At 49.1% G+C, this 44,082-nt stretch carries 37 protein-coding genes and 3 pseudogenes; 30 read left to right on the top strand and 10 right to left on the bottom strand.

Annotated features, from left to right (window positions below):
* The first annotated feature begins 400 nt into the window (after positions 1–400).
* The 12 genes and pseudogenes from ACTQ3A_RS11870 to yaaA all read left to right on the top strand — a co-directional run bounded on the left by ACTQ3A_RS11870 (position 401) and on the right by yaaA (position 10,042).
* The gene (locus ACTQ3A_RS11870) at positions 401–1,132 is read left to right on the top strand and encodes a class I SAM-dependent methyltransferase (RefSeq protein WP_441494952.1); all 732 of its coding nucleotides are present in this window, start codon (positions 401–403) and stop codon (positions 1,130–1,132) included.
* Positions 1,133–1,153: 21 nt separating this feature from the next.
* On the top strand, positions 1,154–1,945 hold the full coding sequence (locus tag ACTQ3A_RS11865; RefSeq protein WP_441494951.1) for a class I SAM-dependent methyltransferase: 792 nt from the start codon (positions 1,154–1,156) through the stop codon (positions 1,943–1,945).
* Positions 1,942–2,886, top strand: a complete 945-nt coding sequence (locus ACTQ3A_RS11860) for an ABC transporter permease (RefSeq protein WP_441494950.1) — start codon at positions 1,942–1,944, stop codon at positions 2,884–2,886. The genes ACTQ3A_RS11865 and ACTQ3A_RS11860 overlap by 4 nt, the downstream gene beginning before the upstream one ends.
* Positions 2,879–3,724, top strand: coding sequence for a nickel transporter permease (gene nikC / locus ACTQ3A_RS11855; RefSeq protein WP_441101064.1), 846 nt, complete (start codon positions 2,879–2,881; stop codon positions 3,722–3,724). The genes ACTQ3A_RS11860 and nikC overlap by 8 nt, the downstream gene beginning before the upstream one ends.
* Positions 3,725–3,728: 4 nt before the next feature.
* A complete protein-coding gene (locus ACTQ3A_RS11850; protein WP_441494949.1) occupies positions 3,729–4,511 on the top strand; it encodes an ABC transporter ATP-binding protein in 783 nt (260 codons plus the stop codon).
* A 1-nt stretch (position 4,512) separates the two neighbouring features.
* Positions 4,513–5,277 (top strand): ABC transporter ATP-binding protein, encoded by a 765-nt coding sequence (locus ACTQ3A_RS11845; RefSeq protein WP_441494948.1) that lies wholly within the window; start codon positions 4,513–4,515, stop codon positions 5,275–5,277.
* Positions 5,278–5,345: 68 nt separating this feature from the next.
* Complete coding sequence (locus ACTQ3A_RS11840) at positions 5,346–6,941, top strand: ABC transporter substrate-binding protein (RefSeq protein WP_441101067.1); 1,596 nt, start codon at positions 5,346–5,348, stop codon at positions 6,939–6,941.
* A gap of 75 nt (positions 6,942–7,016) precedes the next feature.
* Positions 7,017–7,631: pseudogene (locus ACTQ3A_RS11835) on the top strand (ATP-binding protein); the annotation flags it as partial.
* Between the two features lie 360 nt (positions 7,632–7,991).
* A complete protein-coding gene (locus ACTQ3A_RS11830; protein ID WP_441495330.1) occupies positions 7,992–8,123 on the top strand; it encodes a hypothetical protein in 132 nt (43 codons plus the stop codon).
* Between the two features lie 38 nt (positions 8,124–8,161).
* Positions 8,162–8,554 carry an NUDIX hydrolase gene (locus ACTQ3A_RS11825; RefSeq protein ID WP_441494947.1) on the top strand — a complete coding sequence of 131 codons (393 nt, stop codon included), beginning with the start codon at positions 8,162–8,164 and terminating at the stop codon, positions 8,552–8,554.
* A gap of 241 nt (positions 8,555–8,795) precedes the next feature.
* The gene (gene bcp / locus ACTQ3A_RS11820; RefSeq protein ID WP_279198689.1) at positions 8,796–9,251 is read left to right on the top strand and encodes a thioredoxin-dependent thiol peroxidase; all 456 of its coding nucleotides are present in this window, start codon (positions 8,796–8,798) and stop codon (positions 9,249–9,251) included.
* Positions 9,248–10,042: a peroxide stress protein YaaA gene (gene yaaA / locus ACTQ3A_RS11815; protein ID WP_441101069.1), complete on the top strand. Its 795-nt coding sequence runs from the start codon at positions 9,248–9,250 to the stop codon at positions 10,040–10,042. The genes bcp and yaaA overlap by 4 nt, the downstream gene beginning before the upstream one ends.
* A gap of 37 nt (positions 10,043–10,079) precedes the next feature.
* Here yaaA and ACTQ3A_RS11810 read toward each other — a convergent pair whose 3' ends face one another.
* The gene (locus ACTQ3A_RS11810; protein WP_441494946.1) at positions 10,080–10,208 is read right to left on the bottom strand and encodes a transposase; all 129 of its coding nucleotides are present in this window, start codon (positions 10,206–10,208) and stop codon (positions 10,080–10,082) included.
* A gap of 100 nt (positions 10,209–10,308) precedes the next feature.
* Here ACTQ3A_RS11810 and ACTQ3A_RS11805 point away from each other — a divergent pair, with 100 nt between their 5' ends.
* Positions 10,309–10,881 (top strand): nitroreductase family protein, encoded by a 573-nt coding sequence (locus ACTQ3A_RS11805; RefSeq protein ID WP_441101071.1) that lies wholly within the window; start codon positions 10,309–10,311, stop codon positions 10,879–10,881.
* Positions 10,882–11,119: 238 nt separating this feature from the next.
* On the opposite strand, the gene ACTQ3A_RS11800 is transcribed toward ACTQ3A_RS11805, so the two are convergent.
* Complete coding sequence (locus ACTQ3A_RS11800; protein ID WP_441101072.1) at positions 11,120–12,001, bottom strand: PocR ligand-binding domain-containing protein; 882 nt, start codon at positions 11,999–12,001, stop codon at positions 11,120–11,122.
* A gap of 110 nt (positions 12,002–12,111) precedes the next feature.
* On the opposite strand from ACTQ3A_RS11800, the pseudogene ACTQ3A_RS11795 reads away from it, so the two are divergent.
* Positions 12,112–12,546: pseudogene (locus tag ACTQ3A_RS11795) on the top strand (redoxin domain-containing protein); the annotation flags it as partial.
* 9 nt (positions 12,547–12,555) lie between these two features.
* Complete coding sequence (locus tag ACTQ3A_RS11790; protein ID WP_441494945.1) at positions 12,556–14,205, top strand: FAD-dependent oxidoreductase; 1,650 nt, start codon at positions 12,556–12,558, stop codon at positions 14,203–14,205.
* A gap of 92 nt (positions 14,206–14,297) precedes the next feature.
* On the opposite strand, the gene ACTQ3A_RS11785 is transcribed toward ACTQ3A_RS11790, so the two are convergent.
* Both ACTQ3A_RS11785 and ACTQ3A_RS11780 read right to left on the bottom strand, forming a co-directional pair.
* Positions 14,298–14,498 (bottom strand): helix-turn-helix transcriptional regulator, encoded by a 201-nt coding sequence (locus ACTQ3A_RS11785; protein ID WP_441494944.1) that lies wholly within the window; start codon positions 14,496–14,498, stop codon positions 14,298–14,300.
* Positions 14,499–14,634: 136 nt separating this feature from the next.
* Positions 14,635–15,369, bottom strand: a complete 735-nt coding sequence (locus ACTQ3A_RS11780; protein WP_441494943.1) for an XRE family transcriptional regulator — start codon at positions 15,367–15,369, stop codon at positions 14,635–14,637.
* A gap of 316 nt (positions 15,370–15,685) precedes the next feature.
* Here ACTQ3A_RS11780 and dinB point away from each other — a divergent pair, with 316 nt between their 5' ends.
* From dinB to ACTQ3A_RS11755, 5 genes are all read left to right on the top strand, one after another.
* Positions 15,686–17,005: a DNA polymerase IV gene (gene dinB, locus ACTQ3A_RS11775; protein WP_441494942.1), complete on the top strand. Its 1,320-nt coding sequence runs from the start codon at positions 15,686–15,688 to the stop codon at positions 17,003–17,005.
* Between the two features lie 5 nt (positions 17,006–17,010).
* Complete coding sequence (locus tag ACTQ3A_RS11770; protein ID WP_441494941.1) at positions 17,011–17,364, top strand: hypothetical protein; 354 nt, start codon at positions 17,011–17,013, stop codon at positions 17,362–17,364.
* Positions 17,365–17,579: 215 nt separating this feature from the next.
* Positions 17,580–18,143, top strand: a complete 564-nt coding sequence (locus tag ACTQ3A_RS11765; RefSeq protein ID WP_441494940.1) for a LemA family protein — start codon at positions 17,580–17,582, stop codon at positions 18,141–18,143.
* A 218-nt stretch (positions 18,144–18,361) separates the two neighbouring features.
* Positions 18,362–20,350: a DUF2207 domain-containing protein gene (locus tag ACTQ3A_RS11760; RefSeq protein WP_441494939.1), complete on the top strand. Its 1,989-nt coding sequence runs from the start codon at positions 18,362–18,364 to the stop codon at positions 20,348–20,350.
* Positions 20,351–20,421: 71 nt separating this feature from the next.
* Complete coding sequence (locus ACTQ3A_RS11755; protein ID WP_441494938.1) at positions 20,422–22,146, top strand: ABC-ATPase domain-containing protein; 1,725 nt, start codon at positions 20,422–20,424, stop codon at positions 22,144–22,146.
* Positions 22,147–22,297: 151 nt separating this feature from the next.
* Here ACTQ3A_RS11755 and nadA read toward each other — a convergent pair whose 3' ends face one another.
* Positions 22,298–23,215 carry a quinolinate synthase NadA gene (nadA, locus tag ACTQ3A_RS11750; protein WP_441101087.1) on the bottom strand — a complete coding sequence of 306 codons (918 nt, stop codon included), beginning with the start codon at positions 23,213–23,215 and terminating at the stop codon, positions 22,298–22,300.
* A 481-nt stretch (positions 23,216–23,696) separates the two neighbouring features.
* On the opposite strand from nadA, the gene ACTQ3A_RS11745 reads away from it, so the two are divergent.
* The 6 genes and pseudogenes from ACTQ3A_RS11745 (at position 23,697) to ACTQ3A_RS11720 (ending at position 28,738) form a co-directional block, all read left to right on the top strand.
* Positions 23,697–25,082, top strand: coding sequence for an L-aspartate oxidase (locus tag ACTQ3A_RS11745; protein WP_441101088.1), 1,386 nt, complete (start codon positions 23,697–23,699; stop codon positions 25,080–25,082).
* A 319-nt stretch (positions 25,083–25,401) separates the two neighbouring features.
* Positions 25,402–26,253, top strand: a complete 852-nt coding sequence (gene nadC / locus ACTQ3A_RS11740) for a carboxylating nicotinate-nucleotide diphosphorylase (protein ID WP_441101098.1) — start codon at positions 25,402–25,404, stop codon at positions 26,251–26,253.
* Positions 26,254–26,531: 278 nt separating this feature from the next.
* Positions 26,532–27,089 carry a transcription repressor NadR gene (locus tag ACTQ3A_RS11735; RefSeq protein ID WP_441101089.1) on the top strand — a complete coding sequence of 186 codons (558 nt, stop codon included), beginning with the start codon at positions 26,532–26,534 and terminating at the stop codon, positions 27,087–27,089.
* A gap of 41 nt (positions 27,090–27,130) precedes the next feature.
* Positions 27,131–27,415: a TIGR04076 family protein gene (locus ACTQ3A_RS11730; RefSeq protein ID WP_441101090.1), complete on the top strand. Its 285-nt coding sequence runs from the start codon at positions 27,131–27,133 to the stop codon at positions 27,413–27,415.
* Positions 27,416–28,177: pseudogene (locus ACTQ3A_RS11725) on the top strand (PrsW family intramembrane metalloprotease); the annotation flags it as partial.
* A gap of 90 nt (positions 28,178–28,267) precedes the next feature.
* Complete coding sequence (locus tag ACTQ3A_RS11720; RefSeq protein ID WP_441101099.1) at positions 28,268–28,738, top strand: N-acetyltransferase family protein; 471 nt, start codon at positions 28,268–28,270, stop codon at positions 28,736–28,738.
* A 129-nt stretch (positions 28,739–28,867) separates the two neighbouring features.
* Here ACTQ3A_RS11720 and ACTQ3A_RS11715 read toward each other — a convergent pair whose 3' ends face one another.
* Together ACTQ3A_RS11715 and ygiD are read right to left on the bottom strand one after the other, a co-directional pair.
* The gene (locus tag ACTQ3A_RS11715) at positions 28,868–31,384 is read right to left on the bottom strand and encodes a YfhO family protein (RefSeq protein ID WP_441101091.1); all 2,517 of its coding nucleotides are present in this window, start codon (positions 31,382–31,384) and stop codon (positions 28,868–28,870) included.
* Positions 31,385–31,774: 390 nt separating this feature from the next.
* Complete coding sequence (gene ygiD / locus ACTQ3A_RS11710; protein ID WP_441101092.1) at positions 31,775–32,566, bottom strand: 4,5-DOPA dioxygenase extradiol; 792 nt, start codon at positions 32,564–32,566, stop codon at positions 31,775–31,777.
* A gap of 365 nt (positions 32,567–32,931) precedes the next feature.
* Between ygiD and ACTQ3A_RS11705 the strand changes: the two genes are divergently transcribed.
* On the top strand, positions 32,932–33,297 hold the full coding sequence (locus ACTQ3A_RS11705; protein WP_441101093.1) for a winged helix-turn-helix transcriptional regulator: 366 nt from the start codon (positions 32,932–32,934) through the stop codon (positions 33,295–33,297).
* 169 nt (positions 33,298–33,466) lie between these two features.
* Here the strand turns inward: ACTQ3A_RS11705 and ACTQ3A_RS11700 are convergent, their stop codons facing one another.
* Positions 33,467–34,909, bottom strand: a complete 1,443-nt coding sequence (locus tag ACTQ3A_RS11700; protein WP_441494937.1) for a helix-turn-helix domain-containing protein — start codon at positions 34,907–34,909, stop codon at positions 33,467–33,469.
* A gap of 553 nt (positions 34,910–35,462) precedes the next feature.
* Here ACTQ3A_RS11700 and ACTQ3A_RS11695 point away from each other — a divergent pair.
* Both ACTQ3A_RS11695 and ACTQ3A_RS11690 read left to right on the top strand, forming a co-directional pair.
* Positions 35,463–35,684 carry a hypothetical protein gene (locus tag ACTQ3A_RS11695; protein WP_441494936.1) on the top strand — a complete coding sequence of 74 codons (222 nt, stop codon included), beginning with the start codon at positions 35,463–35,465 and terminating at the stop codon, positions 35,682–35,684.
* 187 nt (positions 35,685–35,871) lie between these two features.
* On the top strand, positions 35,872–40,932 hold the full coding sequence (locus tag ACTQ3A_RS11690; RefSeq protein ID WP_441495329.1) for an InlB B-repeat-containing protein: 5,061 nt from the start codon (positions 35,872–35,874) through the stop codon (positions 40,930–40,932).
* Between the two features lie 929 nt (positions 40,933–41,861).
* Here the strand turns inward: ACTQ3A_RS11690 and ACTQ3A_RS11685 are convergent.
* Both ACTQ3A_RS11685 and ACTQ3A_RS11680 read right to left on the bottom strand, forming a co-directional pair.
* Positions 41,862–42,365, bottom strand: coding sequence for a hypothetical protein (locus tag ACTQ3A_RS11685; RefSeq protein ID WP_441494972.1), 504 nt, complete (start codon positions 42,363–42,365; stop codon positions 41,862–41,864).
* Complete coding sequence (locus ACTQ3A_RS11680; RefSeq protein WP_441494971.1) at positions 42,350–43,141, bottom strand: DUF1295 domain-containing protein; 792 nt, start codon at positions 43,139–43,141, stop codon at positions 42,350–42,352. Before ACTQ3A_RS11680 ends, ACTQ3A_RS11685 begins: the two co-directional genes overlap by 16 nt.
* 189 nt (positions 43,142–43,330) lie before the next feature.
* On the opposite strand from ACTQ3A_RS11680, the gene ACTQ3A_RS11675 reads away from it, so the two are divergent.
* The gene (locus ACTQ3A_RS11675; protein ID WP_441494970.1) at positions 43,331–43,894 is read left to right on the top strand and encodes a TetR/AcrR family transcriptional regulator; all 564 of its coding nucleotides are present in this window, start codon (positions 43,331–43,333) and stop codon (positions 43,892–43,894) included.
* Positions 43,895–44,082: the final 188 nt, after the last annotated feature.

The raw sequence follows: 44,082 nt of genomic DNA, 5'->3' as shown, positions 1-44,082 counted from the left end.
TATCAGCCCACTATCTGAAAGTTCGTGTAAACTATTGAACCGCCGTATACCGAACGGTACGTACGGTGGTGTGGAAGGGGAGGGTAAAATCTCCCCTATCCGATCGAACAGGGAGCCGCAGCCGAATGCGAAGTATTCGTGTGCGGCGAGCGTTGCGATAGCGAGATAAAACTCGCGCAGCGTGTTTTATCTCGTTTTACCTGAGCAGGCAGAGGATTTCTGGCCGCACCGGAAACGAAACCGGTGCGGCCAATTTTGTCGTAAAAATTTCATCCCCCGAGGGGGCTTCTGTAAAAGGAAAATTTTTGTTACACCAATAATACCGGCCGTTAATTCATCAGGCATGAAAAGGGGAAGCCAATGATTGCTTATGGTGAATTGTCGGAGGAAGGATGGAAATATGGATGTGAAAATGGAAGAACGTGTGAAGAAATACTGGACACAGCGTTCCCACGATTTTGGAACCGTGCGTAAGAACGAGCTGGGAAATGAAATGGGGCAAAGGTGGCTCCATGAGATCGAACGGTTCCTGCCGGAGCGGAGAAAGCTGGACATTCTGGACGTGGGCACCGGCGTTGGTTTTTTCGCCGTGCTTCTGGCGGAGCAGGGGCATCGTGTGGAGGGAATTGATCTTACCCCTGCCATGCTGGAGGAAGCCCGGATTCTGGCAAAACAGCGGAATCTCGATATCACTTTCCGGGAAATGGACGCTCAGAATTTGGATTATCCCAATGATTCTTTTGATGTGGTCATCAGCCGGAATCTTACATGGACGCTTCCTGATCCGGACAGCGCCTATGCCGAGTGGTTTAGAGTGTTGAAACCCGACGGGGTGCTTTTGAATTTTGATGCGGACTACGCTTCTCATGTGCGCAGCCACAGCATCCAGAACCGAAAGGTTGCCCCGGACAGCCCGTACGGACATGTGGGCATGACGGATGTCTTACAGAAGGAAAATGACGACATTACGCTTTCGATGGACATTGGGAAATCCCGACCGGCGTGGGATGCGCAGCTTTTGACAAGAACAGGCTTTGTGAAATGTCAGACGGACACACAGGTTGGTCAGCGTCTGTTGGGAGAACTGGATCTGACTGCCGCCCCCATGTTTGGGATTGCAGCTCAGAAATAAGAAATCGGAGGCACTTTTGCCATGAAACAGTTTGCAACCTATGAAGAAGAAAATATCCACTACTGGACAAACAGGACTCCCGGTTACTCCGGGGTCAATCAGGAGGAGCTGGCAACCAGCCAGAAAACGGTATGGCGAGAGCTGATCTCCCTGCGCATTGCCGCCCGGTTTCCCAATACCAACCCGAAGCGGATCCGCGTGCTGGATGTAGGCACCGGCCCGGGTTTCTTCGCCATTATTCTGGCGGAGCTGGGCTATCAGGTGACAGCGGTGGACTATACCGCCTCCATGCTGGAGGAAGCGAAGCGCAACGCAGGGGCGCTGGCGGAGAAGATCGATTTCCGGCAGATGAATGCCGAGGAACTGTCCTTCCGGGCGGCTTCCTTTGATGTGCTGGTGACCCGGAACGTCACATGGAATCTGCCAAACCCGGAGAAAGCCTATGCCCATTGGATGCGGGTGCTGAAACCCGGCGGGCTGCTCCTGAATTTTGACGCTAACTGGTACCGCTACCTCTGGGACGAGAATGACCAGGCAGCACACGCACTGGACAGGAAGAACCTTCAGGATTCAGATGTCCGGGACGAAACTGCCGGAACGGATGTGGATGCCATGGAAGCCATCGCCCGTCAGACCCCGCTTTCCAGGATTCATCGCCCTGCGTGGGATCTGGATGTGCTTCGGGGGATGGGAATGCAGGCAAATGCCGATACGGAAATCTGGAAGCAGGTCTGGACGAGAGAAGAACGGATCAACAATGCCTCCACACCTATGTTCCTGGTGGAGGGCTGTAAAGTGGGGGCTGCAATTTGAAGAAATACGTTTTACGCAGATTCTTACAATTGATACCTGTCCTAATTGGCATCACTTTTCTGTCTTTTGCTATGATGCGCGCGGCCGGCAGCGATGCTATTACCGAGCTCTATGGCGACAAGGGTGCGGTGTCACAGGAGATCATTGACGCGAAGCGGGCGGAGCTTGGTCTGGATAAGCCCTTTCTCGTCCAGTACCTTGCCTGGGTGGGCGGTATGATGCGGGGCGATATGGGCGTGAGCTATATATCCGGGAAGGATGTATTTCAGACGTTTATTTCAAAGCTCCCGGCGACGCTGCTCCTTACTGCGCTGTCTATAGCCATGACGGTGGTCATTTCCATTCCGCTGGGGGTTCTGACGGCGGTGCGCCATGATAAGCTGACAGACTACGTTCTGCGTTTTTTCAGCTTCGTGGGAAATTCCCTTCCCAACTTCTTCGTGGCGCTGCTTCTCATGCAGATTTTCTCCATCAAACTGAGAATATTTCCCGTTATTTCCAAGGGACTGAGTATCCAGAGCGCCATGCTGCCTACCCTGACTCTTGCCATTGCCATGTCTGCCAAGTACATGCGGCAGGTGCGGGCTGCGGTGCTGGAGGAACTGAACAAGGATTACGTCATCGGCGCAAAGGCGAGAGGTGTCCGCAGTTCCGTTATCCTCTGGAAAAGCGTGCTGAAATCCTCCATGCTCACCATCATCACGCTGCTGGCTCTGTCCATCGGAAGTCTTCTGGGCGGTACGGCGATTATTGAGAGTATTTTTATGTGGGATGGCGTGGGGAAGCTGGCGGTGGATGCCATCACCATGCGTGACTATCCCATGATTCAGGCTTATGTGGTCTGGATGGCAATCATCTACGTATTGGTCAATCTGATCACAGACCTGCTTTACCATGCCCTTGATCCGAGAATCCGACTGGGGGTGCGTGCGGATGCGTGAAGTTACCATACGGAAGCAGAAAATCAAAAAAGGCAGCGTAAAAATACGTCTTATCGTCTTCGGCACACTCGCTGCGCTGTTAATTGTCTGCTCCCTTTTCTCGGAGTATCTCGCTCCCTATGACCCTTATTTGCAGAATTTGAGCATCGCCAAACAGCCGCCCTGTGCGGAGCATCTTCTGGGCACGGACCGCTACGGACGGGATATGCTGTCCCGGGTTATAGTGGGCAGCCGAACCAGTATTTTTTCCACCCTTTTGCTGGTTGCGATCATCACCGCTTTAGGAACCGCTGTGGGCGTGGTCTGCGGCTGGTACGGCAAAGCATTGGATACTGTGCTTATGCGGATTTCCGATCTGTTTCTTGCTTTCCCCGGACTGGTGTTCGCACTGGCGGTAGCGGGTGTGCTGGGAGGTGGATTACAAAATGCCATTATCGCTCTGGCGGTGATTTCCTGGCCCAAATATGCCCGGATCGCCCGGAGCCAGACCCTTGCCCGGAAGGAAACAGTCTGGATGAAGGCGGCAAAGCTCTCCGGCAGCAGCACGGGCAAGATCATTTTCAAGCACATCCTTCCCAACATCATCGGTCCGATTCTGGTGACGTCCGTGCTGGATATTGGCACCATGATGATCGAGCTGGCGGCACTGAGTTTCTTAGGGCTGGGTGCGAAACCGCCCATTGCGGAGTGGGGAAGCATGATGAGCGACACCCGGGGCCTGATGACCACCTCTCCCTGGATTACCTTTTCTCCCGGTATCGCGATCTTCCTTTCTGTTATGATTTTCAACCTGCTGGGCGACACAATCCGGGACTACGCAGATCCCAAGGGGAGGTAACGGTATGGCAGAATTGTTGCGATATGACCATGTAGGTATCTCCTATAATGGCTTTCTGGCTGTAAAGGATGTGAGCTTCACCCTGGAGCCCGGTGAAATCCTTGGCATAGCAGGCGAAAGCGGCTGTGGAAAATCCACCCTGATTAAAGCTGCCATGGGTCTGCTGGGCGATGACGGAATGGTGACCCGGGGCGACATCTGGTACAAGGGAAAAAATCTTCCTGATCTGCCCGCTAAAGAACTTCGCAAACTCAACGGACCGGAATTGGGCATGATCTTCCAGAGCGCGGGCAGCTCCTTCTGTCCCATCCGCACCATCGGCGCACAGCTTTACGAGACGATGACCGAGCATGGAATGATTTCAAAACAAGAATTCCACCAGCGCGCCATAGAGCTGATGGGAAAGCTGGGATTTGAAGACGTAGAACGGGTGCTGGAGAGCTTCCCCTTTGAGCTGTCCGGCGGAATGCAGCAGCGGGTGGGTATTGCGGCGGCAATGCTCTTAAATCCCGGCATATTGTTCGCGGACGAGCCGACTTCCGCGCTGGATGTGTCGGTGCAAAAACAGGTATTGGACGAGATACTGCTGGTGCGAAAGACTTACGGTACGGCCATGATTTTGGTGACCCACAACATAGGGGTTATCAGGGCCATGGCAGATAAGATACTGGTGATGAAGAACGGGGAAGCCGTAGAGTATGGCGACACCCGTCAGGTACTTGGGAGCCCACAGGCAGAATATACCCGACAGCTTCTTTCCGCAGTGCCGAGACTACGGAGGAAATGAGATGGAACCGATTTTAAAAGTTGAAAATCTCACAAAGATCTTTTCCCGCAGCGGGCAGGAGAATTTCACCGCGGTCAGCGGCATTTGCTTTGACCTCCGTCCTGGTGAGTGCTTAGGTATTATCGGTGAAAGCGGAAGCGGCAAGACGACTGCAGTGAATTTGATCACCAGGCTGCTGGATGTCACAGAAGGGAGGATTCTGCTGGAGGGTGCGGAGATTACCCATCTGAAAGGCAAGGAACTTCGTAAGGTCTACCGGAAAATGCAGATGGTGTTCCAGACTCCCACAGATTCCTTTGACCCTCGCCGGACTCTGGGCGACGGCATTGGGGAGAGTCTGCGGAATATCGGAATGTCCCGTAAGGAAACACGCAAGGAAGTGGAGCGGCTTCTGGGGAAGTGCGGGCTTTCTGCTGACTTTGCGGATCGCTATCCCCATCAGGTCAGCGGAGGACAATGCCAGAGAGCGGCCATCGCCCGAGCTCTTGCTGTGAAGCCGGGGATTCTCATCTGTGATGAAGCCACCTCCGCGCTGGATGTGACTGTTCAGAAGGAAATATTGGAACTGCTGAATGAGCTTCGTTCCCAACAGGGAAACAGCCTGTCCATCCTGTTCATCTGCCACGACATCTCTCTTGTGCAGCAGTTCTGTGACCGGGTGCTGGTGATGTATCACGGCGGCATTGTGGAGGAGGGTACCCCCAACGAGGTCATTCAACATCCCAGGAATGCTTACACGCAACGTTTGATCGACAGTGTTCTGTAATATCATCCATTGGTACCGGTCCGGTTGACTGGCTTCCATATATTGCACTTGAAGAAAGGAACTATAAAATGAAAAAGCCGTTTTCCCTGATTATGGCTGCCTGTCTTGTCGTTTCTCTGCTGACTGGCTGCGGCAGTAGCGCTCCGGCGCAGGCACCTGCTGCTGACAGTGGCAGCAATGCTTCCTGGCAGAAAGCCTCCGCAGACAGGAAAGTTATGACCATCGGCGACACCACCTTCAACTCTGAAAACTGGGAGGAAACCGTCGATCCTCATCGCACCTACAACGGCTGGGCCTGCATCCGCTATGGTATCGGTGAGACGCTGGTGCATTACACCGACACCATGGAGCTGGAACCCTGGCTGGCAAAGTCATGGGAAAATGACGGTAACTGCACCTGGACCATAACCTTGCAGGATAACGTTACCTTCTCCAACGGACGGAAAATGGACGGCAATGCGGTGAAGCAGTGCCTTGAACATTTACTTGCGAACCACGATCGCGCTCCCAGCGACACAAAGATCACGGATATCAAGGCGGACGGTCAGGTATTGACCATTATCACCAGCGAACCCAACCCCGCCCTTATGAACTATCTTGGCGATCCCTACGGCTGCATCATCGATGTGGATGCCAGCGACTTTGATAAAGGAATCGTTATTGGCACCGGTCCCTATGTGGTGAAGGATATGGTCACGGACGATCACCTGACACTGACCAAGAACGAAAACTACTGGAACGGCACCCCCAAGATCGACGAGCTGACCATTCGCACTCTGTCCGACGGCGATACCCTGTCCGCCGCTTTACAGGCTGGAGACATCGACGCCGCCTACGGTATGGCATACGAGGCTTACCCCAATTTTGAAAACGACGACTATCAGTTCTCCTCCATTCAGACCTCACGGGCGTTTTTTGCCTCCATGAACATGACCAGCCCCATCATTCAGGACGCGGCCGTTCGGAAAGCCATTGCCATGGGCATCAACAAGGAAGGCTTTGTGAAGACCTTGCTGGATGGCCACGGCGTTCCCGCCAATGGCGCATTCCCCAACGGCTTCTCAAATTTTGGCGGGGAGAAGGTTACTACAGAAAACTACGATCCTGAAGGAGCAAAGGAAGTTCTGGAAAAAGCCGGCTGGGTGGACAACGACGGCGACGGCATCCGGGAGAAGGACGGCGTGAAGCTGTCCATTCGATGGCTGACCTATCCCAGCCGTCAGGAGCTGCCTCTGCTTGCCGAATCTGTTCAGGCTGCCCTGAAGGAGATCGGCATGGATGTGGACATCAACTGTACTGCCAACCGTCGGGAGTTCCTTGCTGATATGAACAGCTGGGACATTTATGCCTCCGCTCTGGTCACCGCCCCGTCCGGTGATCCTCAGTATTTCTTTACCACCAGCTGCATGCCCGGTATGAGCTACAACTTTGGCGCCTATGAGAACAAGGAAGTCAGTGCTATGATTGAAGAATTGTCAACCGAGTTCGACACCGCCAAACGGGGTGAGCTGGCCGTACGCCTGCAGCAGGCGATTCTCGATGACAACGCCTTTGTCTTCTGCTCCTTTCTGCAAATGAACATGATTTCCAAGAGCAATGTGACGGGTTATACCGCTCACGCCAGCGATTACTATCAGGTCACTGCGGATCTGGATATCAACTAATTGCGTTTCGTTTGCAGGTGGTGCAAAACGTCAATTTATATAAGATGGACAAAAATGCGGAATCCGCATTTTTGTATCATTATATTTCTGTCCTCTTCCATCGGCTCTCTGACGAATCCAAGCAAGCTGTGTGCAACTTTTAAGAGCGTAAAACATACGACTATCAGTAAGATGACGATCAAACGCTATATCGATTATCTTGAAGACGCTTTCCTGATTGACAGTGCAATTCGCTACGATATAAAAGGTAAGAAATATATTGATACACCATCCAAGTATTATTTCACGGACCTGGGTCTTCGAAATGCCAGATTAAATTTCCGACAGGTCGAAGAAACACACGCGATGGAGAATATCATTTTCAACGAACTGAAAGTCAGAGGATATAACGTCGATGTAGGCGTCGTTGTGATGAATGAAACAGATCAGACAGGTAAAAAAATAAGAAAGCAACTAGAGATTGATTTTGTCTGCAATAAAGGTTCCAAACGTTACTATATTCAGTCGGCATTTGCTATGCATGATGAAAAGAAAATGCAGCAGGAACAACGCTCTCTGGTCAATACAGGCGATGGGTTCAAGAAAATCATAATCACAAAAGATGCCATAGCACCGCTTTACAATGAAGAAGGTGTGTTGGTGATGAGTGTTTTTGACTTCCTGTTGAATCCTGACAGCATGGATTTATAATCAGGCGAAACAAAGCGAGAGTCATAGTCCCGGATTGGTCAACAAAAACCTTCATGTCAGAAATTCTGACACGAAAGTGTTCGGTATTTCCCGTTCGGTCTCTTATAATCAGATATGAAGGTATTTCGCATAATTGGGTTCATATTTCTGTTGATATTCCGAATCATCCTTCTTCCAGTTCGCGCTCTGGTTAGTCTGCTCAGATGGCAGACGATCATGTGGATGCTTCAATTCATGACAGAACTACCGGAATTACGGTGGAGTGTAATTTGACAGATATGCTGAAAGAGGTTCAGAGAGGAGGCAGTTTCGACGATATTGTTTCTCCCGCAGAAAGAGCTGAGCGATGTAGTGCGGAAGATGATCCGGGCAACAAAGGATGACGGCTACATGTATACTTCATTTACGTACGGAGAATTCCATGGATATAGAAACGGAAGATATTTTACAGATTTTACAAGTGAAGGTTTTGCGAAATTCATGATACAATAAGATCCATGAGAAATGGACATTGTTATGGGGGAATTCACATGATTGATAAGATCGCATATCTATATTTGTCAGATGGAAAAATTTTAAGCTCAAGGTCGAAGGGCAAGGACACATGGTATATTCCGGGAGGAAAACGTGAGGGCACCGAGACGGATATAGAAACGTTGGTTAGAGAAATCAAGGAAGAGTTGTCAGTGAACATCAAGCCTGAAACAGCAAAACTCTACGGAGTATTTGAAGCACAGGCCCATGGACATGCCGAGGGAGTAGTTGTTCGCATGACTTGTTACACGGCAGAATTCAAGGGAGAATTAAAAGCATCTTCAGAAATAGAAGAACTGCGATGGTTGACCAGTTCTGATCAAGACATAATTTCTCCGGTTGATAAGTTGATTTTTTCAGATTTGAAATCAAAAGGATTACTTATGTAACCATCGAGATGCGCAGGCGGTCAATGACTGCGAACTCGGGTAATGGAAAATCCCTCCGACAAGAATCAGAACGGAGGGATTTTCAGCGGCAAATATAGTGGTGAACAGGCGACAGATAACTTGGAATTTCGCTTTAATGCCGGATCATTTTTCCTTTCATGTGGATTCCTGGCTGGCCAGGGCAGATAGGCAGTTTCAGGAGCAGTAAGCTGACTTTATTATGCAATAGGAGGAATGTAAGATGTTGAATATTGGAACAGAAGCACCGGATTTTACTCTGCCGGACCAGAATGGAGAGATGCACAGCCTTTCGGACTATCGTGGAGAGAAGGTAATTCTGTATTTTTACCCGAAAGATATGACGGCAGGCTGTACCAGGCAGGCCTGCGGGTTTGGCGAGCTGTATCCGCAGTTTCGGGAGAAGGGCGCCGTCGTTCTCGGCGTCAGCAAGGACAGTGTTGCTTCGCATAAGAAATTTGAGGAGAAGTACGGCCTGCCGTTCACTCTGCTTTCGGACCCCGAAAAAGAAGTGATCCAGGCGTACGATGTCTGGAAAGAGAAGAAGAACTACGGCAAGGTCTCGATGGGTGTTGTCCGGACGACCTACTTGATCGATGAGAATGGCATCATTGTGAAAGCCTTCGGTAAGGTGAAGGCTGCCGACAATCCTGCACAGATGCTGGACGAATTGTCATGAGGATCATCATCTCTCCGGCGAAGCAGATGCGGGTGGACACGGATTCCTTTACGTGTACAGAGCTTCCGCCGTTTCTTGAGAAAACAGAAAGACTAATGGTCTGGATCAGGGGTCTTTCCTATGAGCAGCAGAAGGTACTTTGGACCTGTAACGATAAGATCGCCCTTCAGAACTCCGAGCGGTTTCATCATATGGATCTGCGGCAGAATCTTACGCCTGCGATTCTTGCTTATGACGGGATTCAGTACACTTATATGGCACCTGCTGTATTCGAAGATGGTCAGTATGCGTATGTACAGGAGCATCTGCGCATCCTGTCCGGCTTTTATGGTGTCATAAAGCCTCTGGACGGTGTGGTACCGTACCGTTTGGAAATGAAGGCAAAGGTATCATTTGACCAATATAAGAATCTGTATGACTTCTGGGGTGACAGTCTTTATCGGGAAGTGCGGGACGAGAGCGGGATCATCATTAATCTGGCTTCGAAGGAATATTCCAGGTGCCTGGAAAAATATCTGAAGCCTGAGGACCGGTTTATTACCTGTGTTTTCGGTGAGCCGGAGGGAGGCAAGATTGTCCAGAAGGGCGTATATGCTAAAATGGCCAGGGGCGAAATGGTTCGATTTATGGCAGGCATCCATGCCGAAGCCCCGGAGCAGATGAAAGCATTTAACTGGAGCGGCTACCATTTTGATCCTGACCGCTCGTCGGATACAGAATTTGTTTTCGTGCGCACAGAAATTCCCGGAAAGAAAGCAGCTAAGAACCATGCAGCTGACAGGGGACACTAGAAATATATCGAAGAGATGCAAACTGTTACCGGATGTTTTACAAATAGACCATACCCAGCATGTTCTGGATGCTGCAAAATCCATATGTCTTCCGGATGATCAGCTTGATCTTGTTGTTGGTTGCTTCGCTCCTTGCGTGGCTCCTGCCAAGCCGTATGGTGTTCAATCTATGGCAAAATACGAGACAAAAGGAAAACGGAAACAGCCTGACGGAAAAAATGGAAAGCCCGTATCGGGTCAATCCTTTACGGAGAAAAGAGGTTAAAATGAGTATACGTGAATCACTGAAGGAAAGAAGAACCGTTTATGCACTGAAAAAAGAGCTTCCCGTATCTGCAGATGAGATAAAAAAACTTGTCGCGGAAACGACGGAACTTGTGCCGGATGCGTTTAATATGCACAGCCAGAGAGTCGTGCTTGTGCTGGGTGAGAAACAGGACAAGCTTTGGGACAGAATTTATGATGTATTTGAAGGAAAGGTGCCGAGGGAGAAAATAGATGGATTCCGCGCGGGAGCCGGAACCGTTCTGTTCTTTTATGATGAGGCGGTGGTAAAGGGCTTGCAGGAGCAGTTCCCTCTCTATGCGCCCAATTTCCCGGTATGGGCAAATCAATCCAATGGTATGCTGCAGCTGGCTGTATGGGCGGGTCTCAGAGAACTGGGAGTAGGAGCTAATATCCAGCATTACAATCCGGTTATTGATGATGCTGTGCGCGAGATGTTCCATCTGCCGGACAGCTATAAGCTGGTTGCGCAGATGCCTTTCGGTGGTATTGCGGAACTTCCGGGGCCCAAGGATCCGGAAGATATTTCAAAGAGAGTATTTTTTGAAGAATAAAAATCCGGTGAAGATGCGGAGAATCGGTTACCCTGTACTTTGCTGACATTTAATCTTTAATAAAAGCGGGCTTTTTTCGAAAGAGGTCAAAAGATCTTTCGAAAACAGCCCGCTATTTTGTTATTTGTTTTGAAGGTTTTGCCGGAATGGAATCTCTGCTCCTCTTCCCGGCGTCCGCATTCAAGAGACAAATCCTGACATGGGCTGCATCAGGGCGCTCGGAAGCAGCGTGGAAAAATTAATGATTTTGCAGGCGATTTGATGTGAAAATGGATTGATATTTTTTGGGTGATACACCTGCGGTACGTTTGAACACAGTAATGAAATAGTTATAATCCTTATATCCACACTGAGAGGCGATTTCAGCCAGAGGAAGACTTCTGTCTTCCAGAAGCTGTTTCGCCTTTTCCATTCTTAAGATCCGGATATGTTCTGCAATCCCTGTACCATAATTCTGTTTTGCAATCTCATATAATTGCGTTCTGCCAATTCCAAATTTCTCAGCGATATCCTTAGCCGTCAGGTCTTCCAGAAAATGAGCCTGAATATATTCGTCAATTTGTACGGGAAGTTCCTGCTTGCGCAGGCTCGCCATGCGCTCCAGACAGAGGTAACTTGCAACTGCCTCGAGAATGTGGGAGGCAGAGGTAATATAAGCCTCTGAGTGAAGCGGCATGGAAAAGCACTCTTTTTTCAGAAGTTCTTTATCCACCTTGTAATTCCTGCACTGTTCTTCGATTATTTTCCATCCCGTTTCATGGGAGGGATAAGCAAACACATGACCAAACAGAAGGTAGCCGATGATAATGTTTCCGAGATATAGCGGTGTGATGCTTTCCGTGAGGCCCGCATGGCAGCGGTAGGTGTATGGGGATCGCTGCTTCGCGGCGCGCAGGCAGGCTTGTCTGTCACATTTTTTACAGTTCTCATATCCTTCTTTATCCGTGCGGATGATCTGGCAGAACGGCGCAATGTGCTCCGGGTAGGAGGCCAGCTCTGTAAACTGATCATCAAAGACGGTAATACGGATTGGCGTGAGCCGGTAAAAATCCTGGAGAAGGGAATTCAGCTTTGTCCGATTGAAAGTAGAAATCATGCTTTCCTTAACCTCGCTTTTCATAACAGATATCATTTATCAATTGAATATTTTGGATATCGGCGAACTTATTTTATTATATCAGCGAACAAATTCAAAGTAAAATGAACAGACTTCTATATAAAACCGGCGCCGGTTTTGTCTGCCCGACGGAACTTGAGGACCTTGAAAACAGATATGCGGATTTTAAGGCGGCTGGCTGCGAAATCTATTCTGTTTCCTGCGATACCCATTTTGTACATAAGGCATGGCACGATCATTCTGAGCGAATCGGAAAAATCACCTATCCAATGCTGGCGGATCCGACGCATGCTCTTGCGAAGGATTTTGATGTATTGATTGAAGCGGATGGAATGGCAGAGCGTGGCAGTTTTATCGTCAATCCGGAGGGAAAAATCGTTGTCTATGAGGTAAATGCCGGTAATGTCGGACGTAATGCGGATGAACTTCTCCGCCGTCTGCAGGCGAGCCAGTTTGTTGCGGAGCACGGAGATCAGGTATGCCCCGCAAAATGGCAGCCGGGAGCGAAGACTCTCAAACCGACCCTTGACCTGGTTGGAGCATTGTAAAGGAGGCGGATGCCTGTGGAAAAGAATAACTTTTATGATGCGGTTGTAATCGGCGGAGGGCCTGCGGGCCTGACCGCCGGCCTTTATCTGGCACGTGCCTGCTATCGGGTTCTTGTAGTGGAAAAAGAGACCTTCGGCGGACAGATCACGATAACGTCAGAGGTCGTTAATTTTCCGGGAAGCGGACCGGTAAGCGGAAGGGAACTGACAGAGCGCATGCGAAAACAGGCGGAGGCCTTTGGATGTGAGTTCATGAGCGCGGAAGTGACATCTCTCGATTTTTCAAGCGAGATCCGCAAGGTGGAGACGGATAAGGGAACGCTGGAATGTCTTGGTGTAATTCTGGCCACGGGTGCGCACCCGAGAATGATCGGCTTCCGTGGTGAAGCTGAGTACAAGGGACATGGTGTCGCATACTGTGCGACATGCGATGGTGAATTCTTCAGCGGGAAGGAGATCTTCGTGATTGGAGGCGGCTTTGCTGCCGCAGAAGAATCTGTATTCCTGACTAAATACGCTTCGCATGTAACAATATTGATCCGTGAGGATGATTTTACCTGCGCAAAATCTGCAGCGGATACGGCACGCAGCAACAACAAGATCACCGTCCTCACAAATACGGAAGTGGAAAGCGTGACGGGAGATTCGGTTCTGCGAACCATCAGCTGGAAGAATATAAAAAACGGTAAAAGAACGGTCTACACGCCGGAAAACGGGGATATCTTCGGTGTGTTTGTGTTTGCCGGATACCTGCCGTCCACAGAATTAATCCGGAATTTTGCCGAACTCAATGAACAGGGATATGTCATAACTGACAGAAACCAGAAAACGAGTGTAGAAGGTCTGTATGCGGCGGGAGATGTCTGCATCAAACCCCTGCGGCAGGTTGTGACGGCTACCGGAGATGGTGCTCTGGCAGCAACCGAGCTTGAGAAGTATATCTCAGTCATGCAGCAGAAAACCGGAAGAAAGGCAGAACGCCCGGCGGCAAGAGCCTCCGTGCATAAGGTTGTCGATTCCGGCACAGATTCCGGGAAAGGCAGCGGGGTTTCAAGGCAGACTGGACTTTTATCCGATGAGATCAGACAGCAGCTTTCAAGTGTCTTTGCCAAAATGGAGAAACCACTGATTCTGGAGCTCCATTCAGACAATCGTCCGGTTTCTGAAGAGGTGAAATCCTATATGGACGAGCTTGCAGGTCAGACGGATAAGCTGTCGGTGATCGTATCGGATGAAAAATCAGAAGACACCCCGTTTGTCCGGATTCTGCAGGAGGATCATTCCCCGACCGGTCTTGCATTCCATGGCGTGCCGGGCGGACATGAGTTCACCTCTTTTGTTCTCGGGCTCTACAATGCATCCGGGCCGGGACAGGCAATCGATCCGGAGCTTCGGGAAAAGATCGCCGGGATAAAACGTGACATACACATGCAGATCCTGGTGTCTCTCTCCTGCACCATGTGCCCGGAACTGGTAACTGCTGCGCAGCGGATCGCGTCGCTTAACCCGCTTGTCAGTGCCGAAGTGTATGATCTCAATCACTTCGGAGAGTTAAAGCAAAAATATAATGTGATGAGCGTCCCCTGCCTTGTCATAAATGGTGGAGAGAAGATTCTCTTCGGTAAGAAAAACATTCCGCAGCTGCTGAATGAGCTGTAGAAATCGTTCTTTGAGAGTGCTTTGTCGGGCAGCTGCTGTGCCCCGGTTCCAGCGGTGCACAGGCTGTCCGGGCTCTATTCCATGTCCGGGCCCTATTCCATAGGAAACAACTCCTTTACACTCCGCTGATAATAGTCCGAGAGACGCATAGCGGTATAGACATTCGGGCATTGTGTTCCGTTTTCATACCGGTAGAGCGTTTTGGGGTCAAGCTGGAGATCCTCAGCGGCCCTGGTTCGGGAAAGACCGGTGGATTTTCGGACTTCCAACAGGTTGTTCGGTTTTTTGAGCATAATGCAACACCTCATTCTTGAAATTCTGACGGATTTATCCTTTTGGCAGAGTGCCGCATCCATAGCATGTGAAGCGGCACATGCATGCGGATGAATGCTGAAACGGACCCGGCTTTTCCCCTTTCGGTGTGTCATGTTACCGGATGGCACGGCAGACCCTTCCGAAGATGCGGAAGGAATCACGGTCAAGATGAACCGGAATCGGCTCGTACTTCTGGTTCAGGGAAATCAGGAAGGTCCCCTCATCGTCGTTCTTCAGCTTCTTGATATAGGCATTGTCGTTCAGCGAGAAGATCCCGATTTCTCCATCCGTCAGCGTTTCCTGCCGGTGCACGTAAACCATGTCGTGATCGTGGAAAACCGGTTCCATACTATCCCCGTGGATCGTAACGGCAAAGTCGGCATCCCCCGCTTCCGTGGCGGGTACCTCGATGGTCGTGTAATAATCGGAATCGAGAAAATCTCCGCGACCGGCGGACACCCTTGCATCGTAGAGGCGCAGCCGGATCATGGAAAGGCTGTCGGAAGGAGCCGACGGGTACGGTATTACATTTGATTTCCTGGCGTAGCTGACCGGATGAGTCAGAAGATCAATGTAGGAGAGCGCCTTCTGCTTTCCCTCGTCGTTCAGCATGGTCAGCGGGTTATTCGGGTTGCTGCCGAAGTATTCCTCGAGACAGTCCGGAATCTTCAGGATCCGGCACACATGCAGGAAAATCCGCGCGGAGATCTCATTCCTTCCGGTTTCCCAGGCGGAAACACTTTTGGAGCTTACATCGATGCCGTCTTCCTGAAGTCTGTCCGCAAGTTCAATCTGTGACATGTGCGCTTTCTTCCGGTAGGAAGTAATGATTGCGCCGATATTCTCCATGTTACACCTCTTTCTTTTGCTTTCCCGGTTCTGAAATCTGTCAGTTTATCGCGGAGACTGCCGACAGACAGTCTGTTTCTTATGTCTGCATAGTATCACCATTCCTCACAAATAGCAAGCAAAAATCTATCCACAAAAGAAAAACGGGCCGAAACGACCATTTATTTCCGCTCAAAATAGTGCTATATTGGCTGTGCAGGGCAACAGGTATGCCGTTATATTGGATGTACAGAGAAAAAGCGATGCTATTATACGGATCGGTGGTTTTTTTTTCCGGTAACAGGACCGGGAAAAGACAGGGGGGGAGTGAGAAAAGGTGTCAGATCGGATTATTCTGCATGTGGACTGCAATTGTTTTTACGCATCAGTGGAGATGCTGTATCATCCGGAGCTTGCCGGAAAGCCGCTGGCCGTCGGAGGGGATCCGGAGGAGCGGCACGGCATTGTCCTTACCGCAAACTACATCGCGAAGCGGCAGGGAGTGAAGACCGGCATGGCGCTCTGGCAGGCGAGGCAGTGCTGCCCGAATCTTGTCTTTGTTCCGCCGAGAATGTATCTCTATCTCCGTTTTTCCCGGATGGCGAGAGCTATTTATCAGGAATACTCCGACAAGGTGGAGAGTTTTGGACTGGATGAATGCTGGATCGATCTGACAGAGAGCTGTGCGATTTTGGGAGATCACACGAGGACGATTGAAAACGGATACCGGATTGCTCAGGAGATAAGCAGAAGGATTCGCAGGGAACTTGGCATCACGGTCAGCATCGGCGTCTCCTGGAACAAGATTTACGCGAAGCTCGGCAGCGACTACAAGAAGCCGGATGCCATTACGGTTTTTGACCGTGATAATTACAGGAAGCTGATCGATCCTCTCCCGGTGTCGGATCTCCTGTATGTCGGGAGAAGGACCGGTCAGAAGCTTGCAAAGTATGGCATACGCACGATCGGACAGCTTGCAGAAGCAGATCCGCATTATCTTCAGAACTGGTTTGGAAAGATCGGCGCAATGCTTTCCGTATTTGCCCGGGGGCAGGATCAGACGCCGGTGAACAATGTCGGGATCGAGGCACCGGTCAAGAGCGTCGGGAACAGCACAACCACGCCCCGTGATCTCGTGAATAATGAAGATGTCCGGCTGGTACTGTATCTGTTATCAGAGAGCGTATCGGAGCGGCTCCGGAAGAATCATTTTGAGGGACAGGTGGTTTCCGTTTACGTTCGGGATAAGGATCTATGGGGATACCATCAGCAGAAAAAGCTGGCGGTGCCCACCAATATCTCCGGGGAGATAGAGGAGGAGGCTTTTTTGATTTTCCAGCGCCTGTACCGCTGGGAGAAGCCGATCCGGAGTATCGGAATCAGCGTCGGTGATCTGAAACCGGAGAACGGGCCGCGGCAGCTTTCTCTGTTTGTGAACGAGAAATCCCGTGAACGGCAGATGCGGGCGGACCGCATGGTCTCCGATATCCGCAGCCGCTATGGATATGCCGCGGTGCAGCGGGGAATCATGCACGAGGACCGGTATTTGTCTTCACTGGATGCGACTGCAGAGGACCACATGATTCATCCGCATTCGTATTTTGAGAACGGGAACCGGACCGGATATGAGGCCGTTCTTGTCGCGGAAGGCAGGTGATCAGAGTGGGTGTTTATGATTATCATCATGATTCGGGGCGTTCGGACCGTCCGGAGGCACGCTGTGACGTGCCGCTTGCGGAAAATGTGCAGGAAACGTCCGACGTCAGCCCATACAAAGCATACGTTGAGGTTATCGCGGATTTTTCCTCTGACGGGAGAATGAAACCGCTCCGCATCATATGGGAGGACGGTCACAGATACGATATTGACAGTATTCTCCGTGTGGACCGGTGTGCCAGTCTCAAGGCGGGAGGCGCGGGGATCCGGTATGTCTGCCGGATTCTCGGACAGAGAGTTGAATTGTATTACGAGGAGAACGGATTCTGGTTTGTGAACCGGAAGACTCCGGGGGTATAGAAAGGTTTTCCGGACTGAGGAAGAGTCCTCTGTCTCTGAATTGGCCCGAATGTCAGGGGGGAATGATATTGGACTTATCAGGGAAAAGGATATTGGGCTATTTCAGGTTGCCTTTTTCTGCCGCTTTCCATTATAATCAGAAGGTAAGCGTATATAATGAAAGACGGCAGAAAACTACAGGACAGATGTGAAAATAAAATACGGGAGGGAATTGCATGATTGCCTGGATTGTCATTGGTGTGCTTGTATTGATTGTATTAATTATCGTGATCTTTCTGATTGGCACGTATAACGGGCTGGTAAAGAGCAGAAACCAGGTGGAGGAAGCGTTTTCCACCATGGATGTATATCTGAAGAAGAGATATGACCTGATTCCAAATCTCGTTGAGACGGTCAAGGGCTATGCGGCGCATGAGAAGGCAACGCTGGAAAAGGTGATCCAGGCCAGAAACACAGCCGCTCGGGCGAAGGATGCGGCAGATGTCATTCGAAGCAATGAAGCATTGGGCCAGAGTCTGCGCGGTATTTTCGCTATTGCGGAGAATTATCCGGATCTTAAGGCCAATGCGAATTTTATGGAGCTGCAGCAGCAGCTCCGGCAGGTGGAGGAGGATATCGCCAACGCCCGCAAGTATTATAACGGATGTGTAAAGCTTTATAATGATAAGACGATGATGTTCCCGTCCAACCTTGTAGCGGGAATGTTCGGTTTCCGGAAGGCTTCTATGTACGAGGTAGGAGATACCGCGGAGCGTGAGAATGTGAAGGTTTCTTTCTGAGGCGCTGATTGATATGGCATTGCGACAGTGCGGCAGCCTGTTTACTGTGGCATCGCGACAGTGCGGCAGCCTGCTTACTGTGGCATCGCGACAGTGCGGAAACCTGCTTACTGTGGCATGTCAGGTTTGCCGGGATAGCGGTTCGGCTGTTTTGTCCGGCTGCATGACAGTCCGATGGATATTTGACAGTCAGATGAGATGACGGGAGGGTCAGATTTATGCGTATACTGCCTGCAATCAGAAAATGGGCACATATCTGGGCTGTGGTGCTGGCGGTCTTGGCTTTGCTGTTTGTCCCGGCGGTTCCGGTTCATGCAGAGGAGGGAACATCGGCAGGTACCTCCGCATCATCGGATCATGCCGCGGAGACGTCCGGGGCGTCTGCCGATGCGTCGGAAGATATCATTGCGCAGGAGACGGAATATTATATCAAATCTCTGTTTGTGGATATCACGGTGCGGGAGGACAACGTTTTTGACGTCACAGAGACTTGTGTCTATGATTTTATACAGCCGCATCACGGCCCGGTGAGGGAGATTCCGGAAAACCATTACCGGTATTATGCGGATGGAACGAACTGTTATGTGATTGCGCGCGTTTCGGATTTTCAGGTGACAAGTCCGGACGCGAATACCGACGTCAGCAAAGAGAACGGCGCATATTATATCGGTTCGTCCGATGAGACCTACACGGGAGAGCACACCTATGTGATGAGCTATACCTACAGCATCACGAGTCCGGACCCGCTGGAGGATGCCGATGAGCTGTACTACAATATTGTCGGTACGGGATGGGCATGCCCGATCGAATCGGTCTCCTGGAAGATCACGATGCCGTCTTCTTTTGATGCCGGAAAAATCGGCTATTCTGTCGGAACCTCCGGAAATGCAGGATATAATCCGGATCAGCTGACCTCGTCTGTCAACGGGCTTGTGATCAGCGGTTCCTATAATACGGCACTGTATCCCTACGAGGGAATTACGATCCGCTGTGAGCTCCCGGAGGGATATTTTGTGTTTTATTCGCACAGAACGGCGGCGTGGACCGCGATCGTGATTCTGCTGCTGATTCCACTGATTGCTGTTCTGCGGAACTGGAAGCGCAGCGGACGGCGCGCGGTGCCGGTTGTGAATTTTTATCCGCCGAAGGGTATGAATCCACTGGATGTCGAAGAAATATGGAACGGCACAACGGAACATAAGGTGGCTCTGATTCCGTATCTGGCTGACCAAGGCTATTTCACGATCGAGGAGCCGAAAAAAGGTAAGGTCCGCTTCAGGCTTCAGAATAATGATTTCACGGCATTGAAAAAAGACGAGAGGGCGTTTCTCGAGGGAATGTTCCCGGGCAAGAGAGAAATCGGGACGGTTTCCTCTGTCAGTGATCTGGAATACAAGTTCAACAGGACGCTGGACAGGGTCGGCGAAATGCACAAAGAAAGTGCTGAAAGGCAGATCCGCGGCAGGAACTTGAGAGGACTGATGTATCTTCTCGCATTCGTCGAGATGACGCTCTGCCCGGCTGTTTACACGGCCTATGTGGTCTATATGGATGACATGGGCAGCGCCGTATGGTTCGGCATGATCGCCGTGGCTGTCATGGTATTCGGTATGATTATTGTGTACCAGAAGGGAAAATACCAGGAGCACCGGAAGAAGAGCGTGGCGGTGATGGCTGTCAGTACAGCGTTTCTGGCCGGCCTTTTCCTCTTTACCTGCCGGCTGTATTCGATACCTGCCGCACTAATTATGCTGTGTGCAGGATTTCTGAGCTTTCTTGCGGCGGACCGCGCGGTGTACCGGACAGAGGAAAACCTGAAGTACTATGGCGACGTGCTCGGCTACCGGAATTTCATTGAGAAAGCGGAGCTTGAGCAGCTGAAGATGCTGAGTCGGGAAAATCCGTCGTATTTTTATTTCACGCTGGCTTACGCATATGTATTCGGCCTGGAGAATAAGTGGATCTCGCAGTTTGAGAAATACAATATTCCGGTTCCGGAGCCGACGTGGTATTACGGATATCGTCCTTTCGTTTTTACAACGTTCCGGGAGGATTTCGGTCATGTGATGCAGGCATCATCGACAGCGCTGAGCGCAGCCCCTCCTTCCGAGAGCGGTGGTGGTTCGGGTGGCTTCTCCGGCGGCGGTTTCAGCGGAGGCGGCTTTTCCGGAGGAGGATCCGGAGGCGGAGGCGGCGGAGCGTGGTAAGAGCAGGATCCTGAGAAACGTGGATAATGAGCGCGGTCTGTACGGACGCACAGGAAAGGAATATTTGTATAATGCAAACGAAAAACGAACTGCTTCGCGCATTGCGGAGCATTGATCACCGGGGATATCCGGCGTATAAGTCACTGAGAGGGAGCTACGATTTCGGCAATTATGTGCTGCATATCGTCCATGTGCAGGGAGATCCTTTTGCCAGTCCGTCTGAACTGGCTGTTACGGTGAAGGCGCGGGATGCGCAGTGGCCGGCGGCATTCTGCAGCAGATATGAGACGAGGGTCGCTCTTCAGGATATGATTCTGCGGCGCTTCAGTTCCAGGCTGCGCGAGGTGTCGGGAAAGGCCGGCGGATCGGGAAAAAGCGGAAACATGAGTGCCAGCCGGCCTGGCCAGGAGATTCTGGACAGAAGCGCATGCCAGCTTGGCGGAGATGGCGATGTGACGCTCCGTTTTTATGCGGGATTTCCGGCCGCCGGGCGGACAGTGCTGGCAGGTGAGCTTGAGAAGATGCTTTTTCACTTTCTTCCGGATATTGTCCGGGATACTGCCGTTGCGGACGCATGGCAGGAGAAGATAATCAGAGATGTAATAAATCTTGCGGAAGATCAGGCTTTTCTCAGAAGCGAGCTTGACAGGCTGTCACTGTGTGCCTTTGTCGCAGACGGTGCCGTTCTTCCCAGAGAGAGCGGAATCTCGCAGAAACCGCTGAAGGATGCACTTCCCTTTCGTTCTCCGGAGGAGGACAGGATCACTCTGAATCTTCCCCATCATGGAACAATCAGCGGTATGGCAGTAAAGAGAGGGATCACACTTATCATTGGCGGGGGCTACCACGGAAAATCCACGCTGTTAAAAGCCTTGGAGCGGGGCGTTTACAATCATATCGCGGGAGACGGCCGGGAATATGTTGTGACGGATGAAACAGCGGTTAAGATCCGGGCGGAGGACGGGCGCTGTGTGAACGGCGATGACATCTCGCTGTTTATTAACCGGCTGCCGAATGAAAAGGACACGACTGCATTTTTTACCGAGAATGCCAGCGGAAGCACTTCTCAGGCGGCTTCCGTTGTAGAGGCTATGGAGTGCGGATCGAGAACGCTGCTGATGGATGAGGATACCTGTGCGACGAATTTTATGGTGCGGGATGCTTTGATGCAGAAAATTGTTTCAGCAGACGAGGAGCCGATCACACCGTTCTCTGACAGGATGCGTGCGCTGTATGAGAATGCCGGCATCAGCACGGTTCTGGTAGCGGGCAGCTCCGGCGCGTTTTTCAGTCGTGCAGACACGATCATTCAGATGGACCGCTACGAGCCGAAGGACGTGACAGAAAAGGTGCGGAGAATTGTTCCATGCTTCTCCGGTTCTTCTCGTGAAGAAAAGGATCGTGGATCTGGCGCCGCTTATCGTCCGGATCAGAGCAGACGTTTTCCGCGTCCGGGCAGTGATTTTCAAGAACAGAGAGGTCGTGTAAAACATAAAAATCTCGGGACGGAAGGGTTTGTGATCGGACGTGGGGAGACGGACCTGAGGCTGGTGGAGCAGCTGGCGGACCGGGAACAGAGCGAGTGCCTTGCCCGGACATTTTTGCTGATGGCAAAAGGAGAGATGAACGGACATGTGAATGTGCGTTCGCTTGTAAATGACTGGGAAGAAACCTTCCGGAAAGAAGGCTTCGGGATGTATGGAGAACACGGTCAGGTTTCCGGAGACATGGCGAAGCCCAGGAAGGAAGAACTGGCGGAGGCAATCAGTCGCTGCAGAGGGCTGGTGTGGAGGTAATCCGGCCGGGCGGATGGACTGGTATGGAGAAATTCCGGCCGGGCGGATGGACCGGAACGGAGATAATTTGCCGGGCAGATGGACTGGTATGGAGATAATGTGTCCGGGCGGATTGAGCCGCCCGGATCGAGCATGAAGTTTTCACGCTTCTTCAGCCGCCCAGCTCGATCATGTGATCGATGCATTTCCGTGCATTGCGGATGGTCTGAGCAGTGAGAGTAATTTCGTCACCGCCGATTCCTTCGACGGCATGGAGCACATCCGGAAGAGTGGTCATCTTCATGTTGTGGCAGACACATTGCTTTGAGAGCAGATAGAAACGCTTTTCGGGACAGGAAAACTGCAGGTGCGAGACTATGCTGCTCTCTGTACCGATGATGAATTCATTGGCATCGGAGGATTCGGCATATTTCATGATGCCGGTAGTGCTGCCGACGTAGTCGGCGAGATCCACGACCTCCTTCCGGCATTCAGGATGAACCAGAAGCAGAGCCTTCGGGTGTGCGGCGCGGGCGGCCAGCACATCCTGTCTGGTCATTCGCATGTGAGTCGGGCAGCCGCCCTGAATCATATGCAGTTTTTTGTCCGGGAGCTGTTCGGCAATCCATCCGCCCAGGTTGCAGTCCGGAATGAAAAGCATTTCCTTTTCAGGCATGCGCCCAATGATCTTCACAGCGGATGACGAGGTGACGACGACATCACAGACTGTTTTCAAACTGGCTGTGGTGTTTATATAGGCTACGAGAGGAAGTCCGGGATTCGCAGCTTTCAGCTGGAGAGCCTGGTCGCGGTTCATCTGCATCGCCATGGGGCAGCCGGCCATCGGATTCGCCAGCAGGACTTTTTTGTCCGGAGAAAGTATCTTACAGGTCTCTGCCATAAAACGGACTCCGCACATCAGAAGAGTGCTTTGCGGCGCTTTTGCTGCCTGCACACTCAGACCATAGGAGTCGCCGATGAAATCTGCTACCTCCCAGATATCATGACTCTGGTACGCGTGTGCCAGAATACAGACATCCTTTTCGCGCTTCAATTCTATAATCCTGTCCTGCATTTCTCTCGTTGTCATGATAACTATCCTTTCTCATTAATATACTGTATAAGCTCTTTGAAAACGCAGACAGGATCGTCACGCGCGAAGCGTGTGTAAGAGACTGTATGCGATTTCGAAGGCAACAGGTATGAGGATGAAGCGCGAACGCGCGAAATCCGAATACCTGTAGGATTGCGGGAGTGCGAAGCACGGAGCAATCCGTAGCTTATACAGTATGTGTCACGACTTATCGTACGAGGTGTACTGTATAAGTCCAGTCGCAATGTTCTTTGCCCACGGGGAGCTTGCTCGCCACAGTCCTTCTTGAAGCTTTAAGCTTTATAGTTTTCTGAAGTTACAAGTCAGGGAAGTTTCCTGCCCGCAAGTATAACACGATCTGAAAATGTGTCAAGACATATGTAAATATATGACTTGTCATGTGTAAAATCAAGTGCTATACTCCTCTGCGAATAGTTTGACAGAGAATCGCGGCTGACTGCCGCAGAAAGAAGAGACTATGAAGAAGACAGACATACTGATCGTCGGCAGTGGCTGCGCAGCCCTGTATTTTGCACTGCAGGTTCCGGAGAACCGGAAGGTAATGCTCATAACAAAGGCGGATTTTGAAAGCAGCGATTCCTATCTGGCGCAGGGCGGAATCTGCATGCTACGCGATGAGGCAGATTATCAGTCGTATTTTGAGGATACGATGCGGGCGGGACATAACGAGAACGATCCGGTATCAGTGGATATCATGATCCGTTCATCTCAGGATGTGATTCGTGATCTGATCGGATACGGAGTCCGTTTCGCCAGGGATGAGAATGGAGCTCTGGCGTTCACGAGAGAGGGCGCTCACAGCCGGAAGCGTATCCTGTTCCATGAGGATATCACGGGAAAGGAAATTACGAGCCATCTCATGGAGGCAGTGCGCCGCCTGCCGAATGTGACGATGATGGAGTATACAACCATGGTGGATATTGTAACAGACGACGATCCCCATGGTGCATCAGGGCATCAGAAGGAAGACGCGGCGGGCAGATGCCGGGGCGCGGTCGTTCGCTATCCGGACGGAAAACTGGGGATCATTGAGGCAGATTACACAATCTTTGCGACGGGCGGTATCGGCGGGCTCTACAGTCATTCGACGAATTTCCGTCAGCTGACGGGCGATGCGGTTGCAATTGCGCTGAAGCATGGCATTGAGACGGAGCATGTGAACTATATCCAGGTGCATCCGACAACCTTTTACTCGGGACACGAGGAGGACCGGAGCTTCCTGATTTCTGAATCTGTCCGCGGCGAGGGAGCGAAGCTCTATGGGAAGAATATGCAGCGCTTTACGAATGAGCTTCTTCCGCGGGATCTTCTGACACAGGAGATTCTGAAGCAGATGAAAAAAGACGGGACGAAGTTTGTCTGGGAGGATCTCAGGACGATTCCCCATGAAGAACTCCTCCGTCATTTTCCGAATATTGTTCAGCATTGCGCGGAGAACGGCTATGACGTGACGAAGGAATGCATACCGGTGGTTCCGGCACAGCATTATTTCATGGGCGGGGTAAAGGTGAACCATGAATCCGGGACGAGTATGCCGCATCTCTATGCGGTCGGAGAATGTGCCTGCAACGGAGTTCACGGAAAAAACAGGCTGGCATCCAATTCTCTTCTGGAGTCCCTTGTCTTTGCAAAGCGGGCTGCGCGGGACATGATGAATGACTACGAGGGAATCCGTGACAGTATGCCGGATGTATCCCTTGCGGAATACCGGGATCCGTTGTCTGTTGAGAGGCGTTACGCAGCCATGATCCGGAAGGAGATTGAAGCGGAGGGAGGACCCTCTTCCGTCAGGATCGCTTATCGTGACAAGTTCGCAGCGGAACCTGGAGCGGAAGCCGTATAATTGCCGTACCAGGTGATGCGTCGTATACCGTTGCAGAAATTGCCGCGCGAGTCGATGAGGCGCATGGCGGTGCAGATGCTGTGTTGTACAGATGAAACCGGTTAATATGAATGAACCCGGTCATGCGAATGAATATAGTTATACGGATGAAGCCAATCCTACGAAGAATTGAGTAGGTGAAAAGCACATACATATCCTGTGGATGAAATTGCAAAAGCATTGAGCATGGAGTAAAATTCTATAATACGGCAGTGAAAACGGTGCGGCACGGGGATATGACATTATTGTGCGACAGTCAATAGTGGAGGAAAAGGAAATGTTGGATCCGATTACAATGAAACTGCAGGTCGATCCGCTGATCGAGAGCGCGCTCAGAGAGGATATCACAAGCGAGGATGTCAGCACCAACTGTGTGATGCCGGAGGCAAAGATCGGAGAGGTGGATCTGATTGCGAAGGAGAAGGGAATCATCTGCGGACTTCCCGTTTTTGAGCGGGTGTTCACGCTTCTGGACCCGAAGACTGAGGTGGAATTCTTCGTTCGGGATGGGGACGAGGTGAGAGAGGGAATGCAGATGGCGAAGGTGCGGGGAGATATCCGCGTGCTGCTTTCCGGCGAACGGACGGCCCTTAATTATCTTCAGAGAATGAGTGGTATCGCGACCTGTACCCGTCAGACCGCTGCACTTCTTGAGGGCACGGATATCTGGCTTCTCGACACACGGAAAACCACGCCGAACAACCGTATCTTCGAAAAATACGCGGTTCGCGTGGGAGGAGGTCACAATCACAGGTATAACCTGTCAGATGGCGTTCTTCTGAAGGATAATCATATCGGCGCAGCGGGAGGCGTCAGACAGGCTGTTGAGATGGCCCGCGCCTATGCGCCTTTTGTGCGGAAGATCGAGATTGAGGTGGAGAATCTGGATCAGGTCCGGGAGGCTGTCGATGCCGGCGCTGATATTATTATGCTTGATAATATGAGTCACGATCTCATGGCTGAGGCAATGCGGATCATTGCCGGAAGAGCTGAGGTTGAGGTTTCAGGCAATGTGACCCGGGAGAAAATCGCTTCGCTGACGGATCTCGGAGTCAATTACATATCGAGCGGCGCACTGACACACTCCGCTCCGATTCTGGACATTTCCATGAAGCATCTGCATGCAGTCTGAAGCTCTGACGTACAGAAATACAAAGATGATGGAATTTTTCATGCTGAAGGCATCTGCATGCGGTCTGAACCTCTGACGTACAGAAACGGCGATCCGATAGTTGTACTTCAGAATGGATCAGAAGCAATTTATATGCGGAGAAGCGAGAAAATTTTTTCAGAAGCAATGGAACAGGATATATATTTTTCCAGATGCGATGGAACAGGATATTTTTTCAGATACGATGTAAGAGGATATATACTCTCTCATATGCAATGAGCAGGTAAGGCAGGTGAAACATGTTGACGGGTACAGAGCGCCGTGAGGCTATTCTGGATATTTTGAAAAAAAACGAAGGGCAGGTTTCCGGAGGTGCGCTTGCAAGACGATTTTCTGTGAGCAGGCAGGTGATCGTACAGGACATAGCTCTGCTCAGAGCAGAGGGACAGCCAATTCTTTCTGCCGCGCGGGGCTATGTCCTTGACCGGAAGGAAAAGTCGAAGCTGAGCCGCGTATTCAAGGTTTGTCACACGCCGGAGCAGGCGTGCGAGGAGATGAATCTGATCGTTGACTGCGGTGGAAGAATCGAGGATGTCTTCGTTTATCACAGGGTGTACGGGATCATTCGTGCCGCCATGCATATCCGTTCGCGTCTGGATGTGAAAAAGTATGAGGAGGAACTTTCCGGAGGAAAAAGTTCACCGCTGTCCGGCATCACATCCGGGTACCATTATCATACCGTGACTGCGGACAGCGAGGAGACGCTGGATATTATCCAGAGGGAACTTGCGGATCACGGATTTCTGGCAAAGCTGCAGGACTACGAGCCGGTGGATTTCTGGTCTAAAAGGAGTTAGAATATTCTCCAACACAGAAAAAATTATCCGGGAGGTACGATATGGCAGAGAAACGACCGAAGATCAGGATCACAGTGATTGACCGACGGGGAAAGATGGGATGCCACCGCGGACATCATGTGGGTGAGGTGTTTGATTTTGACGAGGACAGAGGGAGGATCTGTCCGATGGCTATGCACTGTGCCTTCCCATATATCGACATCCTTCGCTACGGCGGAAGCATTCCCGGACAGCCTGCGGGGACCGCGGAATTCTGCTGCTCTGACGCAGATACCATCATGGTCTTCCGGGCAGAGATTGCAGAGACGGGTGAAGGGGAGAATTGAATGAATGAGAAGAAACAGAGACGGCAGCTGATTGTGACCGGTGTACTGATTCTGCTGGCAGGGTTGGGAATACTCATCAACGAAGCAGATTTCATGGGCAGCAGTCACACGAAGGTGCTTCAGTATCTGGAGGTATACAGCGCATTTCTTCCGCTTCTGATATATATTGTACCCTTTGGGATTTTTGTGAAACAGATCGGTGCAAAGGGCGAGATGAGCAGCCGGGAACTGCTGATGGCGGTTTTCTGTGGAGCATTCATTACAAGTCCGTTTGCCGGAGAAGTGAACGACAGCTTTGATAATCTGATGAAATCCATGATGGGACATTCCTATTCCGAGGCGTGGATGGGCTCACTCGAAGCGGGAATTGCAGAGGAGCTTCTGAAACTGGGCACAACAGCACTGCTGGTGTATGTGTGGAACAGAAAAACGTTCAGACAGTACCTTCTTATTGGAATGTGCGTGGGCATGGGCTTTCAGATCGAGGAAGATATCTCGTACATTACAGAAAGCGGATTCAAAAATGTAAACGACGCGTTTCCGACGGCACTGGATCGAATCTCCGGCGCGCTTGGGTCGCACTGGTGCTATGCCGCAGTGACCGCAGCCGGACTCTATCTGATTGTCAGAGCCAGCGGAAGAAACCACAGAAGAAAGGGTATCGGCTGGATTCTCCTCGTTATGGCAGACCACTTTCTGTATGATTCTCCGATCGGAAATATAAATTTGTTCAATGCGGTTTTGACAGCGGCGGTCGTACTGCCTGTGGTCATTTTTTTCAGAAGTCCGGAAGTGTATGCAGCCAGAGCATCAGAGACTGGAGAAAGTGGGAAGATGAATAGTTACACAATGGTGAAGATCAGAAGAGCCGAGGATAAGGACATACCGGCATTGCTGAGGCTGCTGAACCAGGTGCTGGAGATCCATGCCGGTATCCGGCCGGATATTTTTATTCCGGGAACGACGAAGTACACGGTGGATGAACTGAGAGAAATTTTGAAGGATGACAAAAAACCGGTTTACGTGGCGGCTGACGGGCAGGATCATTGCGTTGGCTATGCATTCTGCCAGATGAGGGAGCAGCCGTTCTCCAACAATATGGTTCCATTTACCTCACTGTTCATCGATGATCTGTGCGTGGATCAGAGCGCGCGGGGCAGACACGTGGGCGAGGCGCTTTTTGAGCATGTGAAGCAGGAAGCGAAAAAAATGGGCTGCTACGAGGTGACCCTGAATGTATGGGCAGGCAACACTTCCGCGGAGAAGTTCTATGAAAAAATGGGGATGAAGACCAAGGAAAGTCAGCTGGAGTATATCCTGTAATGTGAAGCAGGAAGAAGGACAGCTGCAAGAAGAGGATCTCCGGCTAAAGGCCAGACCAGAAGATTCTGCCGGCTGCAGGAAGTAAAGCCGATAGATTCTGCCGATTACTGGAAGGACAGCCGGGAGACTCTACCGGTTACAGGAGGCAAAAGACCGGCGCAGTGCTGCTCTTCTCCGCTTTTTCCAGTCAGATAGGACATACAGAATCAGTGCGCACAGGGATATAAGACTGACCGCCGCTCCGGCGGAAAGCCCCGGGGTCGTGTAACGGAAGGAGATTCTGTGTGCGCCGGCGGGAACGCGGATCAGCATCATGCCGCCGGAATTGATGATCTCTGTCTGCTGTCCATCTATGAATGATTTCCATCCTCTGTCGTTCGGGACAGAGAAATAGACGAGACTGTCACTGGAATAATCACTGTCACAGACAAATCCGTCAGAGGTTCTGCGGAAATTTTTCACGGCGCGGCTGGAATCACTGGCGACACGTTCCGCAGCGACTTCCTGAAGCTCGCCGTCGGTCAGATCAACCTTCTTTCCCGGACTGCTCTTTGAGAGATTATCCGCCTCACGTCCGGAAGGACTGTAGCCCTCCTGATCGCTGTCAAAGACAAGCCCTGCATTATCGGAGGGATCTAAATGACTGTTTCCGGCGGAGGCGGTCCGGGCTGTCTCCAAATCCGTCTGAATGGCGTCCAGCGCATCGCGATAGGAAACACAAGGGGCCAGATCGCTTACACTCTTGCGGTCATCGGGCTGAATCACAGCTGCCCGCAGGAGAACAAGGCCTCTTTCACTCACATCAATTTTCTTCAGATCACGCTCTGTGATCACCTGATCGACCGCAAAACCGATCGGGCAGGCATTCCTTTCCACAACATAATAATTTTTTCCATTTACCTGATACGTCCGGAGCGGTGTTCTCCCCTTCGGGTCCGTTGTTACATCGTATTTGCCGCCGAACAGCTCGGCCAGGCCGGCGTAGGAGGTCTTGTCCAGTCTGCGCGCCTGCTTGTAAAAGTCAAACAGACTGTCAAAATGCACGATGGAATCCGAAACCGTAGAACTGAAAATGCGCAGACCGGATGCTCCCTCTGAATAAAGCATCATGTTCTCATCGATGTAACGGTACTGGTCGTCAATCGGCTCAAGCTGACTGTAGAGACGTATCTTCTGCGTGCAGGTCTCGCGGATTCCGTCTGCGAACCGGTAATAGCCAAGCACATATGCAGTGGTGAGAAGGGCAAAAACAGCAGTCCAGGCGGTGATGGACAGACAGAAATGGCGTGCGCCGGACGAAAGCCTGCGCAGGATGAGCAGGCCGGCCAGAGACACGGCAAAAATCAGGAAAAAGAATCCTCTGTGGCAGACCAGGCTCTTTTCGGAGTCGCTCCATTTCATGAGATTCAACGCGAGATAATAGACGACAAGAACGGCCATATTGACGAAAAGAGCCGTTTTCAGCACGTCGTTGTTTTTTTCTCCGGCCCGCTGTTCCAGCACAACTGCAGATGCAGACGCCATCAGCAGGATCAGCATATACCACCAGCGCTGATTGGCTTCTGTGAACAGAAGAAACGCAGAGGTCAGAAGGGGAGAAAAGGCAGCCGCTATGAGAACGAGCAGCATTCTGGAGAGCCAGTCGCTGCGCTTTTGGTGCAGGTATGCAAGGACGCCGCTCATGCCGATCAGAGGCAGGTAAGCGGAGGTGGATGTCCACCTCTGGTTGTACACGGCACTGCTGTCATACATTGCCTCGCCCGGGAACAAAAAACCCTTGAGCAGATACAGGAGCATTTTCGGCTCGGGGAAGAGCTGTGACAGCAGGAGCTGAATACTGCTTCGCTTGTTTCCGGAAATGAACAGGATGTTCGGGAGGAACAGGACTCCGGCGATCATCACGCCCCAGAGGCCTGCAATACCGCAGAGGAGGAGATTCCTGAGGGTAAGCCTCAGATTCCTTTCTCCGTATCGCAGAAAGAAGTAGAGAAGCAGAAAAACAACCTGTCCGACAAAGAAAAAATAGCTGTTGAGGCAGGAAAGTGCCGTCACAAGGATGAAAGGCTTTCCGTCACGAAGACGGCATTTTCCCGATTTCATCATCCGGTCAAATTCCAGAAGGAGCAGAGGAAAGAGGATTGTGACATCGTGGAAGGTGTAAAATTCGAGATTTACGGCCTGATAGCCGGAAAACGCGTAGAGCGTCGATCCGATCACGGCGTAATTGTCATCGCGGGTGAACTGACGGATGTAGAGGAATGATGTTATTCCCGCGGCAATATATTTCAGAATATAGAGCCACCCCATCACACACGGCGTGGCGCTTACCGGGAACAGCATCGTGATCCAGAAGGAAATGCTGCCGAGACCGTAAAAACTGTACGCACCGACAGTCTGAGTTCCGAGGTCGATTCCCCATGACCACGACTGACCGTTCAGAATGGCCTTGTGCATCCCGACACTGAAAGGAATTGCCTGCGCATTGTAATCTCCGCACAGCGTAAATACTCCTTTATTCATCAGAATCAGCCAGAGGAAGGACAGAAGTGCGACAAGGGAGTTAACGGCAATACATCGCCCGAGTGCTCTGTCTTTTTTCTCCGGACATGAGGATAACGATTTTTTGAGGTCAATTTTTCTGAACATAAGCCATCCCGAAATTTTAAAGCACCATGTTCCGCAGACGGGTGTCAGAATATTTATAACTCGCCGCGGCACTTCGCTGATCATACCGGTTGTCTTCGAAATCGCATCCAGTCTCTGATGCGCGTTTCGGGCGCGCCGAGGCCGGAGGCTTCATCAGGTAGTACGCTTGATCTCCAGTCTCTTACGTGCGTCTCGGGCGCGCCGAGCCCTGTCTGCATTTTCGAAGAGTTGATATGTAATGCCTATATTATAGACAGGATGGAGGCCGAATACAATTAATTCGGCGTTAAATGATCGGAGATGACGGTTTGGAATCTAAGAATGGTTATCTGAAGACAGGAACGCCTGTATGCCGTAGAACATCTGGTGTGTTGTATGCCTGCCTGATTATTAATTCTGCTCAAGACCGAACGCATAGCCGGTCATCGCGATTGCGCCGAGTTCACAGTGGTTGTTGAAGACCTGTGGTTTTTCACCTTCGGATGCACCGAGCATGTAGAGGAGCGGAAGAAAATGTTCCGGTGTAGGAGCGGCATATCCGGCGTTCGGTACGGATTCATATGCGATCACGCGGTCATCCTGGCGATTCCGGACATATTCCGTGATTGCCTTATTAAATGCAAGACATTCCGGGGATCCGTCCGGGTTGTCCCAATCTACCAGGCGCAGATTGTGTACAACGTTTCCGCTTGCAAGGATCAGATAGCCTTCATCACGAAGGGGCGCGAGTGCTTTTCCGAGATTGTAGATTTCATCCGGGGAAAGCGTGCCGTCAACGGAAAGCTGAACGACCGGGATATCCGCCTCCGGGAACATATGACAGAGCACGGTCCAGGCACCGTGATCAATGCCCCAGTCATCGTTGACGGACACCCGGTTACCGAGAAGCGCGGCCACGCGTTCGGACAGGTCAGGATATCCTTTGACCGGATATTTGAAGTCATACAGCGCTTTCGGGAACCCGTACATGTCGTAGACCTGTTTTGGATTTTCCGTGCTCTGCACAAAAGTTCCCTTTGTATACCAGTGTGCGGATACGGCGAGGATTGCCTTCGGTTTTCCGAATTGTTCTCTGATTTGAGAGCCGATGCTGTGCAGACCTTTCGTCACAGATGTGTTCTCCAACGCCAGCATTGGACTTCCATGGCCGGAAAAAATAACCGGCATTCTTTTTTTATTCATAGTACACCTCCGTAAATTTCATTCAAGATCATCAAATGCTGTCAGGGACAAATGTTTTTTGCCCCGAGATGAGGCCGGGAACTGCTTCGTTATTTTGAGGCTTCTTTTGAAACTCTCCGACCTCATCGAAGATGGATAATGTCAGGAACGTGAATAATTCATACTCATAAGTTTAATTATCCGAGTTGCGAAAATAATACGACCATAGTAGAATGCAGTCAAGCAGGATTTTTTCCTTGAGCAGGTATGTTTTGCTTGAGTATTCAATCCGCCGCGTGAAGCGGGATCGGGAATGATGAATGAAGGAATTGCTTCTATGAGACGGAGCAGCAGGTCGGTATTGGTATATAAGAGCAGGTGGTATCATGAAAAAAGAAACATGTAAAAGAGCAAATCAATTCGGTATGTGTCCGTATGCGACAGCGCAGCAGCTGTTGTCGGGGAAGTGGGCGATTCTGATTCTGCATGCTCTCGCGGGCGGGCCGAAAAGGTTTAATCAGCTGCAGAAGGAAATTCACATTACGCAGGCTACTCTTGCAACACATCTCAGGAATCTGGAGAAAGAGGGGCTGTTGACCAGGACGGTTTATCCGGAGGTGCCTCCGCGGGTGGAATATGAGCTTACGGAGATTGGGTACGAGTTCAAACCCGTTCTTGACAGCATTGAATTGTGGGGAAGAAAGTATATCAGGCATCTTGAACAGACGAACTCGTCTTCTGATCGGCTCTGATCCATGCAATAGTTATCTCTGTTGAGTCAGGGAAAACAGTCTGAACTACCCGGGTGTCCGCTGACAGTGCCGGGTAGTTGGAAATGGCCTATCAAGTGGAAATCACTTGTTTGACCACAAACGGATCAGTGTTATCATTGCGTTTATATCGATATTCAATTCCCATTATTCATCGAAATTGCTCAATGATTTTTTGAACCCTCTGTTTTCCCTCACTGAAAGGCATGTAGATCCTGTCATCCAGATTCGAAAAATAATCCCAGAAGCAGGAGGTAGTCGAGGGCTCCTTGGAAAAGAAAATATGATAGCTGTTCTCGCGGACGAGCGATATGATGAAGAATGTTGGCGATGAAGTGAGAGTGAGCCCGGAGTTCACCAGACAACTGTCTTCTTTCAAAAAATGTACATTGTCCGGGGAGAGGCTTGCCAGCCAGCTCCGGACAATCTGCAGGCGATCTTCCTTTGAGAAAGGTGTGTAATACGCCTCCGGAATCTCATGGATTCTACCGGTAGCCAGGAATTGGCGGACACCGTCGATTGACACGATGTCTTTGGTAAGGTTGCGTATGTGTTTTCTCCACCAGGTCAAATAGGTGAGATACTGCTCGACAAAGGGGCGGATTTCTGTATGATCACGGCACATGTAGCGTTCGCAGATATCGTTGGTCAGAAAGGGTGTCAGACAAGGCTGAGTGCCGATCACAATCTCTCTGCTATGCGGTACTGTTTTTTCAGCAATACTGTAGTATGACTGGAAATCTTCAATGATCCTGGATGGTGAGTCCGGGCGAATGACCATTGGCCGCGACTCTTTCATTAGAGAATCAAAGTGCATATTGAGATCGGCGATAAATCTCGGATCTTTTGTGAAGATACCGGTCATTGCTGTGTCACCGTTACCGAAAAGAAACGCACAGCTGTCTGTTACGATATAACTTGACGTGAGTGGCCATTTTTCCTGCTCTACATAGTCCGTGTAATAATAGTAGGAGGTATATCTGTCTGATCCAAGTGCCAGTTGCAGAGTGTTCTGCAGAATGGACAGATTTTTCCGCATGATGTCTGCATAATGGTCACCTCGCTGTCTCATTCGGATGATATTCTGGATTTTCGATTGATTTGCCGATTTTTCCGCAATAGAGAGACACTCCAGAATATGAGGGTCATCCGGCTGAACGACAGCATGGATGGTCCCTTCGTCAGCGGTCGTCAGGATGGCGAGCAGAACCTGCTGAACGTTCAGGTCGCCGCGTATGTAGCTTATGGAATGGTCAAGCAAGCTGTCCGGGAGTCTCTGCTCGAACATATAGGATTCTGTTGCGTCCGGCGTGATACGGAAATGCTGCAGCATTGTCTCGATCTCTTTCCAGAGTGCGATACGCTCCTTTCCGAAGTGTTCGATGCGCCAGTAATCGCGCAGCTTGTGGCGGTCCTCATTTGACATATTCATATAATCCGAAATCAAATCCACAACACCGGGCTCGGACGGCAGCCTTGACCCGCGCACATACTTATAAATATTTGGTCCGATGCCAGTGCCTTCGCCCAGCTCCTTCACAGAAATGCCCGATCTTTTTTTGTAGACATTGATTAAGTCGCTAAAATCACTCATTCTGTCCCTCCAATTCAATGCCATTTTCCCATTTCAGCTACAGTGTTCACGTTGTAATCATGTCTTGCACTCTGTATCCTGCAGGATTGACATCTTCTCTCTCTCTTTATTAAGTCTGATGTTTTCATTTTCTCTATCTATTAAGTTTGATGTTTTCATTCTATTAAATCCCTACATGGACAACAATATCATATTTTGAAAACCGCCTGTCCAGACGATTGTCCAATTATATCGGAACAAGTTCAGCTCCTTTGAGCGGGATAGTAAGCTGACTCTTTTCGGACACTTAGTTGGACAAGGACAAGGATCTATCTTTATTGTGAAAACATTGCTTGAAGAAATATAATAGTCTTAAAATCCGTGCTGGATACAGCGGTTTAGGTGAAATTACGGTGCGGATGACGATTGCCGGGGGTAAATAAATCTGAATGGCGATTGACAGAAGGCGGCGAAAAAAAAGAGGAGGGATGAAAAATATGAGGTATAAACAGACGCGGTTGGAATTGACAGTGCATCTGCAGAAGAGGAAGCAGTCTCTGAATCGCAGAATAGTGTGAAATCGGAAGAAGAGGCTGATAGCCAAGAGTCTGGAGCATATTCAATTCCAGAGGACACAGACGAAGAAAGCATTATTGCGACAGAATCAGATAGTCAGCAGGCTGTTTCTGTCACACAAAACGATAATGGAGTAGATGAGGCATGGGACAGCGATAAGCCTTCGATGGGTGCAACTGGCGGTGCGGAACAGGACTACACACAAGGTCATGCAGAGTGAAAAAGGTGACGTTCTGTTTTATGTTCTCAGAATACATTTTTTTTCATACCGGATACGCAGAAATGCTCATGACACTCGGCTTCATTCTGAACTGAGGAATGTTGAATAATCCTTTATTTTATAGGAAAAATTACTTGACTTTATAGGGATTAAAGGAAAAATTACCTGATTTCATAGGGAGGGTGGAATGTTAAAGAGAAAACTTTCGGTGATCTTTTTGGTTGTAATTATGGCAATAAGTATTTTTCCAGGAGAAATTGTTCCTGTATTTGGTGATGTAAAAGAAAACAGAATATCTAATCTGGAAGAATTCAATCAATCCGGCGACGGAACGCAGGAGAATCCTTACAAAGTGAATGATGTTGATACTTTGTATGGCTTTTTGGATAAAGCAAAAGGAGACACCTCCAAAAATAGAGAACCATTTGACTTTTCTAATTCGTATGTTGAACTGGATGCGGATATAGATGTCTCTTCTGATTTTTCAGCATGGACATATGAAACTAAGCCTGACTCAGCGTATATATGGAGCGGGATTCCTAATTTTAATGGTACATTTATAGGAAATCATCATTTTATATCGGGTCTGTACATAGAGAACAGTTCAGGTAATCTTGGCTTCTTCAATAACGTTAATGGTGGGAGCATTTCTGATTTTACACTGAAAAATGTCTTTTTAAATGTCACTCGACATGGTGAGAAAGCTTCAGAATATAACGCCGGTGCGATAGTGGGCACGTATAATGGTGCGGGCATATCAAACTGCGGCGTATATGGTAAAGTTTGTGTCAATTCAACAACAGTAGTGGATGGAATGAACATTGCTGGATTAGTGGGGTACATAGGTAACAAGAACTCTTGCACTTTGAGCAATTGCCTTTTTTCCGGAGATATCTTTTTAAATAATAATTCTTCAACCTCTGTTTCTGGATGTGTAGGAGGTTTAATTGGTTCATGGGGATCAGATTGGAATAAAAAACAAAATGTTAAAAATTGCGCTTCTGACGGAAATATAAAGGCAGAATCATTTAATCGCGTTGGTGGTCTTATTGGGGAAGCTCAAAACATTAATAGTAGCAATGAGGGAATAAGTATTACTAATAGCTGCAACTTTTCCAATGTTGATGGCGGCTATTATACTGGTGGCTTAATTGGCAAAACAGAGTGCCCTAGATCTTTTAATGGGTGCTTCAACAATGGAAATATAAGCGGGAGTAACGCTGTGGGAGGAATTTGTGGCTATCAAGAAATTGATTTTAATGATGAATACGTAAATGACTGCTATAACAGAGGTGATATAAGTCTTACTGAAGGTATTTCAACACAGGGCGGTAGCGGAGGAATTTTTGGAGATATAAGAACAGGGAGTGTAGGACAAGTACATCTTAATAATGGCTATTCTTTCGGAAATTTGACAGGAAATTATGCGGGGGCTTTGGTTGGCAGTTATGGACTTGGGGGATGGGCCCTGCAAGGATTTGAGTTTTCTAATTTTTATTATTTTCAGGGTCAGAAAGCTTTTGGCAGGCGTCAGGGAGATGAGAGATGGAGTTCCTTTAATCAGATTGTTGCATTGGAACCGAGTCAATGTTTAGATCAAAATCAATATAAAGGGTTTGATTTTGATAAGACATGGACTATGGGATCACAGTATCCTATCTTACAGTGGAATGATAACATAGAATTTAAAATGGTTCATTCTTTTCCTGTAATAAAGGATGAGCAAAGCGCTCGTGCTTTCTTATGCTTCATTTTCAATAAGAGCGCCAGTAATATGGAAAAAATATCAAGCCAGGATAAATATTTAAAGCTAATAACCGGAAACTATGATGGCAAAGATGACGATAAATTTTTGACAGCATTATCACTGATTCAGATTATCAATAATAATATTGGACAGAATTCTGTAAATGCTGGTGAGTCTAAAACAAAATCCACAGAAGCTTTGATTGGCTTTTTACAGGATAGGTTCGGGGTTAATGCAGAAAGCGATAATTTAGCGCAGGCTATTACTGATGAATCTGTCGACAATTTAAAATCCGGTTTAAAACAAACTATGCTTGGATTAGCAACTTTGGAAGATGAGGGTATATCTTCATCTGTAACAGGTGCTCTTTCTGTAGTAACAACTAATAGAATGCACCATGCAGGATGTTGTATTGTTCCAATTGTTTCTGGAAATATGGATTGGATAACAGAAACAATGTCTAAGGTTGGCGATGCCTGGGGTAAAAAGGACATCTTAAAGAATTATGCCAATGATTTGGGAATAGCAGTTTCTTCCTTGAATGTGATTATGAATTCGGAGTATGCCGGCAGATACTCTTATTTTAATCAGTATCTTAGCCTGCGTAAAACGTTTGGCTATGATTGTGAAGAGGCTTTTGAATATGCTAAGGAAGCAACAAAGTTTATCGATACTGATAATAACTGGCTTGCAGGCTTGATACCTTATTTGACATTAGGACAGAAATCAAGCTGGATTAGCCATACTGATATTATTGATGAGTGGGCAGAATATACATATCAGCTTCAGCAGGCTGTATACAATTCTTCTACAACGCTAGTTGCCTCACCCGAATTTAAAAATTTTACCCATAATCAGATACAGTGTCCTGTTGATGTGGATGTCTTAGATTCATCAGGCAATATAGTTGCCTCTATAAAGGATAACAATATTGTTCGATCTGTACCCGATGAACTGCGCGATCAACTCATTGTGATGGTCGCCGGGGATACCAAACATATCTTTATAAATGAAGGAAGTATTTTTAAATTAAGGCTTACAGCTACTGATTCCGGCACGATGAATTATTCGAGTTCCTATGTGGCAGATGGTAAGGAGAGCATCGTAAACAATATGTTGGGTGTAAAACTGGAAGATGGAGAGAAGTTTTATGTTCCTTATCAAGAACCAACCCAGGAAGAAACATCCTATTCGAAACTTGAAAAAGAGGGCGGAGAACTTGTGCCAATCGAAAATGAGGAGGCACCACTTTATAAAACAAATGTCACTGTTGAAGGAAAAGAATATGGTATGGTTTACGGCCTTTCTGAGAAGAGAAAAGGAGCAAACGTTATTCTTCAGGCTGTGCCTAATAAGAATTGCTATTTTCTTTCATGGAAGGAAAATGGAAATGTCATTTCTAAAGATCCCATGCTTCAATTTACATCACTTAGAGATAGAAATTTAACTGCAGTCTTTACAAATAAGCAGAAGCAGAGTAAACCTCAGGGATTAACTGGGGATGGCGGGATTTTCGGAACAACTTCTTCAATGGAGTATAGGAAGCAAGGAACAGGTGAATGGCAGCAGTGTGAAGTTGGCACAACGAAGGTAGAAGCTGGCTCATATGAAGTACGATATAAGGAAAATGAGGAAAAACGTGCTTCTGATTCTGTAGTAGTGGTGGTCAGGGCTTTCGTTAATGTATTGAACACCACTGAAAATGGAAAAGTAATTCTATCTTCAGAACCGCAGATAACCGGAAGCAAAGTAAGCTTCACTGTTAAACCAGATACTGGATTTGAAATAGGAGATATAAGTGCTAAAGATGCTAACGAAAATGTTGTTGCTGTAACAGGAGAAAATGGAACCTACAGCTTTGAGCAGCCATCGGCAAGTGTAACAATCACAGTAACATTTAAAAATGCTGAGGAAACGAAAACTACAGTAATCGATCTGATAACTCCTACAGAGAATGGTAGCGTAAATCTTTCTCCTGAAACTCAGAAGCAAGGAGAAACAATTACGATTACAACTAATCCTAGCGCTGGTTATGAAGTTGATGAAGTCAAAGTCACAGATAGTCACGGAATCACGGTACCGATTGTTTACAACGGTAACGACACATACAGTTTTACGCAACCAAATTCTGTGGTGACGGTATCTGCATTGTTCAAGAATAAAACTGAAGCTTTTGTTATTGATGAGATAAAGCCGACTGAGAATGGAAACGTGACGCTTGTCTCTGATCATCAGAAGCCAGGCGAGGCAGTAAATATCACTGTCATGCCTGATACTGGGTATAAATTACAGGATGTTTTGATAACAGATGAAACTGGAAACAAGGTGCCTGTTACAAAGAATGATGATGGCACTTATAGCTTTACACAACCAGAAACAAAGGTGACCATATCAGTATCATTTGAAAAGCAGGATGATTCGAAACCTTTTGAGGATAATAAAGTGGTTGACGAGATAGCGGCTACTGAGAACGGCAGTTTGGTCCTTTCTCCTGAACTGCAGAAGACAGGAGAGCTAGTGACCATTATAGCTAAACCGAATTCTGGATATGAGGTAGATAAGATTTCTGTGACAGATGAGAAGGGTAAAGAGGTACCGGTAACTCAGAATACTGATGGCACATATAACTTCATACAGCCAGAGGGCACTGTGGCTGTTGCTGCAACATTTGGGGAAGAAGAGAAACCGGCTGTAAACAACACAATAAAGCCTACCAAGAACGGCAGCTTAGTCCTTTCTCCTGAACTGCAGAAGACAGGAGAGCTAGTGACCATTATAGCTAAACCGAATTCTGGATATGAGGTAGATAAGATTTCTGTGACAGACGAGAAAGGTAAAGAGGTAACAGTAACTCAGAATGCCGACGGCACCTACAGCTTCACACAGCCGGATAGCACTGTGACGCTCTCTGCATTATTTAAAGAGAAGCTATCTGTAACACCAGTTATTCCACCCACACCTTCAAAGGATGACGACGAGAAGATGCCGTTCACAGATGTGAGAGATAATGATTATTTCTACAACGCAGTAAACTGGGCTTATAAGAACAACATTACAAGCGGTACTACTGGAACATCTTTCGGACCTGGTGAAATCATAACCAGAGGCCAGATGATTACTTTCCTTTGGAGAATTAACGGCAGCAAGAAGGTTGATGCGAATCTACCATTTAAGGATGTAAAGAAAACTGATTATTTCAATGATGCGGTGTGCTGGGCATACAAGAACAAGATTACATCCGGCACAAGCGTGACAACGTTCAGCCCGAATGTTTACTGCAAACGAGCGGAGATGATCACATTCATTTGGAGAATAATGGGTTCAGAAAAGATGGAAGGCGCTAATCCGTTTACAGATGTGCAGAAGGAAGATTATTTTGCTGATGCCGTTAACTGGGCATATAAGAAGGGTATTTCGGCTGGAACGAGTAAAACTACATTTAGTCCTAAAGACGACTGTAAGCGGTGCCAAGCGATAACGTTCCTGTATAGGATGAAGTAAAAATGACGACTCCCTGGAATTTGGCGAACTTCAACTCTTTGAAGGTAAGGACAAGCCCTTTGGAGAAGTCGAATATATCTAAGGTTTTTTCAACTTCTCCAAAGGAGGCTTGGTATTGATGGACAAGATCACATCCGACGTTTGCCGTCGACAATGACTTGATATCATTCAGGCCTGTAATGCCAGTGGTCTTACAAAAAGGCCTAGTGTGAACAGAATGGTATCAACATTAAAAGCTTTTATTACTGGCAGCAACAGTTGAGACATGAAGCTTACGATGTACAATCTGTCGCTCTGTCTCCGGAGTCCGAGGCTACTTTTGCAGAGATTGCGGTTCCACCATCTCCCAAAAACATTGTCGATCAGACGATGACGGATTCGGCAACAAGTTTTTGTCCGGATGCTGTCATTCGAACCTGTACTTTGACAATCGAAGTATCGAATCATGCATCCAGAGAGGTACTCTCACTTATCCGATCGGTGATGAAAAATGGTACGTGATGTTTACAATCTGCAAAAAATCAATATCGCGTGTGGATTATACTCAGATTTTTTTATCCTCATCTTTATGAATAGAGGGTGATATTGCTGGACTCAGCAAGTAAAACTATGAAGATAAAAAGTTAGTATAAGCTAAGGCAAACAATCTAAATCCGTTCCGATACTTCGAACTACTCTTGACTGAGATACTCAGGTACCAGGAAGACACAGACAGAACTTTTCTGGAAAAGTTGGAACCATGGTCCCAGGATCTGCCGGCGGAATGCCGGAAACAACTTAACTGACAACACTCAGCTGCGAGAAATGGCAGCTGAGTGTTGTCAAGGTAAGGATTGTTTACCGCTTACAGATGTAGTGCCACATTGAAAAAATGCTGAGATACGCATTATTATCCCGAGATCGGAACAGGATGCCATGCCTGGTCTTCGTCAGAACAAAATCCCAAGCAGAAAGGAGAGCTGTGTGATTCCATTGACCATCTGTTCTTTCCAGTTTGATTTTGCGTTTCTTCTGTCCAGGCGTTTTGCGAAGAAGCACAGAACAAGGATGCCTGCGATTCCCGCGAGGAAGAAGATGCAGGATGGAAAGGCTGTTGCATGATGCAGAACCGCTGTCAAGGACCAGCGGCTCCGGTTTACAGCGAGTGCCAGGAGCATCAGGGCAAATCCGGAAGGCATGAGAAAACGCATCTGCCGGTTCAGAAACGGCACATCGATTTTTTTGAGTGCGATTACAAATTTCCAGCCTGCCTTCAGTGATCCGGCGAGGATAACCAGCACAGCGCCGATCCGGAAGAGCAGACTTGGAAAGCGGCAGGCGAGAACGCCGGCGTTGATGCTGAAAAAGAGTACGGGTATGCAGTCTGTCAGCGCCATGGACAGATGGAATCCTTCCGGGATGTTTGCGCTGCCTTGTATCATGCGACCAGCCATTTGTGCTCCTTTACCGAGTAGATGGGGAGAAACGGAATCATGATCGGAGTCGTGGATTTATATTTCCGATATTCCGGGTCATTGCCGTAGTTCTTGTCCTGACGGATTTCCAGCCGGCGCGCTCCTCCGAACATCACGTAGATAATTCCGGCATAGCCGAGAAGAGAACAGATCCATTCGGCGGGATTGTGATATACGTTGAGTCCGGAAATAAAGACACCGGTCCAGAAGATCATCTCGCCAAAATAATTGGGGCAGCGCACGATTCGGAACAGACCCGTATCGACAAAACGTCCCGGGTTCTTTTTCTTTGCGCGGTTTTTCTGCAGATCCGCGGTAGTTTCCAGAAGCAGACCGGTCAGAGAGATCAGGAATCCGATCAGGCAGAGAGCATCTGTGCCCTTATTGTCCTGAAGCCGGAAAAGAACCGGGGATGTCTGCAGAACGTAAAGAACGGCTGCGGAAATCCATATGCCGACTTTGGCCGCAAAGGACACACTTTTATCGGATTTTACCTCTCCCTTCATCCGGCGGGTGTAGGCGGTTTTCAGGTCGCGATACGCGAGATATCCGGCGAGCCGGCAGCCGTAGACGATGAAAAGCACGGACTGCAGGATGGTTCCGGCACTCAGACTCCCGGAGAACAGGCACAGGAGGCCGGCACCGACCAGGGCGACAGCAGCTCCGTATCCCAGGGAAATGAACCATACATATTTGCGGAAACCGCAGGAGCTGGCCAGAAGGGCCAGAAGCAGAAGAATCAAAAACTCTTTCATAAACAAAATCCTTTCATTTGTCGCAGGCGAAAACCCACTGCCTTTAGGTTGCCGTTCGTTGGCACAGACACCTGCTGATGATCTTGACAGGCTATTTTTGAATGGTGCATATTTAATGATAGCGACAGGTGTCGTTATTTTCAATTGATTTCTTTCGGGAACGAGGAAACTGCAACATTCAGAGAGGAAGTGTCGCTTTTCTTGAGGAGAAAAGATCTGGACCACAGTCTGATACAGAGTTATCTGACGGAGGCGTTGTTGCAGCTTATGGGGACAAAAAATTTTTCGGATATTTCTGTTGGTGAAATTGCGGAGCGGGCGGGGGTTCACAGGGCGACATTCTACCGGCATTTCAGTTCAAAGGATGAAGTCCTTCGATGTGCTCTGGCACGGATGCTCCGGGAAACAGAGGGAGACAGGAAACTGCTTGAAACGGATTTCGCCTCTTTTATCCGCCCGGTGTTTCAGGCATTTTTCGACAACAAAAATCAGATGCTCCGGCTGTACAAAGCCGGTTTATCGGGTCAGATCCTGGATGTTCTGAAGGAGTATTTCCATTTTGATGAGATTCCGGATATGGTCGTAAATGGTGGGGATGGTGATGGCGCATCCGGTACAGGTGAAACCATAAATATGGAAAAATACAGGATGGCCTACCGGACAGGCGGCATATATTCCTGCCTGCTTCTGTGGTTTTCTCACGATATGAGGGAGACGCCGGAGGAAATGACGGAGATCGCTGTGTCGCTGTGACATTGTAATCCGGTGAGTGATGAGTGTGGACGATGTGATTCAGTGGTTGATGATTGTGGACGATGTGATTCGGTGAGTGATGATCGTAGAAGATGTGACCTTTTGCGTGATGGCAGGAAAGAAATTTTGAAGCGCTGGGCCGGCTGTGGAAAACTATGCGAACCGGGGCCTGTCTCTTATACACATCT

Origin of the sequence: Bilifractor sp. LCP21S3_F8 (assembly GCF_052117805.1) — a bacterium.
Classification (GTDB): domain Bacteria; phylum Bacillota; class Clostridia; order Lachnospirales; family Lachnospiraceae; genus Bilifractor.
The sequence above is the reverse complement of the archived record's forward strand: the minus strand, read 5'-3'. Positions and strand labels throughout refer to the sequence as shown.

Excerpts from the sequence above, each read along its gene's own strand:
- ACTQ3A_RS11735 (WP_441101089.1), top strand. The coding sequence starts at position 26,532 with ATGTTGACGGGTACAGAGCGCCGTGAGGCTATTCTGGATATTTTGAAA.
- ACTQ3A_RS11690 (WP_441495329.1), top strand. The coding sequence starts at position 35,872 with ATGTTAAAGAGAAAACTTTCGGTGATCTTTTTGGTTGTAATTATGGCA.
- ACTQ3A_RS11745 (WP_441101088.1), top strand. The coding sequence starts at position 23,697 with ATGAAGAAGACAGACATACTGATCGTCGGCAGTGGCTGCGCAGCCCTG.
- nikC (WP_441101064.1), top strand. The coding sequence starts at position 2,879 with ATGCGTGAAGTTACCATACGGAAGCAGAAAATCAAAAAAGGCAGCGTA.
- ACTQ3A_RS11685 (WP_441494972.1), bottom strand. The coding sequence starts at position 42,365 with ATGGCTGGTCGCATGATACAAGGCAGCGCAAACATCCCGGAAGGATTC.
- ACTQ3A_RS11755 (WP_441494938.1), top strand. The coding sequence starts at position 20,422 with ATGCAAACGAAAAACGAACTGCTTCGCGCATTGCGGAGCATTGATCAC.
- ACTQ3A_RS11840 (WP_441101067.1), top strand. The coding sequence starts at position 5,346 with ATGAAAAAGCCGTTTTCCCTGATTATGGCTGCCTGTCTTGTCGTTTCT.
- ACTQ3A_RS11825 (WP_441494947.1), top strand. The coding sequence starts at position 8,162 with ATGATTGATAAGATCGCATATCTATATTTGTCAGATGGAAAAATTTTA.
- ACTQ3A_RS11865 (WP_441494951.1), top strand. The coding sequence starts at position 1,154 with ATGAAACAGTTTGCAACCTATGAAGAAGAAAATATCCACTACTGGACA.
- ygiD (WP_441101092.1), bottom strand. The coding sequence starts at position 32,566 with ATGAATAAAAAAAGAATGCCGGTTATTTTTTCCGGCCATGGAAGTCCA.
- nadA (WP_441101087.1), bottom strand. The coding sequence starts at position 23,215 with ATGACAACGAGAGAAATGCAGGACAGGATTATAGAATTGAAGCGCGAA.
- ACTQ3A_RS11700 (WP_441494937.1), bottom strand. The coding sequence starts at position 34,909 with ATGAGTGATTTTAGCGACTTAATCAATGTCTACAAAAAAAGATCGGGC.
- ACTQ3A_RS11845 (WP_441494948.1), top strand. The coding sequence starts at position 4,513 with ATGGAACCGATTTTAAAAGTTGAAAATCTCACAAAGATCTTTTCCCGC.
- ACTQ3A_RS11830 (WP_441495330.1), top strand. The coding sequence starts at position 7,992 with ATGATCCGGGCAACAAAGGATGACGGCTACATGTATACTTCATTTACG.
- ACTQ3A_RS11785 (WP_441494944.1), bottom strand. The coding sequence starts at position 14,498 with ATGCTCAAAAAACCGAACAACCTGTTGGAAGTCCGAAAATCCACCGGT.
- ACTQ3A_RS11870 (WP_441494952.1), top strand. The coding sequence starts at position 401 with ATGGATGTGAAAATGGAAGAACGTGTGAAGAAATACTGGACACAGCGT.
- ACTQ3A_RS11800 (WP_441101072.1), bottom strand. The coding sequence starts at position 12,001 with ATGAAAAGCGAGGTTAAGGAAAGCATGATTTCTACTTTCAATCGGACA.
- ACTQ3A_RS11715 (WP_441101091.1), bottom strand. The coding sequence starts at position 31,384 with ATGTTCAGAAAAATTGACCTCAAAAAATCGTTATCCTCATGTCCGGAG.
- bcp (WP_279198689.1), top strand. The coding sequence starts at position 8,796 with ATGTTGAATATTGGAACAGAAGCACCGGATTTTACTCTGCCGGACCAG.
- ACTQ3A_RS11705 (WP_441101093.1), top strand. The coding sequence starts at position 32,932 with ATGAAAAAAGAAACATGTAAAAGAGCAAATCAATTCGGTATGTGTCCG.
- ACTQ3A_RS11730 (WP_441101090.1), top strand. The coding sequence starts at position 27,131 with ATGGCAGAGAAACGACCGAAGATCAGGATCACAGTGATTGACCGACGG.
- ACTQ3A_RS11850 (WP_441494949.1), top strand. The coding sequence starts at position 3,729 with ATGGCAGAATTGTTGCGATATGACCATGTAGGTATCTCCTATAATGGC.
- ACTQ3A_RS11680 (WP_441494971.1), bottom strand. The coding sequence starts at position 43,141 with ATGAAAGAGTTTTTGATTCTTCTGCTTCTGGCCCTTCTGGCCAGCTCC.
- yaaA (WP_441101069.1), top strand. The coding sequence starts at position 9,248 with ATGAGGATCATCATCTCTCCGGCGAAGCAGATGCGGGTGGACACGGAT.
- ACTQ3A_RS11790 (WP_441494945.1), top strand. The coding sequence starts at position 12,556 with ATGCCTGTGGAAAAGAATAACTTTTATGATGCGGTTGTAATCGGCGGA.
- ACTQ3A_RS11780 (WP_441494943.1), bottom strand. The coding sequence starts at position 15,369 with ATGGAGAATATCGGCGCAATCATTACTTCCTACCGGAAGAAAGCGCAC.
- ACTQ3A_RS11765 (WP_441494940.1), top strand. The coding sequence starts at position 17,580 with ATGATTGCCTGGATTGTCATTGGTGTGCTTGTATTGATTGTATTAATT.
- ACTQ3A_RS11760 (WP_441494939.1), top strand. The coding sequence starts at position 18,362 with ATGCGTATACTGCCTGCAATCAGAAAATGGGCACATATCTGGGCTGTG.
- ACTQ3A_RS11805 (WP_441101071.1), top strand. The coding sequence starts at position 10,309 with ATGAGTATACGTGAATCACTGAAGGAAAGAAGAACCGTTTATGCACTG.